The sequence below is a fragment of the Methylovulum psychrotolerans genome (genome assembly GCF_002923755.1).
GTDB lineage: Bacteria > Pseudomonadota > Gammaproteobacteria > Methylococcales > Methylomonadaceae > Methylovulum > Methylovulum psychrotolerans.
The window spans coordinates 1-57671 of record NZ_PGFZ01000013.1 but is presented as its reverse complement, the minus strand read 5'-3'; the positions used below and the strand labels follow the sequence as shown (position 1 = coordinate 57671).

Annotated in this window: 51 protein-coding genes (1 of these 51 running past the window's edge); 30 read left to right on the top strand and 21 right to left on the bottom strand. The window is 51.8% G+C overall.

Annotated elements, in window-relative coordinates:
- Positions 1-2709, bottom strand: partial view of a beta strand repeat-containing protein gene (locus tag AADEFJLK_RS20030; protein WP_103975521.1) — the 5' portion only. 435 nt of this gene lie to the left of the window's left edge; 2709 of the gene's 3144 nt are visible here — the first part of the coding sequence; it begins with the start codon at positions 2707-2709; its stop codon lies off the left edge, out of view.
- Between the two features lie 770 nt (positions 2710-3479).
- Between AADEFJLK_RS20030 and AADEFJLK_RS20025 the strand changes: the two genes are divergently transcribed.
- Together AADEFJLK_RS20025 and AADEFJLK_RS20020 are read left to right on the top strand one after the other, a co-directional pair.
- On the top strand, positions 3480-4049 hold the full coding sequence (locus tag AADEFJLK_RS20025; protein WP_103975520.1) for a cytochrome b/b6 domain-containing protein: 570 nt from the start codon (positions 3480-3482) through the stop codon (positions 4047-4049).
- Positions 4046-5980 (top strand): heavy metal translocating P-type ATPase, encoded by a 1935-nt coding sequence (locus AADEFJLK_RS20020; RefSeq protein ID WP_103975519.1) that lies wholly within the window; start codon positions 4046-4048, stop codon positions 5978-5980. Before AADEFJLK_RS20025 ends, AADEFJLK_RS20020 begins: the two co-directional genes overlap by 4 nt.
- On the opposite strand, the gene AADEFJLK_RS20015 is transcribed toward AADEFJLK_RS20020, so the two are convergent.
- The 12 genes from AADEFJLK_RS20015 to AADEFJLK_RS19960 all read right to left on the bottom strand — a co-directional run bounded on the left by AADEFJLK_RS20015 (position 5977) and on the right by AADEFJLK_RS19960 (position 22203).
- The gene (locus tag AADEFJLK_RS20015; RefSeq protein ID WP_103975518.1) at positions 5977-6672 is read right to left on the bottom strand and encodes a TMEM165/GDT1 family protein; all 696 of its coding nucleotides are present in this window, start codon (positions 6670-6672) and stop codon (positions 5977-5979) included. The genes AADEFJLK_RS20020 and AADEFJLK_RS20015 overlap by 4 nt on opposite strands.
- Positions 6673-6886: 214 nt before the next feature.
- A complete protein-coding gene (locus AADEFJLK_RS20010) occupies positions 6887-7837 on the bottom strand; it encodes a ZIP family metal transporter (RefSeq protein WP_103975517.1) in 951 nt (316 codons plus the stop codon).
- Positions 7838-7966: 129 nt separating this feature from the next.
- Positions 7967-8596: a DUF4166 domain-containing protein gene (locus tag AADEFJLK_RS20005; RefSeq protein WP_103975516.1), complete on the bottom strand. Its 630-nt coding sequence runs from the start codon at positions 8594-8596 to the stop codon at positions 7967-7969.
- A 3-nt stretch (positions 8597-8599) separates the two neighbouring features.
- Positions 8600-9073 (bottom strand): DUF2269 family protein, encoded by a 474-nt coding sequence (locus tag AADEFJLK_RS20000; RefSeq protein ID WP_103975515.1) that lies wholly within the window; start codon positions 9071-9073, stop codon positions 8600-8602.
- The gene (locus AADEFJLK_RS19995) at positions 9070-10359 is read right to left on the bottom strand and encodes an SDR family oxidoreductase (protein WP_103975514.1); all 1290 of its coding nucleotides are present in this window, start codon (positions 10357-10359) and stop codon (positions 9070-9072) included. The genes AADEFJLK_RS20000 and AADEFJLK_RS19995 overlap by 4 nt, the downstream gene beginning before the upstream one ends.
- A 10-nt stretch (positions 10360-10369) precedes the next feature.
- Complete coding sequence (locus AADEFJLK_RS19990; RefSeq protein ID WP_103975513.1) at positions 10370-10759, bottom strand: DoxX-like family protein; 390 nt, start codon at positions 10757-10759, stop codon at positions 10370-10372.
- The gene (locus AADEFJLK_RS19985; protein WP_103975512.1) at positions 10756-11184 is read right to left on the bottom strand and encodes a thiol-disulfide oxidoreductase DCC family protein; all 429 of its coding nucleotides are present in this window, start codon (positions 11182-11184) and stop codon (positions 10756-10758) included. Before AADEFJLK_RS19985 ends, AADEFJLK_RS19990 begins: the two co-directional genes overlap by 4 nt.
- Positions 11185-11403: 219 nt before the next feature.
- Complete coding sequence (locus AADEFJLK_RS19980; protein ID WP_103975511.1) at positions 11404-12405, bottom strand: helix-turn-helix domain-containing protein; 1002 nt, start codon at positions 12403-12405, stop codon at positions 11404-11406.
- A gap of 168 nt (positions 12406-12573) precedes the next feature.
- Positions 12574-15336: an SUMF1/EgtB/PvdO family nonheme iron enzyme gene (locus tag AADEFJLK_RS19975; RefSeq protein WP_103975510.1), complete on the bottom strand. Its 2763-nt coding sequence runs from the start codon at positions 15334-15336 to the stop codon at positions 12574-12576.
- A gap of 216 nt (positions 15337-15552) precedes the next feature.
- Positions 15553-16185 (bottom strand): class I SAM-dependent methyltransferase, encoded by a 633-nt coding sequence (locus tag AADEFJLK_RS19970; protein WP_103975509.1) that lies wholly within the window; start codon positions 16183-16185, stop codon positions 15553-15555.
- Between the two features lie 193 nt (positions 16186-16378).
- Positions 16379-20350, bottom strand: coding sequence for a translocation/assembly module TamB domain-containing protein (locus AADEFJLK_RS19965; protein WP_103975508.1), 3972 nt, complete (start codon positions 20348-20350; stop codon positions 16379-16381).
- Positions 20350-22203 (bottom strand): autotransporter assembly complex protein TamA, encoded by a 1854-nt coding sequence (locus tag AADEFJLK_RS19960; RefSeq protein WP_103975507.1) that lies wholly within the window; start codon positions 22201-22203, stop codon positions 20350-20352. The genes AADEFJLK_RS19965 and AADEFJLK_RS19960 overlap by 1 nt, the downstream gene beginning before the upstream one ends.
- A 544-nt stretch (positions 22204-22747) precedes the next feature.
- Between AADEFJLK_RS19960 and AADEFJLK_RS19955 the strand changes: the two genes are divergently transcribed.
- The 6 genes from AADEFJLK_RS19955 (at position 22748) to AADEFJLK_RS19930 (ending at position 28067) form a co-directional block, all read left to right on the top strand.
- Complete coding sequence (locus AADEFJLK_RS19955) at positions 22748-22963, top strand: TOBE domain-containing protein (RefSeq protein ID WP_088618632.1); 216 nt, start codon at positions 22748-22750, stop codon at positions 22961-22963.
- Between the two features lie 13 nt (positions 22964-22976).
- Complete coding sequence (locus AADEFJLK_RS19950) at positions 22977-24059, top strand: hypothetical protein (RefSeq protein ID WP_088618631.1); 1083 nt, start codon at positions 22977-22979, stop codon at positions 24057-24059.
- Positions 24060-24075: 16 nt separating this feature from the next.
- Positions 24076-25659: a beta/alpha barrel domain-containing protein gene (locus tag AADEFJLK_RS19945; RefSeq protein WP_157679030.1), complete on the top strand. Its 1584-nt coding sequence runs from the start codon at positions 24076-24078 to the stop codon at positions 25657-25659.
- 11 nt (positions 25660-25670) lie between these two features.
- Entirely contained in the window at positions 25671-26333 is a 663-nt protein-coding gene (locus AADEFJLK_RS19940; RefSeq protein WP_088618629.1) for an HAD family hydrolase, read from the top strand.
- Positions 26334-26383: 50 nt separating this feature from the next.
- The gene (locus tag AADEFJLK_RS19935) at positions 26384-27091 is read left to right on the top strand and encodes an acylneuraminate cytidylyltransferase family protein (protein WP_088618628.1); all 708 of its coding nucleotides are present in this window, start codon (positions 26384-26386) and stop codon (positions 27089-27091) included.
- 187 nt (positions 27092-27278) lie between these two features.
- On the top strand, positions 27279-28067 hold the full coding sequence (locus tag AADEFJLK_RS19930; RefSeq protein WP_088618627.1) for an SPFH domain-containing protein: 789 nt from the start codon (positions 27279-27281) through the stop codon (positions 28065-28067).
- Between the two features lie 57 nt (positions 28068-28124).
- On the opposite strand, the gene AADEFJLK_RS19925 is transcribed toward AADEFJLK_RS19930, so the two are convergent.
- From AADEFJLK_RS19925 to AADEFJLK_RS19910, 4 genes are all read right to left on the bottom strand, one after another.
- Positions 28125-29492 (bottom strand): TolC family outer membrane protein, encoded by a 1368-nt coding sequence (locus AADEFJLK_RS19925; RefSeq protein ID WP_103975506.1) that lies wholly within the window; start codon positions 29490-29492, stop codon positions 28125-28127.
- A 94-nt stretch (positions 29493-29586) separates the two neighbouring features.
- Positions 29587-32757, bottom strand: a complete 3171-nt coding sequence (locus AADEFJLK_RS19920; RefSeq protein WP_103975505.1) for an efflux RND transporter permease subunit — start codon at positions 32755-32757, stop codon at positions 29587-29589.
- Positions 32754-33830 (bottom strand): efflux RND transporter periplasmic adaptor subunit, encoded by a 1077-nt coding sequence (locus tag AADEFJLK_RS19915; protein ID WP_103975504.1) that lies wholly within the window; start codon positions 33828-33830, stop codon positions 32754-32756. Before AADEFJLK_RS19915 ends, AADEFJLK_RS19920 begins: the two co-directional genes overlap by 4 nt.
- Positions 33831-34472: a TetR/AcrR family transcriptional regulator gene (locus tag AADEFJLK_RS19910; protein ID WP_103975503.1), complete on the bottom strand. Its 642-nt coding sequence runs from the start codon at positions 34470-34472 to the stop codon at positions 33831-33833.
- 432 nt (positions 34473-34904) lie between these two features.
- Between AADEFJLK_RS19910 and nifE the strand changes: the two genes are divergently transcribed.
- From nifE to AADEFJLK_RS19835, 15 genes are all read left to right on the top strand, one after another.
- The gene (gene nifE / locus AADEFJLK_RS19905) at positions 34905-36299 is read left to right on the top strand and encodes a nitrogenase iron-molybdenum cofactor biosynthesis protein NifE (protein ID WP_103975502.1); all 1395 of its coding nucleotides are present in this window, start codon (positions 34905-34907) and stop codon (positions 36297-36299) included.
- The gene (gene nifN / locus AADEFJLK_RS19900; RefSeq protein ID WP_103975501.1) at positions 36299-37696 is read left to right on the top strand and encodes a nitrogenase iron-molybdenum cofactor biosynthesis protein NifN; all 1398 of its coding nucleotides are present in this window, start codon (positions 36299-36301) and stop codon (positions 37694-37696) included. The genes nifE and nifN overlap by 1 nt, the downstream gene beginning before the upstream one ends.
- The gene (gene nifX / locus AADEFJLK_RS19895; RefSeq protein ID WP_088618620.1) at positions 37687-38172 is read left to right on the top strand and encodes a nitrogen fixation protein NifX; all 486 of its coding nucleotides are present in this window, start codon (positions 37687-37689) and stop codon (positions 38170-38172) included. Before nifN ends, nifX begins: the two co-directional genes overlap by 10 nt.
- A gap of 67 nt (positions 38173-38239) precedes the next feature.
- Complete coding sequence (locus tag AADEFJLK_RS19890) at positions 38240-38713, top strand: NifX-associated nitrogen fixation protein (RefSeq protein WP_103975500.1); 474 nt, start codon at positions 38240-38242, stop codon at positions 38711-38713.
- A gap of 11 nt (positions 38714-38724) precedes the next feature.
- Positions 38725-38937, top strand: coding sequence for a CCE_0567 family metalloprotein (locus tag AADEFJLK_RS19885; RefSeq protein ID WP_103975499.1), 213 nt, complete (start codon positions 38725-38727; stop codon positions 38935-38937).
- A 13-nt stretch (positions 38938-38950) separates the two neighbouring features.
- Positions 38951-39268 carry a ferredoxin III, nif-specific gene (fdxB, locus tag AADEFJLK_RS19880; protein WP_088618617.1) on the top strand — a complete coding sequence of 106 codons (318 nt, stop codon included), beginning with the start codon at positions 38951-38953 and terminating at the stop codon, positions 39266-39268.
- A 37-nt stretch (positions 39269-39305) separates the two neighbouring features.
- Positions 39306-39629 carry a (2Fe-2S) ferredoxin domain-containing protein gene (locus AADEFJLK_RS19875; RefSeq protein ID WP_088618616.1) on the top strand — a complete coding sequence of 108 codons (324 nt, stop codon included), beginning with the start codon at positions 39306-39308 and terminating at the stop codon, positions 39627-39629.
- Entirely contained in the window at positions 39629-40126 is a 498-nt protein-coding gene (locus AADEFJLK_RS19870; RefSeq protein ID WP_103975498.1) for a hypothetical protein, read from the top strand. The genes AADEFJLK_RS19875 and AADEFJLK_RS19870 overlap by 1 nt, the downstream gene beginning before the upstream one ends.
- Positions 40123-40500, top strand: coding sequence for a hypothetical protein (locus tag AADEFJLK_RS19865; protein WP_088618614.1), 378 nt, complete (start codon positions 40123-40125; stop codon positions 40498-40500). The genes AADEFJLK_RS19870 and AADEFJLK_RS19865 overlap by 4 nt, the downstream gene beginning before the upstream one ends.
- Before the next feature lie 134 nt (positions 40501-40634).
- On the top strand, positions 40635-41204 hold the full coding sequence (locus tag AADEFJLK_RS19860; protein ID WP_088618613.1) for a hypothetical protein: 570 nt from the start codon (positions 40635-40637) through the stop codon (positions 41202-41204).
- 182 nt (positions 41205-41386) lie between these two features.
- Entirely contained in the window at positions 41387-43120 is a 1734-nt protein-coding gene (locus AADEFJLK_RS19855) for an ATP-binding protein (protein WP_103975497.1), read from the top strand.
- Positions 43121-43140: 20 nt separating this feature from the next.
- Positions 43141-43455 carry a rhodanese-like domain-containing protein gene (locus AADEFJLK_RS19850; protein WP_251827730.1) on the top strand — a complete coding sequence of 105 codons (315 nt, stop codon included), beginning with the start codon at positions 43141-43143 and terminating at the stop codon, positions 43453-43455.
- Positions 43455-43907, top strand: a complete 453-nt coding sequence (locus AADEFJLK_RS19845) for an ankyrin repeat domain-containing protein (protein ID WP_103975496.1) — start codon at positions 43455-43457, stop codon at positions 43905-43907. The genes AADEFJLK_RS19850 and AADEFJLK_RS19845 overlap by 1 nt, the downstream gene beginning before the upstream one ends.
- Position 43908: 1 nt before the next feature.
- Positions 43909-44640: a dinitrogenase iron-molybdenum cofactor biosynthesis protein gene (locus AADEFJLK_RS19840; protein ID WP_088618610.1), complete on the top strand. Its 732-nt coding sequence runs from the start codon at positions 43909-43911 to the stop codon at positions 44638-44640.
- Between the two features lie 391 nt (positions 44641-45031).
- A complete protein-coding gene (locus AADEFJLK_RS19835; RefSeq protein ID WP_103975495.1) occupies positions 45032-45361 on the top strand; it encodes a cupin domain-containing protein in 330 nt (109 codons plus the stop codon).
- Positions 45362-45677: 316 nt separating this feature from the next.
- Here AADEFJLK_RS19835 and AADEFJLK_RS19830 read toward each other — a convergent pair whose 3' ends face one another.
- Complete coding sequence (locus AADEFJLK_RS19830; protein WP_103975494.1) at positions 45678-47996, bottom strand: 2OG-Fe(II) oxygenase; 2319 nt, start codon at positions 47994-47996, stop codon at positions 45678-45680.
- A gap of 804 nt (positions 47997-48800) precedes the next feature.
- Between AADEFJLK_RS19830 and AADEFJLK_RS19820 the strand changes: the two genes are divergently transcribed.
- Entirely contained in the window at positions 48801-50009 is a 1209-nt protein-coding gene (locus AADEFJLK_RS19820; RefSeq protein ID WP_103975493.1) for a transposase, read from the top strand.
- Here AADEFJLK_RS19820 and AADEFJLK_RS19815 read toward each other — a convergent pair.
- The 3 genes from AADEFJLK_RS19815 to AADEFJLK_RS24145 form a co-directional block, all read right to left on the bottom strand.
- Positions 49985-50293 carry a hypothetical protein gene (locus AADEFJLK_RS19815; protein ID WP_103975492.1) on the bottom strand — a complete coding sequence of 103 codons (309 nt, stop codon included), beginning with the start codon at positions 50291-50293 and terminating at the stop codon, positions 49985-49987. The two genes, AADEFJLK_RS19820 and AADEFJLK_RS19815, sit on opposite strands and share 25 nt — an antisense overlap.
- The gene (locus AADEFJLK_RS19810; protein ID WP_103975491.1) at positions 50259-50621 is read right to left on the bottom strand and encodes a hypothetical protein; all 363 of its coding nucleotides are present in this window, start codon (positions 50619-50621) and stop codon (positions 50259-50261) included. The genes AADEFJLK_RS19815 and AADEFJLK_RS19810 overlap by 35 nt, the downstream gene beginning before the upstream one ends.
- A gap of 281 nt (positions 50622-50902) precedes the next feature.
- Positions 50903-51148, bottom strand: coding sequence for a hypothetical protein (locus AADEFJLK_RS24145; protein WP_146054679.1), 246 nt, complete (start codon positions 51146-51148; stop codon positions 50903-50905).
- Positions 51149-51367: 219 nt separating this feature from the next.
- Here AADEFJLK_RS24145 and AADEFJLK_RS19805 point away from each other — a divergent pair, with 219 nt between their 5' ends.
- The 6 genes from AADEFJLK_RS19805 to AADEFJLK_RS19780 are packed head-to-tail and all read left to right on the top strand — an operon-like array spanning position 51368 to position 57401.
- A complete protein-coding gene (locus AADEFJLK_RS19805; RefSeq protein WP_103975490.1) occupies positions 51368-52549 on the top strand; it encodes a glycosyltransferase family 2 protein in 1182 nt (393 codons plus the stop codon).
- Positions 52546-53511, top strand: coding sequence for a glycosyltransferase family 2 protein (locus AADEFJLK_RS19800; protein WP_103975489.1), 966 nt, complete (start codon positions 52546-52548; stop codon positions 53509-53511). The genes AADEFJLK_RS19805 and AADEFJLK_RS19800 overlap by 4 nt, the downstream gene beginning before the upstream one ends.
- A gap of 5 nt (positions 53512-53516) precedes the next feature.
- Positions 53517-54026: a serine O-acetyltransferase gene (locus tag AADEFJLK_RS19795; RefSeq protein ID WP_103975488.1), complete on the top strand. Its 510-nt coding sequence runs from the start codon at positions 53517-53519 to the stop codon at positions 54024-54026.
- 4 nt (positions 54027-54030) lie between these two features.
- Positions 54031-55239 (top strand): WecB/TagA/CpsF family glycosyltransferase, encoded by a 1209-nt coding sequence (locus AADEFJLK_RS19790; protein ID WP_103975487.1) that lies wholly within the window; start codon positions 54031-54033, stop codon positions 55237-55239.
- Between the two features lie 3 nt (positions 55240-55242).
- Positions 55243-55965, top strand: a complete 723-nt coding sequence (locus tag AADEFJLK_RS19785; RefSeq protein WP_103975486.1) for a sugar transferase — start codon at positions 55243-55245, stop codon at positions 55963-55965.
- Positions 55965-57401, top strand: a complete 1437-nt coding sequence (locus AADEFJLK_RS19780; protein ID WP_103975485.1) for a sugar phosphate nucleotidyltransferase — start codon at positions 55965-55967, stop codon at positions 57399-57401. The genes AADEFJLK_RS19785 and AADEFJLK_RS19780 overlap by 1 nt, the downstream gene beginning before the upstream one ends.
- Positions 57402-57671 lie beyond the last annotated feature (270 nt).

Sequence of the window (57671 nt, the reverse complement as noted above, 5' to 3'; positions counted from 1 at the left end):
GTTCAGTGCCGCCGTCCCTGTCAACACCAAATTTTCGACATTGAGGGTTAAGGTCACGCTAACTGAGGCATCGACCGTATCTGTGCCGCCTTTGTTAAGTTCGGCAACGATATCGGCGGCGTTATCGACGATATAAGTATCATTGCCCGCCCCGCCTACCAGTGTATCTATGCCGCTGCCGCCATCTAACAGGTCATCGCCCAGATCCCCTACCAAAACATCATTGCCTGCCGCGCCGAGTAACATGTCGTTACCCGCCGAGCCGAGCAAGACATCGGCATTGGCCGTACCCGTCGTTGCGGCACCGACCAGCACTGTTGCCGCGCTGATGACACTTTCCGCCGTTCCGGCAAGGTCAGTGTAACTTGCTGTTGCCGTCACTTTGGTCTCGATATCTGTTGCTTTCAGTGTGTAAGTGTTGCCTGTGCCTAATACGGTAGCGCCGGATTTCCAGGTGTAAGTGATAGGCCCCAAACCGTCCACGTCAGCTAACGAATTGCTGGCCGTCAGCACTTGGCCTTGTGTGGCAAGGCCGCTGATGGTTACCGTTCCGGTCGGTGCGTGGTTGCTGAACCCGACATTGACCGTCAAAAAGCGGCTGACAGTATCGGTATCAACACCGCCGTTTGCTGTGCCGCCATTATCTTGCACTTTAAAACCGATTTGCGCGTAATGGGCACCGCTTGCGCCAGTGGCAGGCGTAAATTTCAGCAAGCCCGCCGTAATATTGGTGACCGAGACGGCTTGACCTACGGTCACGGCAGTACCCAGTAAGGTCAAGCTACCCACCGTCGGCAATTGGCTGATAATGACTTTGTTTAACGTATTCGCCGGGCTGTCGTTTGGATCAGAAAAGCCAAAATCGTTGACCGTCACCGTATAAGCGGTATTGATAGGCGTATTGACGATCTTATCGGTTCCTGTAGGGGCATCGTTGACTGCCACCATATTCACCGTACTGGTGTATACAGTGCTTAAAGCGCCGCCACTGCCTTGGCTACCCGTATTGCCGTCATTCGCCGTCCAATCCAGCAACACCTTGGCGGGTAATACCCCGGCTGTGTTACTGTAAGTGACATGCTGCAGAACGCCCTTGACTAAGGCTTGGGTTGCAGGCGTACCTAGGCTGGAAAAATGCAGGGTCAGCACACCGTTGCTGCTGGTGAAATCGGCAAAAATTTCGCCATTCGATAAAAGAAAATTTTGGTATACGGTAAATAACGTGCCCGTAGCATCTAAAGTGAACACATCATCGCTAGAGGCCCCACCTTGCCGTGCCAAGGTAACGGTGGCACCGCTGTAGTTATTGAGGCTGTCGAGAGAATCGTCGTTGAGCTGTAAAAAATTATCCAGCTTAACTGCCGCACCATTTTCAACATAACTTCCCGCCGGCGATTTATTCGCCAAGCTACCATCAGAATTGTATAATGTTAAGGCAAAGTTACCGTCACTGTTACCCGCCACCACAATTTGGCCATTGGCTTGTACAGCAACGGAGTTGCCATAATCGTTCTTACCCGAAAGGTCGGTAGTGAGTTTGCCGTCGCCATCAAAACTGGTGTCCAAGCTGCCGTCGGTGTTATAGCGTGCCAAAGCGAAATCCGCACCGGTAGCAGTAGTGTAACTCCAACCCGCCACGAGGATCTTACCATCCGCTTGCACAGTGATAGAATTGACGATGTCTTGAAAACCCGAAAAGTCGGTGGTCACTGTGCCGCTACCATTAAAACTGGTGTCCAAGCTGCCATTGCTGTTGTAGCGTACCAAAGCAAAAGTACTGTAATTATTACTATAACCTGCAACTAAAATTTTGCCGCCCGCTAAAAGGGTAGTCGCATTTATACCGTCGTGATAAGCCGAAAGAGAAGTGGTGAGTTTGCCGGAACCACCAAAACTGGTGTCTAAGCTGCCGTCAGCGTTATAACGGGCTAATGCGAAGTCACTATAAGTATTTGCACCTGCATTGCTATCACCCGTTACTAAAATTTTACCGTCGGATTGTAAGTTGACAGAGTTAATGCTGGCATTAAACGAAAACTGGGTGGTGAGTTTGCCGTCACCACTAAAACTGACATCCAAGCTACCGTCAGTATTGTAACGGGCCAAAGCAAAGTTATCATAACCACCAAAAATGCTGTTAGAAAAGCTCTTCCCTGCAGCTAGGATTTTGCCATCAGCTTGGACAACCAGGGAATTGATACTATCGTTATCGCCTGAAAAATCGGTGGTGAGCTTACCGTCACCGTCAAAACTGGTGTCCAAACTACCGTCGGCATTGTAACGCGCTAAGGCGAAATCCCTGTAAAAGCCATTAACGCTAGAACCAGCGACCAAAATTTTACCATTTGTCTGCAAAACCATCGCATTAATAGTGTCTTGAAAACCAGTAAAATCGGTGGTGACCTTACCGTCACCATCAAAATTGGTGTCCAAACTGCCGTCGGTGTTGTAACGCGCCAAGGCAAAGTCGCCATTGCCGGAACCCGCCACCACGAATTTGCCATCAGCTTGTATGGCAAGTGCCCGACCATCATCAGTGCCACCAAAATCTGTCGTCGCGAAAACTTTAAAACTGGACGAAAACCTTGGCGCGGTATTCACCCCCGAAGTCGGTAACGGCACATTCGCTGCCGCCGATTCATACACGGGTGTCGTCACCACAACTAAGTTATCGCTCACCGCCATTGCTGTTGTTTTCTTGTTCGTCATCTGAATTGCCTTATTGTTTGGTTGATAAAGGAACTTCGGTTAAATAACGCCTAGCCATCTTAATGGCCACTCATTTTTGGAATTTCTTAAAGCCTATTTAAAAGTAATCCATGGCTCTATTTTTATCTGTACTCTAGGGAGTGGATATAGCAAAAATACCTACTAATCAGTAACGTTTCTAATTTTTAACTTACCAAAGAAAAAGGTAGTTTTTCACATTTTATTCATAAATTAATTTCTTTAAAAGAATAAATTTGTTCTTTGATATAAAATTAGTGAATTATAATAGCTAATACTTCCTTGGTTAGTCAAATTAAGATCATAAAAAGGCTGTGGCGGTGTTATTTTGACTTGTAGTTATGAATCTAATCTGAATCCAATACGATAATAAGCATCCATGTATAGATAAAATGGTTTTTTCGCGTTAATACCAATGGCAGGGTTTTACAAGCGATTATTAGGTCGAATGGAAATATCTTGTCGAGATAAGACTTAACCTAATTGGAAGCTGTGGCTTGTATTTGTCCAATTATCTTGCCACGGAAAGCGCTGCATTTTACTGTTGCCGTACTTCAATGAACCCTTTGGTGTTGGTGCGGTTTTTCAACCCTCACATCCGGTTTTTCACGGTAGTATCTGAGTTTTAGCTATCGGGGATTCAACGGACTGATCACTAGGCTTTATATTGTGGTGCGTGTATAGTAACCAGAATAAACTTACATAGTTTATGGAAATGAATCCGCCATAATTGGCCTATAAGAGGAAACGCTATGAACATGCCCGCCTTAATTAAAGTTTGGGATTTACCGTTAAGAATTTTTCATTGGCTGTTGGTACTGGGGTTTACGGTTGCTTATCTGACTGAAGATGAATTATTGGACATCCATGTTTGGGCCGGTTATTTGGTCTTTGCTTTGTTGGCGTTTCGGCTGGTGTGGGGCTTTATCGGTTCGCCTTATGCTAGGTTTAGCCAGTTTCTATGCAGCCCACTCGCCTCAATTGCCTATATTAAAGACTTGCTTGCTGCCAAAGCCAAACGCTATTTAGGGCATAACCCCGCAGGGGCGGCAATGATTGTACTGTTACTGCTCAGCTTGTTAGCGACAACGTTGAGCGGTTTTGCTGTGTACGGTGCTGACCAAGGGGCGGGGCCATTAGCAGGGATAGGCTCGGATAACGAAGAACTCTGGGAAGAAATACATGAGTTTTTTGCCAATTTTAGCGTTGTCCTGATCGTTTTACATATTGCCGGGGTCATTCTTGAAAGTGTCATACATAAAGAAAATCTCGCCAAAGCGATGATACAGGGCAGTAAAAAATCCTTAGACGATAAGCTATGACTAGCCCCGCTTCCTCTGGGCTTGATAAAAGCATTGTTGCCTTAAGCCTGTTGGCTATTGGCACTTATTTGTTATTACGCTACGGAATGGCCTTAAATCTGCCGCCTTATACGGTGGACGGGTATTACGCTTTGCTGTCCGAGCAGACGGTACTTTACCAACTCCAACTTAATTTTAGCGTCTCGGTGCTGGACTTACCGTTGCTGGTCGCTTTGCTGTTGGGAGGCGTACCGATTATCGGCCAATTACTGGTGAAGCTATTGCACGGTAATTGGGGGGCGGATTTGCTGGCGGGCATTGCCATTGTCACCGCTGTCATGCTGCATGAATATTTGGCGGGGACGTTGGTGATCTTAATGCTGTCTGGCGGCTCGGTGCTGGAAGCTTACGCGGTGCGCAAAGCCTCGTCGGTACTGGAGGCGCTGGCTAAACGGATGCCGTCGGTGGCGCATCGGAAAAATAAGGATGCCTTAGAAGATATTACTATCGGGCAAGTGCAAGTCGGTGACACCTTGTCCATCTTGCCGCATGAGATTTGTCCGGTAGATGGCACGGTGTTGGCGGGTTCCAGCACCATGGACGAGTCTTATCTGACCGGGGAGCCGTATTTGATGTCAAAAACCAGCGGCTCCACCGTCATGTCGGGGGCGGTCAACGGTGATACCTTATTGGTGATCCGTGCCGATAAGTTGGCGGTTGATTCCCGTTACGCGAAAATTATGACGGTGATGCGCGAATCCGACCAGCACCGCCCATACTTACGCCGCTTGGGCGACCAACTGGGCGCATGGTATACGCCATTGGCGGTTAGCTTGGCGCTGGTGGCTTGGGGAATGAGCGGCGAGGTGGTACGGTTTTTGGCAGTGCTGGTGATTGCAACCCCCTGCCCTTTGTTAATCGGTATTCCGGTGACGATTATCAGTTCCATTTCTTTGGCGGCACGGCGGGAAATTATCATCAAAAATCCGGCGATCTTAGAAACCATCGGCACTTGCCGCACGGCGATTTTTGACAAGACCGGCACGCTCACTTATGGCCGCCCCGCATTAACCGCAATACTAACCAGTCCACAACATGAGCAGGCGCAAGTGCTGGCACTGGCAGCAAGTCTGGAACGCTATTCCAAACATCCGTTAGCGGTGAGTATTATTAAAGCCGCCGAAGCCAAAGGCTTGGCACTATTGCCTGTGACGGAGATTAGCGAATTGCCTGGCGCAGGGTTGCAAGGGGTGGTGGGCGGCAAACAAGTGCAAGTGATTAGCCGCAAACATTTTACCGCCCAAGCCACCGCTGTGCCTGTGGAACTGCCCGCCCTAAGCGGCGGATTGGAATGCTTGGTGTTGATTGGTGGCGAGTATGCCGCTGTTCTGCAATTCCGTGACGAAGTGCGTAGCGACAGTTCGTCGTTTATTAACCATCTGCGGCCTAACCATTTATTTAATAAAGTGATGCTGGTCTCTGGCGATAGGGAGTCAGAAGTGCGTTATCTGGCTGAGCAGGTCGGCATACAGCACGTCTATTTCAGCCAAAGCCCTGAGCAAAAACTGGCCTTGGTGCGTCAGGAAACGCAAGCGGCAAAAACCGTATTTTTGGGTGACGGCATTAACGATGCCCCCGCCTTAACCGCCGCCACCATCGGCATAGCCTTTGGGCAAAACAGCGATATAACAGGCGAAGCCGCTGATGCGGTGATTATGGACAGTTCTTTATTAAAGGTTGATGAGCTGTTTCATATCGGCGCGAGAATGCGCAAAATCGCCTTGCAAAGTGCCGTGGGCGGTATGGTTTTAAGCTTGATCGGCATGGGCTTTGCGGGTTTTGGCTATCTCAGTCCAGTTACTGGGGCAGTGGCACAAGAGCTGATTGATGTGTTGGCGGTGTTAAATGCCCTAAGGGCGGCAATCCCGCCTAAAACGTTGTCGGATTTTTAGCCCTTAAAATAGCTAAGATACGCCTGATAAGCGGCTACCGCCGCTAACAACAAAAAAATCCCGCCGCTGATTTTATGCAATAAGTTTAAGGGGATTTTTTGCAGTACCGTGCGCCCGGCGATAATGCCCAAGGCGGAGGTGAACGCTAGAGCTAAGGTCGAGCCTAGCCACACCGCTGCCGGAGCGGATGTGCTGCTTAAAGCCACTACCGCCAATTGGGTTTTGTCACCAAATTCCGCGACCGTAATCAATAAAAATGTGGTCAGAAAAATATTGCGGCCACTTTTTTCGGTGACATCCGCATCGGCATCCTCTTCTTGTACCCGCAACGCATGGACACCAAAAACGCCAAATAATAACGCGACACCAGCGGCCACTATATAGGTGGGCAGCCAACTGGCAATTGCCACGCCGAACACCACCGCTAAGCTATTGAGCAACATAAAGGCTGCGATAGCCCCCAGCAATACGGGTAGCGGTTTATGCCGCGCCGCTAGGGTCATGCATACCAACTGGCTTTTATCACCGATTTCGGCAGCGGCAATCAGGGCAAAACTGGTGGCCGAGGTTGTCGCCAATGTGCTGATATTGTGTAGGCTGAGCTGTGCTAGCCCTTGTTGCCATAGCCCTAAAAAATCAGCCGCTGCAACGTAGGTGACAAAAGCTTGCCAAGATTGTAGAAAAGTATCCATGATGAAGGTTAGGTCTGGTTAAGGAAGGCAAGAAATAATTCTGGCAAACGCAAAGGGGCATAGGCTTGGGAGCGCGGGCATCTTGTCCGCAAAGGCGGGCAAGATGCCCGCGCTCCCAAGAGAAAATTGCGATTATGCCGATGTTATTTTATGTGCGTTCCTAAGAAAGCATCGTGCCAGATTTATGAAGCGACGGCTATACCGTAAAGCGGCATTAACCCAAAGCATTATCCAAAATCATCATCACAATAAAGCCGATCATCAGGGCAAAAGTCGCATAGCGTGAACGGCCATTAGCATGGGTTTCGGGAATGATTTCTTCACTGATGACAAACAGCATTGCCCCAGCGGCAAAGCCCATTGCTATCGGCAAGATGGAGGTAAAGACCGTCACCATGGTAATGCCTAACAAGCCGCCGACGGGTTCGACCAAGCCGGTTAAGGTGGCGATTGCCACCGCCCGCCAAGGTTTATAACCCAAACCGACTAAAGGCAAAGCCACCGCCAAACCTTCGGGGATGTTTTGCAAGGCAATCGCTACGGCCAACACCACGCCGTTATTTAACTCGCCCGAACCAAAGCTGACCCCGACCGACATGCCTTCAGGAAAGTTATGGATAGTGATGGCGATGATAAACAACCAGACTTTATTGAACGAATCTAACTGGGTATCCGGTACGCTGTCAAAATGCACATGCGGCAACTGGCGGTCGGCAAAGTGTAAAAACAGCGCCCCGATCAACATGCCGATAGACACGACATAAATGCCCCGCCCCGGCCAAATCAAGTTGCCGTAATTCATACCCGGCACCAGCAACGAGAAAGCGGTCGCCGCCAACATGACCCCCGCCGCCGCGCCTAACATGCTGTTGAAGACGTTCTTAGAAATATTTTTAAAAAACAGTGCGGGCAACGCCCCTGCCCCAGTCGCCAAGCCAGCCAGGACACTGGCAAGAAAGCCGATGACAACGACTTTACCAAATATCAGGTACAGGCTGCCGAACACTAACAGCTGTGAGAGCAAAAATAACCCCACCACCGCCAGCCAACGCTGTAGCGGCGGCATGGCCAGCCATTGTTGGTAAGAGGCAGTGGCTTGCAAGCGGACAAATTGGTCTTCCAAACGGCGTTGGCAGAGTTTTGCAGTATCAGTTAAATAGCTCATAGTATTCCTGTTATTATTATTTTTAAGGCAAGCGGCTATTATAACGAATAACAGGTTTTCTTTGTGGGTATTAAATGGTTGCCCGGTTTTTTGGCCGTTTTACAGATCCCCTGAAAATCATCCGCGCTGTTAAGCTATCGGCAAAGGCTTCATGCCTTTGCTCTCTACTTCTGTTTTGGCATAACGGAAATCCCCGCGATAGCTATAGGTTTCGCCCCACCACGGATGCCGGATGGTAAAATCTAAGCGGAAGTTATCGGCTGATAAGGCCTGTTCGCTGATGGTCGCCGTGCCTAACAGCAGCCAATCGGGCAAGGTGATGCGTAGCCCCGCGCCTTGCCAGCAATGGCCTTGGCTACGGTAGACCAAGCGCCCGTCTTCCGCTTCTGCCCGCAACCGGATACCGAAACCATAGCGGATGGTTTCGATCAGTTCATGTTCGGTCTGATACGTCATTTGCGAGCGGAAATGTGCTGTTTTACCGTCAGGAAAACGTAGCGTCCTGTGCCAATGTAAGACACCTTCGGTATCAGCGGTTTTCTCGACACGGGTATGGACATTGCTGCCGCGCCGGAACACCAGTCCGCCGAAACAACTGATCAAGCCGATTAGCGGTAACATAAAATGGGGGTAGGCAATGGTCATAACCCCAACCAAGCTACTGCCCTGTCCCTCCTGCACCGCATAATGGCGTTGGATGACAGGCGGCAAAGTTTGCCAAGCGCTTCCTACCGTTTTGGACAATAAATAAGCATTCATACGTTAACTCCAAAGTGAATTGTGGAACACCATCAGCGTGGTGATACTGACCATGCCGAAAAAGGCTGGCACACCCAGCCATAACCAAAGCTTACTGTAATAGAAATACTGCGCGGGTAAAGCTTGCTGCTGCTCTAAAGAAATCACCGCCAAATCCCGCATCTGGATTTGTAGCCAGACCACAGGCAACCAACACAAGCCCGTCACAGCATAAAGCAACAGCGACCAGAATAACCAACCGTCACTGAACGGGGCAGACACTTGCCCCGCCAAAAAATAGCCTGTCAGCGGTTGGATAAGCACTGTCGGCGTGGTGAACCACCAGTCCGCCAGCACAACATGGCAGCTAGTGACGGCAATCGCGGCATGGTTGCGGGTCTTATCGGCCATAATTTTGTAAAACACCGTCCCCATCCCTAAGCCAAATAAAATAATCGCGCTGAAAATATGCAGCACTTTAAGCGTTAAATACATCATGCACCTTCTCCTTCCAATTGTTGGTAAATAGAGAGCGTCATTAAAAACGGCAGATTTTTTAACAGCGGCCCGAACGGGTGGAACCAAAATTCCGGCAAAGCGACACTGACCACGACGGTATAAAACGCCACCATCATTAACTGCCCGGTCATTAGTGCTACCGGGCGGTAGCGGCATAAGGTCGCTACTCCTAACACCATATCTAAAAATGCCAAACCATAAAGCAGCAACGGCGCGGCGTTGCCCGTCACCCCCGTTGCCGCCAGCAGTTCATAACTGAGCGAATGCGGATAAAACCACAACGAAGTGATACCGCTCCATAACCAGACCAAAGCGATCACCACCCTTAATAACGGCTTTATCAAATACAATTGCGTGTGCCAACGTTCGACTTGTGATGCAGGTTTTTGCCATAATTGTTGGGCTATACCGATAGGTGGGCGGCCTAATAAGGCGGTAATGTCGGTGGCATCGGCACGATTGCCCCGGCTGAGCATGGCAATGCTGTCCTTAGATAAAATCGGCTCACCGAAGAATTTGCCTAAACTCGCGGCGGTACTCAGATAGCGCAGCGGCACTGCCCACGCTAAAGCCGCAGGTTTGCCCAGCCGCTGCCGAAGCCCTTGCAATAACACCGCATAAGAAATCGGCGTAGGGCCGACTAAATGTAGCGTGGCACTGGCGTTAACCGCCGGATTAAGGCATTGGCAAACCGCCGCAGCCACATCATCGACATGGATAGGTTGTAATAACTGCTTACCGCCATCCGGCAACAGGTGCACAGGCAGTGCCGCTAAAGCCTGTAACAAGGCCATACTTTGGGCGCGATCGCCATAGACTAGCGACGGCTGCAACACCAAACCCACCACAGGCAAATGCCGTAAGGCTTCATCAGCGGCGCGTTTTGATAGATGGTAAGCCGACTGCGCCTGCCCATCCGCCCCTAAAGCGGAAATCTGGATGATTTTTGCCACCCCTGCCTGTACCCCTGCCGTAAATAAAGCTATCGGCGCGTGGCTATGCACTTGCGCAAAGCGTTGGCTTGGGCTTTCGGCGATTATCCCCACACAATTGATAATCACTTCGATACCGTGCAGGTGTGCCAACCATTGTTCAGGCGAATGCATGGCAGCAAAGTCAATGGACAACGGCTTAACTTGGGCGGATAGGCCTAGCAAGCGTTCGGGGTGGCGGCAACCAGCGGTAATCTCATGGCCTTGCCGCACTAAAGCCAGTAACAGGGCATGGCCGATAAAACCGCTGGCACCGGTAAGAAAAATCTTCATTTGCGTCTCCTTAGGCTTTAAGGTTGTGTTTTAGGCATACCAAGGCAATCATAGCCAAAGCGGCCACCGCTAAATTAGCCGTCGTCGGGTTAAAAGCCGCCTGCACAAACCATGGCGCATACAGGGCAGTAAAAACCCACAAGCTCACCATCGCCAAAATCGTCAGCAGAAAAGGCCACGCGCGTTGGTAAAACACCATGACCAGTACCCCCAACAGCATTTCTAGGCCACCGCCGATATACGCCAATGCAGTCGCCGCCTCGGCACTGATGCCCAACGCCCTACTCATCGCTATTTCATCGTGATGCGGCCCCAGCAATTTGGGTATTAGCCCTTGATACAGCCAAACCAAGGCGATGCTATGGCGGCAGATGTGTAAAATAAGGCTGTTATTAGTCATGCAGATACCTGCAAATGGTCAGGAGTCGGAATTATGCAGCGGTCATATTTGCCGAACAGCCTATAGCGGTTCAGGGCGATACGGTCATAAAGCCAATCGCGTAGGGGTGTGGGAATAAGCCAAAACACCGCCGCCAAACGCCACGGCCACGGTAAGCCCAGCATCACCTGAATAAATGCCGAGGATTTTTGGTACATCACCGTATCATCCACCACCAGCATGGTTTCGTAATAATCGGTAGGCAAACCATACCATTGCAAAATGGCCTTACCAGCGGCAGATTGCACCGATGCCAATTTGAAGACACGCTGCTTATCAAAGGCGATTAAAAACCGCGCCCAAGCATGACAAAGCTTACATTCACCATCAAACAGCACGACTTTATCACCGCACTGGAGGCCAGGCGGATAAGAGGGAGATAACATAGAGACACTCCTTATTGTTTAGAACATGGCTAAAAGGCCTTTAAGCTTCCATAGCCTAAAGCCTTGGCAATAGCTTAGGGCAGACAAGCGGGGTCAGCTTCCAATTTGATAAAAATGGAATAACTCATTTTTATCTACGTTGTAAGTGATTGTCTTGCATAGCCTTTATGGATATACAAAAAGATAAGATAGGAATAGTGGATGGGAAAGACAAGCAACCTATGCGGCATTTTTACGGTACTGCCCAGGTGCCATACCGACACACTCCCGGAAGGCGGCATAGAAATTGGATTGGGTGTTAAAGCCCACCGATAGGCCGATGGCTAAGACCGAGGCTTGGGGTTCCGCTAGTAACAGGCGTTTGGCCTCTTCCACGCGCAATTGGCGGATGTAGCGGGAAAAGCCTTGTTGGAATTCGGTGTTAATCAATTCGGACAATTGGTGCGGACTTAAGCCCAACTGCTCCGCTAACAATCCCAGATTTAAGGTTTCCAGTTTATAGAGCTTATCTTGCGCCATTAACACCGCCAACTGCGCGAGTACCGCCGATTTGTCGATGTTTTTCAGCGTCGATTCGGTATATGCCGCTTGTACGGCTTCCGAGACATCGGCAGTGATGGATGGGAAGCGTAATAAGGTCAGGGTCGTGGCAAACAATGCCAAGCCGATAAGCAGGCTATAGCTGATGATAAACGCGCGTTCATCTAATAGCGGCCAGATAAAGCCCAGCAGCAACACGGCAAGGGCGATAGCAAACAAAGTCGCCAACGCCAACAGCTCCAAGCGGAAGCGTTGGCGTTGCCCGCGCAAGCCATACACCACCCGCGCCAACCATGCCACATAAGCGCTACCCACCAAAAATGCCCCCGGAACCCCTAAGGACTGCGGCAACAACACCCCGACCAGCAAGGGGATGCCATGATAAAGGTTATGCTGTGGGTCAACGCTATCGGCCTGCACTAATTGACGGCTGTAAAAATAAAAACTGGGGGCTATGCCGTACAGTATGGCGGTATACAAAACGGTATGGAAACCATCGGCTTGCCCGGTCAACACACCTAAGTGCAATATTTGGATACTTGCCAAACCGATCAGCAATAAAAATCCGGCGGCTTTGGCAAGTGGGCATTGCGGGGTTTGGGGTTGCAGGAGATTGCCGAGCATCAGTAACACGGCAGTGCCTAGGGAAAAACCAATGGCTAATAGGGCGAGGGTTTGCATGGGATTTAGGGGTAGGTTTGTTTAAAATACTAAACGGATGTGGGGATGTTTGGTGGTATAAGCTTTACCGAACTGGATGCTCAGTGTTAATGCTTGGCTTAATTTCCCCTTAGTCCTGCAAAAAAAATCGCCCGCCGCTAACGCGGCGGAGGATTCAGTGGACAACGTTCAGATGGGTGACGCACAGCACACACGAAAACCGATAGGGCTGTGGCTGAAATTGGGTGTGAAGTGAAAACTGCGACACGAGGCATATGTGCTGATTTGATTGATGTCCCAAGCACCGCCGCGCAACATGCGGGAAAACGTCCCTGATAATGCCGTGTTGCTGGGATCTTCATAACTGTTCAGACACCATTCCCAGACATTGCCGCTCAAATCGCTAATGCCTTGCTGGGAATCGCCTTGCGGGTAAATACCCACAGCAGTCGTCCGTTCCAAACAATGTGGACCGGCATTGCCTATAGTTTCATTAATATTTGCAAAGCCTGTCAGGTATTTTTTGCCCCAAGGGTAAACAAAGCCCGCCTGGGCGCTACAAGCCGCCTGTTGCCACTGCCCTTCGGTGGGCAAGGTGATTGTGTAGCCTAGCCGCGCCGACAGCCAAGCGCAAAAGGCTATGGCCTCAAACCAAGACACGCTTTCGCGAGGGTGGTTGGCCTCTGTCCAGCGCGGTAGTTCAGGTGTTCCGGGTGTTGCATCCAATCCTTTCCACCAGTGCGGGTTGGTGTAGCCGTCCGCATCATCAAGAAACGCTTGGAATTGGACGTTGGTGACCGGATAACGGGCCAGACAGAATGGCGTGACGTGAACAGTACCTGCCTTATCTTCCAAAACCACCACACCTCCAGGCACCTTCACCCAATCTATATCCGGCCAGCCTTGGGGGTTAAGGCCTACCCCCGGACGCGGGTCGCCTAAGCCCGATAACACCCGCCCCGCTTCTGCACGTTCACTGACATTTAAGGCTTGGGCATCCGCCAAAAGCTTGACTAGCGCTTGCCGCACGGGTTTAGTTAAGGCATCGGTTTTGCTGATGTTAAGTTCCATTAACGCCAAACCCGCCAAGACGTATAGGCGTTGGCGGGTAGGGTCAAAAGCCGTATAGATCGCCGCCGTGCTAATATCTGCCGTGTGCCGATTATCGGCCTGTTGCTGTTGTTGTGCCTTATGGGCGTTATAGGCAAGGCTTTGCAGGCAAGCCAGCAGGTCTTTTTTATCCAAGCGTAATTGTTGTCCGTCGCTATCCCGAAACGCCTCTTGCCGCCAACGGTAGAGCAATAAATCGACGCTTTCTTCGTAGAGTTTGACCCTATCTTCGGGTAAGCGGCCACCGCTGGCGTGTAAAATGGCAATCAGGGTCAACAATAAAGGCCGCTCGGCCAGCTCTTGTAAATGCGGCTGGTGTTCGACCCTATCCAGCAAATCTTCTACCCGTTGTTTAAGGTCGGTTGCGTATAAGGCAAAACGGCTACGCGCGGTGTTATACCAGCCCTTAATAAACTGTGTCCTTTGCTCTTTATCAAAGGGGGTCAGGAAAAACTCGCTAAATCCTTTCAGCCGCCAGCAGGGGTCGGTATAGGCATAAGGGCGGGCGGTGATGATAAAACGGGTATGTGTCGGCAATGACGACACTAAGGCGCGGATCGCCTGTAATAAATGCACCCGGCGTTGGTCGGCAGCGGGGACTTCGTCTAAACCGTCCAACAGGATTAAACCGCCTGGAGGCTGCATCAGTTGGTGCTGTAAGGTGCTGAATACCGCTTCTGCCTGATGTTCTGCCTGTTGGCTATTGCTTAACGTTGCGCGGATGTCGGCTTTGACGCTCTCCCAAAGCCAAGCGGCTTGGCCTTGGGCGGTCGCGTCAAGGTGGGCGGGGATTTGTACGCGGCGTAGGATGATGCGCAGGGGGATGCGGCCTTGTAAAGAATCGGGCAGGAGGTGAGTAAGATTATCGGTGAGCAACAGGCAAGTGAGTTGGTTAATTAACGCTGATTTGCCTGATCCTGGGTCGCCAATCACCACCGCCAAGCGTTGGTCTTGCAACAGGTCTAAAATCGGTTGGGGATCTTGTTGCCCGTCCTGCATCATTGTTCGGGCTAAAGCGATAGTCTCCGCCGTGGTTTCTTGCCAGGTTTTGCTGGGGGGAATGGTTTTTAACGGCACAAAAATATCCGGCAATTCAATCGGCGAGGCTGAGGCCATGCCCATACGCCCGTCCAGAATTGGTAAGGGCAATTGGGCGCATTCATCGCGTACCAGCTTAAGCCAAACCGTCAAGTAAGGGGAGTCTTGGGCGGTTAGTGCGGGATCTGGGCTGGGGAGGTTTTTTTGTTTGTGCCACGGGCGGGCGGGGTCGTGTAGCCAAAGCAGCAGGTCATGACTGAAAATGTCTTTAAAATCGTCTGTGCTGGCAAAGTCTGCGGTTAAGAATAACGGCTTTTTAGTTTGCAGTTGGCTTTTAAAATCGAGGACTTTTTGCCATTGATTGCTGGCTATCATTAACTGCTGGGGATTATTTGGTGGCCCTTGTTTGCCCCACTCTTGGCGAAAAAACCATTTTATTTCCGGCCAACCGCCCTGCTCTGCCCGAAACTTCATAGCGGTTTGAAACTCTTCTTCGGTGCCGGATTCGTAAATGTCCGTCGGTGTGCCAAAGCGTTGGCCTAATAGGCCGACCAGTAAGACTAAGGAGCCTTGGTACTGGGTTAGGGTTTGTTCGGTAATCAGCTTTTGCGCCCTGCCGACACCCGCATGGCTGTAGTTTTGCCAGTCTATCACCTTAAACTCAAGCCCTTGGTGGTTGGCGGTGGTGCGGTTATAGTCTTGGAAGAACTCCCTTACCATTTGGCGTTCGTCATTCATATCCCCTGGGGAGGCGAGGAAGATATGGTAGGTTTGGAGCAGTTGCGGCGAAGCTTGGGCGGACATAGGTCATCCTTGGCGGTTGTCGGGGTATTGTCAGCCGTTATTATGACAAAAGTAATCCATTGTTGCAAAACAGGCGCGGTTGCCATGATGGAGCGCGGGCATCTTGCCCGCACGGGGGGGTAAGGCCATTGTGCAAAGGCTAAAGACCTTTGCACTCCACGGGATGGCCGCTCTGAGCGGAGTGCAATGGTCTTTAGCCATTGCACGAGTAGCCCTTCACCCCAAACGCCTACTGACAATCGCTAGCCACGGCTGTTGGTTGCAGGGTAGGCCTTGGGGACGGTAGTAGTGTTCTACGATGCCAAAACGTGCTGCGTTGAGAAATGCCGCGCTGTCCGCCAGTTCCATATAATGCCCGTAGCGTTGTCCGTGTACTTGTTCGCCGTGGCCGCGCGGGTTGGAGGTAAACAATACCCCGTCCGGCCTTAGGGCTTGGTGCAGGGTGGCGAGTACATCCGGTAGGCGTTGCCGTGGGACGTGGAATAACGAGGCGTTGGCGTAGATGCCGTCGAAGGCTTGGGCGGGCAAGTCCAGGTCGAGAAAATCTTGTTGCCATATCGGGCAACCGGTCAGTTGTGCGGCCATTTGGCAAAAAGCGGCGCTGCCGTCTAAGCCGACGGGGCGGTGGCCGATAGATTGGAAATAGCGCACATCCCGCCCCGGCCCGCAACCCAGGTCGAGAATATCCAAGCTGCTGCCCGTTTTACAAGCCCCTAAAAACGCGGCGAGGTTTTGCGAGACATCATGGTCTTTGGTGCCTTCCCAAAAGGCTTGGGCATTGGCTTCGTAATGGCGGATGGTCTGCCCGGTCAGAGCTTTTAAGGGCGGGTCGGTAACAATGGCGGTCATGGCTTAGCGGTAGGGTTGGTAAGGGGATAGAATAGCTTAGAAGAGTCCGGTATTGAGAAAATGACGGGCTAAATGTCGGCACACTCGGTTAGGCCATTGCACGCCACTATTTATCGCTCAATGAGTGACGGTATCGCTATCATAGCAACGAACCGCCAACAAGGCATAGGGTATTACACAAAGCCGAACGGCTTTAATAATCAAATTCATAAATAATCCCTAAGCTGTTAGGGTTGGCGTTTTTGCTGGTGCTGCTGGTCGCCCCTACAGCGGCTTCCAGCTTGATGTGCTTGGTCAGGTCAATTTGGATGGTGGCTTGTGGCGTACCCGTTAACCCTTGCCGGGTGCCGAGGTAAACGCCTGGGACAACATAGCGTCCGGCTTCCAGGGAGGTATTTTGGCCGCCGACCGAGAGCCTATCTAGGCCTAGGCTACTGCGGATCTTATCCAAAGGGTCGCCCATGCTTGAGGTGGCACCTGATAAGGAGGCTACCGCAGAGCCAATTTGTACCATTTCCAGCACGCTCAAACTACTGGCGCTTTGGCCAAACAGCAGACGGGCCAGAATTTCATCTTGCGGCAGTTCGGGGACGCTGCTTAAGGTTATTTTCGGATTACTGGCCGTACCGCCGATAGTCAGGGTGGTGGTAAAGCTATTTTTAGTGTTAGTGACAATGAAATTGAGCGAGGGGTCAGTCAGTTTGCCGCCGTCAAAACTGACCCGGCCTTGTGAGAACGTCAGAGTCTTGCCGGCTAAATTATATTGGCCGCGCCGTAAGCTAAAGCCTCCGGCGGGTTCGGGTGCGTTGGCAGTACCGTGTACTTGTACTGTACCTGCCAGTTCGGCTTCAACCCCCCGTCCTCGGACAAAAATTTCGTCAATGGCGGTAATCACTAAATTGAGATCCATTGGTGCTGTGCTGGCTTCGGGCACTTCGCGTTGGCCGGGGGTTTTTAGCTTAAGTACGGCGAGATTGGCGGGCAAGTGTTCGGGAATGCGGATATCGGCGCGGTTGATTTGAATCGCTCCTAATAGCAGCAAATGTTCCGTCGCCGAGCCGCGCAAGGTCAGGTCGGCGTTTAAGTCAACTGCCAAGCGGTCACTTGCCAAGGGTTTGGCTTTGTTAGCGGTGATTTTTAGGTTGACCGGAATTCCCGCCTTCAATACGTCAATGCTGCCAGTCACGGCAACCGTACCTTCTCCGGCAGTACCTACCAGTTTTTCTATCAGTAATTGCTGGTCTTTTGCCCTGATGATGCCGTTAATGGCGGTGATGTTCGCGCCGATGGCGTAATCACGCACTTCCACTTTGTTTAAGGTTGCGGTGCCTGTCACCAGTGGTTGCGCTAATGTCCCTGCCAAACCGCCATCAAGGCTAATTTGGCCACGGCTCCGTCGCCCGTTGGTGCTGAGTAAGGCATCGAATAGCTTTAGCTCCAGTAAGCCTTTCACTTTTAAGTCCAAAAGTCCATCCGGTTTAAGCGGGGCAGTGCCGGTGATTTGCAGATTGGCATTGTCTCCGGCTTTAAGCTGGGCCTGTAGGTGGGCAAGCAAGCCATCAAGAGTAACCGTGGTGTTCAGGTGGGCAGGGGGAAGTGCGTTGGCGTTACCGCCAACAAGGCGTAGTTGTTCGGCATTCAGGGTCAGTGTTCCGGTCGGTTGGGATAGATTGCCTTGTAATTGCGCTTCCGCCGAAACTTTGCCGCTTATCGGCAGGCTGGGAATGAGCAACTTGACGCTATCAAGATTCAGTTGCCGCACTTGCGCGTTGAGTGCTAAAGCTGGACTAAGCTGCCCGTCGGCCAGCAACCGGGCTTCGCCCCAACCTGCCTGTAAATGCGCGACGCTAAGGGTTTTGCCCAAGCTAATACTGGCTGGGGCTAATAAGCGTAACTCTTGCTTTTGCCACTGCGCCGTTAAGGTCGCCAGTTCCAAGGCTTGGGTGCTGGCCGAATAAAAGCCGGTACTGTTGATGTTTACGGAGGTATCCAGCGGCTTATCGAAATGGCTGCTGGCTTGTATGGCCAGGTGTTCCAGAGTGCCGTCCACATCCATTTGCGCAGTACCCGCCAGAGTTCCGGCAGTTAAGCCCTGTAGAGCCAATTGCCCATGCAAGCGCGGCTTAGCCAATGCGTTTTGTACGGTTAGCGTCAGCTTGCCTTGGTCGATGCGGGTAGTTGCTGCGACACCGAGGCTGCGTAAGGTAACGTTGATCTCGGCGCTATTGGCGGGATTGGTTTTTAGGTTCGCCGTTACTGCGCCAGTTATCGGCACGTCCACAATGCCGCGCAAATCCTCTAAGCGTTTGATGCTGATGTCCAGTGTTCCGGTTGGCCATGCGCTGGCGGGAGGCAGCACAAACAGGCCTTGGCTATGGAGGCTTTTCCAATCAGCACGGTTGATGCTGATCTGCCGGGCTTGGTTCGGTAAGGGTTTGACTTCTGCCGCCAGCTCCATCGGCGCACCTAGCCACACCGTGTGGGCAGTGAATTGGCCGCTGGCCTGCTGCGGCAGATGGTCGGCTTTGAGTTGTGCGGTGATCGGTTTACGCGGCCAAACCCCCATGCCGAATTCGCCGTTTATCTCGGCAACGGCGCTCATGTCGGTTAGTGGGCCGCTAAGCTGGCCTTTTGCGTTTAGCTTACCTTGCGCTTTGGCGATAACCGCCCCCAAATCATTAATGCCCAGTTGCCAATCCAATTGGCTCAGTTGGTCTTTCAAGCTGCCGCTGGCTTGTAAGGTGATGGCTTTGCCCCGCACTTGGCAGCGCGATAAGCTTTGTTCGGTCACACTGGCGAGCAAGGTAACGCCAAAATCGGCTTGTTTACCGAGCAGATTGACTAACGCTGCCGGGCCGCCCGTCATAGCCACCTGCCCGTCCAGATTGATTTCTGTTTTGTCACCCTGTTGCCGTGCCTGTAGGGTGGCGCTGGCCGTACCTGCCATATCTACCCCTGCCAACGCCGCCAAGGCTTGCAAATGCGGTAAGTTAACCTGCATGGTAGCGTTGGGCGGGGCGGTGGCGGCAGTGCCTGTCACGCTAAACAGCGGATGCTGGAGCGCCAGCGTCAGGGGATGCGCCGCTTGATCCATGCGCAGTGCCGCCTGTAGGTTGATGGGTTGGGCTTGTAAAACGTCTTGCTGGCCTTCGGCTAAGGTCAGCCCCGCTAAGGTTCCGCTCAGGTGCAGTTGGCCGCTATCACCTTGTGCCAATAGGTGCAGTTGTCTGATAACCGTTTTGGCAACGCGTAAGGTTTGGATGTCGATATGGCCATCCAGCGTCGGTTGGGTCAGTGCGCCTTGCAGTTTGCCATTGATGGCCAATTGCTGCCAAGCTAAGTCGGCATGGGCTTGCATGGCGGGGGATTGGGCGTTGATTTGCCAGTCGATTTGCTGGTTTTTGGCGTTGAATGTGCCTGCCATTTTGGCTTTCAGCAAATCCCAATCAAGGTCAAGCCGGGTAGTCAATTGGTCTAAGGGGCCGTCAACGCTGGCTTCCAACACTAAGGGCTTGGCATCTTGCCAGTTGAGCAGTTGCGATAGCAGCCCTTGTGCAGGTTCTTGTACGCTAGCCTGCACAGATAGGCGGTTAGCGTCAATATGGCTGGTTAGGGTATAGCTACCTTGGTGTTGGGTGTCTTTGACCGACAGGTGCAAATCACCTTGTTGCAAGGAGCGAAGCTGCGCTTGGCCATCCAGCGTCAAACCGAGGGTTTGGCCGCTCATGGCCGTCAGGTCAATTTGCCCGATATGTAACTGCCCAAGCTTAACAGTTAGCGGTAAGTTGAGCGAAGCAAAATCAAACGGCGGGCTTGGGGGCGGAGGGGGGGCATTCGGGGTGGCGACAAAACTAAGATGCGCCGCCTCCACTTGTCGGATGTCGGCCAGGCCTGTGAATAATTGCCAAGGTTGCCAAGCGACTTGTAATTGCTCAATGGTCAGCACACCTTGGCTATCTTGCCAAATCACCCGCCCGACCCGCACTTGTTCGGGGAAATGCCCCGTCAGTTCAGACAGGGTTAAGCGCTGCTGGCTCAGGGTATGGGCCGAATCGGTGATAAATGTCCGCCCTGTTGAGGTATTGGCGGCAACCAGCACCAAGACGATGGCCGCCAAAGGCAAGCCGAAAATTAAACCTAAGAGCCAAAACACATATTTACGCATCAGAACGCCTGCCCAAGACCTAAATAAAGCTCAAAAGAACCGCTATTGGATTGTGGGTTGAGCGGTAACGCCACATCCAAACGCAAAGGCCCGAAGCTGGTGTAATAGCGTAGGCCCAACCCCGCCCCCATCCGCCAATCGCCCGAGGCTAGCAAGGTATCAGGGCTAACTTGTCCGGCATCGGTAAATGCCACTACGCCATAATGTTCAAACAGACGTTGGCGGAACTCTACCGTGGCGGTGGCGATCCCCTTACCGCCTTGGGGGTTACCGTCGTTAAATTGCGGTCCTATGGATTGGTAACGGTAGCCGCGCACCGTCGCGCTGCCTCCGGCATAAAAGCGTTTATCCGGCGGCAGGTCAAAGCGCCCTGCCCCTGCAATATTACCCAGCAAGCCATGCACGGCCAAGACACTCCGGCCTTCGGTGTGAAAATCCAGATAGCTGGCCGCCGACAATTGCATAATCACAAAAGTATGCAGTTCTGACCCCTGTAGGGATTCAATCGGTGTCAGCGCCGCTGTCGCCAGATTGCCGTGCGTGGGGTCTAGCAGATTGTTGGTGCTGTCATATTTGAGGCTTAGCGGCAAGCTGGCTAGGGTGTAATCACGGGTCTCACCCTGTTGGGTGATACTCGCTTGCTCTGGGCTTATGCCAACAGTTCCTGTCCAAACAGGGCTTAATTTCCGGCTGAGCTGAACTTCGGCAAGAAACACATCTTCATTATAAGTGATTAAATTTTGCCGGATATTCGCCACATTGACCAGTAAGGATTGGCCGATTTGTAAAAAATCCGGCTTAATGAAATTGGCGGCGACATTATAGCCGACGCCGGTGGTACTGTTGCCGCCCAACTGGGTGACTCCGGCGGTCAGGTTAAGCTGTTCGCCATAACCGAATAAGTTGTGATGTTGCCAATAATTGTTAAGGCTGCCCCCTAAATCGGTGGAATATGCTGCCCCTAAATGGATAGTATGGCGTAACCTTTCCCCGACCACAAAGGTGACTGGCAGATGCTGTTGGAGATCGAGTTTCTGTGGGTTCTGCCCCTCACCCAAACGCACCCGTACCGTCGAAAAAACCCCGGTTGCCTGTAAGCTCTGGCGGTCTTTTTCAATATCGGACAATTTAAACGGCTGCCCTGAGGCGATTTTTAAGCGGCGGTCGACAAAAGCCGGGTTTACCTTAGCCAAACCCTGCACACTGACCTTGCCTAAGGTCACTGGCTCACCCGCCACCACGCGATAACTTACATCCAACTCGTGGCTGTCAGGCAATAATTGCCCTATCGGCTCTTCGACTTTTGCCAAGGCATAGCCATGATCTTGCAAGGCCAGCATTAATTTTTCCGCCGCTTGCTGGAGATCCGCCGCGCGGGCAGGGGCATTGGCCTTTAAGCCTAACCATTGCTTAGCCTCACTAGGGGCGGAGCCTTCAATAACCGCATTATGGACATGGAACAATGCCCCTGGCTCTACCGTTATTTGTACGGGTATAGGCGGGCTGGCGGGGGAGTAGTCAATGGTGTCGTAAATGCCCCGGTCATCTAAGGGTCGGTCGGCAATGCGCACCTGCACTTTGCCTTGGTAATAGCCCAAACTTTGCAAGGCCGCCGTAAACCGTCCCACATCCGCCCGTGCCCGTGCCACCATGGCAAACGAGCCAACCGGAGCGACTTCCTTGAGGCTGATTAAGGTGCAGACTTGCGCAAGCATCCCGTCTAACTCGGTATCGCCAGTTTTGGCAATAGTCACGGCATAAGGCTGGGGGTCGGCGGCATAAGCCGCCGTTATTGCCAGCAGTGTCAGGCATAAAATCCAACCGTTTATCCGCAAAGCAAATACGAGTTTCATAACGGCATTGTGGGGTATTTTAGTGTTTATGGGAGGTGGTTAGGCTAGGTTTACCTATTATTTTAGCAAGGTTACCCCAAAGTGTAGCCGTATACGTCCACAGAAGAAACAAAGAATGTGCGGGGGTGGAAAAGTTATCCACATTTTCTGTGGATAACTTTGTTGAAAATCGGTCATATTAAATGCTAATCATTTGAAGTTAATGGTAAATGATTAGATCGTCTAAGTTTTTACCAGTCGCTGAAAATAGCCCATTATCTTGACAGGCAGCGGGGTATGTCGGGTGCTTGGGGCGTTTTTTTGCCAAACGAATAGCACGTCCATTTTGCGGATTATCAAAAAACCTTAGCATTATCCGATCACCTTCAATCAGATTGCTGCTTATATATCAACACTAAATCAACAGCTTCTGCTGATATATCAACACCTATTATTCTGATAAAACAAAATAACACATTGATTTTTATTTTCTTTTTGATATGGCATTGTTGTTGCTTTTAGTCCTTATGTGCAACAACTATCCAACTACTTAAGGGAAAAGCTTATGAATACGTCTGAGGTTAATGGCCATAACCAAATTAAAGGCAAAATACGGACTATCCACACCCGTGATGTCCTTTCCGAAATCGAACTGGATACTGCCGCCGGTATCATTACGTCTATTATCACCACCAGCTCATTAAAAACATTAGGATTGGCAGTTGGGCAAGAGGCGGTGGCGTTAGTGAAAACCACCCAGTTTGCGTTAGCAAAACCGTAAGTGTGGTGGGTTTATGAATGCAATAACCATCATCCAGCAACCCGCTGTTAAAGTGCGTGGCTTGGCATTTGTGCTGGAATTGGAACTGTCCGATCCTGCTGTGGTTGGCCAATATGAACTTAAGATAGTCAGCCATGACCGTAGCGAGGCATTAGTTGCCGTTGATGTCCAAACTAGCTTGCACGGCAAATTAACCTTAAGTGTGCCGATTCAAGCTATTCATATCCCGTCGCTAGCCAAAGCCTATTTGCTGGTCGCAGGTGACAGTTTGGATATTAGTCCGGTATTTTTGCGCTATCAGCTTAATAAAAATAAGCTTAATGATAATGCCTATTTGACGCATACGATTTTTAACGCTTCGGCGCGGGATTTTTCGCCTGATGATTTGTTTGTCGTGACTTATGCGTACTTAAAGAGCATACCGCTAGAAAATCAAAATTTCGGCGGGCTGATAACGGTCTTATCTTACCGTATTGCCGACAAATTAGACGAACGGGGCGATTTGCTTGATAACGTCTATGCAACCTATCGGCAATATCGGGAAGTTGTCCAGACCCATGATGCCATTGCTTTCCGATGGTTTGTGTCCTGTTCCAGCGCGTTAGCTACGGTGTTGCTGTCGGTCGGCTCGATTGCCCAAGCCAGTAATGTGGTTGAAACGGCCTTAAAAACGATTGTCCATCCGGGTTTTAATCCTATGGTACATCAAAATTTTACCCTGCTGTTATTCCAAGGCGGCTTGATTAAGGTCTGGAACCAACGTTTTGACGAAGCCACCAGTTTGTTCATCAGTGCTGTTAATGCCGGACGTTATGGCATGATCGACTTATTGCACCCACAAAATAATTGGTTGCTAGGCCAGATCAGCGATTGCCACCACCTGTTAGGTTATATCGAAGCGGCTTATTGCGCCGCCATGGCTTGCAGCAAAGACCAATTGCCACCCCAGTCGCGGTTTGCGTCGGGTAAATCCCCTGCCAAACTGAAAATTGATTTCCGAAATATTTTTGAGCGGTTTGAATGTTGTAAAAAACACACGCCACCGTTTTTCGAACAAGTTTTGCAAACCATGCAGACCTATAAAGACCAACCTTAATTGTGAGTCTATGCCCATGAATACCTTATCGAACAAAACGCGGCTACTCGACTGCACCTTGCGTGATGGCGGCTATTATACCCAATGGGAGTTTGCGGCGGACTTTGTCAGCGAATATTTGGAACTGGTCGCGCGTAGCCCGATACACGATATTGAAATAGGTTACCGCAGCCCTGAAAAAGACAGTTATTTTGGCCAGTATTTTTACCTGTCGCAACAGCAGTTGCGCGAAGCTAAACAGCAGTTACGCCCTGACCAACGTTTGGCGTTGATGTTTAACCTCAAAGATGTCCATGAAGACAGCATCGACGGTTTTCTTGACGATATTGAAGGGATTGTTGACTTGATCCGCTTTGCCGTCGCACCGGGTGAAATAGCCCGCGCCTTGCGTCTGCATGAAAAAGTCGTCGCCCACGGTTTTGCCTGTGCCTTGAATATTATGCACTTGAGCAAATGGAGCCATCGGGTTGAAGAGGTGCTGGCGCCTTTCCAAGGGCTTGATAATCTGGATTGCCTAGCCTTAGTGGATAGTTACGGCGGCTGTTTTCCTGAAGAGGTGGGACGGGCAGTAAATTTGGCCTGCACCATTTTTCCGGGTAATGTCGGTTTTCATGGTCATGATAACGCGGGCTTGGCGTTTGCCAATGCTTTGGCGGCCTTGGCGGCTGGAGGTTTGTCGATTGACGCGACGTTTATGGGGATGGGGCGCGGTGCCGGCAATCTGAAAACCGAGCTGATGCTGACCTATATCGGTATTGCTACGGGTACGGAAATCCCCTATTTTGAACTGAGCAAGTTTATGGACAAAATGGCCAAACTGCATGAACTTTACCAATGGGGAACGTCTTTGCCGTATATGTATTCCAGCTTGTCCGGGCAGGAGCAAGGCAAGGTGATGGATTGGCTGATTAAAGACCGTTTTGACCCATCAGTGGTTATGGGGGCTTTGCAAAATAAGCTGGTGGTGCAAGGCAGTCTGGACGACAAAGCTTTTGCTAAGCTGGCGGATTTTCCGGCGGCAACAGGCCGTAGCCGTTTCATTCTGATCGGCAGTGGTGAAAGTGCGCGGCGGGCGGCCTCGACTATCGGACATTTTGATTTGGATGATACTGTTATTTTACATACCAGCCTTAAATCGACGGATTATTTCACCGATTTAAACGGGCATTGTATTGCCCTGTCCGGCCATGAAATCCAAAAGATACCCGAAACGCGCCTGCATACTTTGGCACAAGCCATTGCTTGCTGGGTGATCGCCCCACCGCCGCGTTTTTCGGGCAGTGTTCCCGAAATCGGTGAAGTGTGCCAAGTGAACCCGGCATCCCTGTTCCTGATTACGGAGATTGCCGACGTTTCCGTGCCTAGCCCCTTGCAATTGGGGTTAACGGCAGCAGTCGAATGCGGGGCCGATGAAGTCATGCTGATAGGTTTTGACGGCTATGCTGATGATGGGGAGTCTTCCCATGCCAAACATGATGAGAATGCCAGCACTATTGCCGATTATTTGGCGGTCGCCAATGTTCCGTATTTAGTCAGCCTTGCGCCGACCTTATACCGCATTCCGGTACGGTCGCTGTATGCGATGGTACAAGCCTGTTAAAGGAGACCGCCATGTTATCGCCTAGCCTTACCATACTTGATTGCGACGGTGTGTTGCTTGATTCCAATACTATGAAAATAGCCGCTTTCCGCACTACGTTGGCTGCCTATCCTGAAGGCGTTGTCGCGCGTTTTTCGGCTTATCAGGCCCGTAATTTTGGCCGTTCGCGGTATGTTTTATTTAAGGATTTTTTTAAATTTTTGGAACGCGAGCCAGAAGCGGGCGAGCTTGAGCACTTGCTTGACCGTTATGCGGCGATTGTCCGCTCGGCTTATTTGGATGTGCCGCTTACGCCCGGCTGTATCGAAACCTTGGTCTATCTTGCCGGCTTTGGGCCGGTGTATATCGCTTCCGGTTCTGACCAAACGGAATTGCGCTGGGTTATGGAGCAACGCTCACTGAGCGGTTATTTCACCGGCATTTATGGTTCGCCGCAAAGTAAAGCCGATATTTTAACGGCTCTTGCGCCTAAATCTGCCCGCCGGGCATTATTTGTCGGGGATGCCAAAGCGGATTTGGAGGCGGCGCAACGCCACCACTGGTGCGATTTTGTCTATATGCGGCGTTTTGCGGCGGCTCCCGCCGAGATGTCGCTACTGATTGAAGGAACCGGTTTGCCCGTCATCAATGTATTGCCTGACCTTTATGAGTTATTGCCGGAATATTCGCTATAACAGAGACTTACCCGCCCTTTACTCCCCTTATCTATCCAAGGTATCCATCTATGAACACTGCCAAAGTCACTGCGATTATTCCCTGCCGTAAGGGTAGCCAGCGCGTCGTCAACAAAAACACCCGCCCCTTTGCGGGCTTTAATCATGGCCTGTTGGAGTTAAAGCTACAGCAGCTCACCGCATCTACAGCGATAGACGATATTTTTGTCACCACCAATGACCCGGTCGTCATTGCCTATATTGAAGAAGTGCGGCCAACCTTGAACAAACCCATCATTCTTGATCGGCGGCCTGACCAATATGCCGCTGACGATTCCCTGCAAGGTCTGATCGGTTATCTTGGGGCAACGGTAGACACCGATATTATCGCCTGGACTCATGTCACCTCGCCGCTGTTTGACGCGCCGTTATATGACGCGGCGCTTTACGCGTATTTTCAGGCCAAACAAGACCACAGCGCCGATAGTCTCATGTCGGTTGATGTCGCGCAAACCTTCGCTTTGCGTTCCGGGGCATGGATTAGTCATGACAGCACCATCAAACGCTGGCCGCGTACCCAAGATTTGGAGAAGATACAACTCGTCAACAGCGCTTTGTTTGTGATTGAACAGCCATTGCTGGTTGCCCTGCAAGACCGCGTCGGCCAAAACCCCTTCTTATTTGAAACCCCGCCTTTGTATGGTTTCGATGTTGATTGGGAGGATGATTTTGCTTTAGGGGAGAAATTATATGAGGTTTTGCTTAAGGAGACTGCCTAGGGCGAGTTGCTGGAAGTCTGTTGTAAATAGGAGGTATAGGCATATAGGCGATTTGCCGTTGCAGGTGGCTTGGGCGAAAATTTGAAAAATAGCTACCCTGTACAAACTTTAGCTTGATTGTGGGGTCTAATAGCCGTGAGCCGGAGGCATCCAGTCCTTCGCGACAGCTTAGCCACAGGAGTACTGTATGTCTTTAGTTAATGTACTCGTTTTCTTCATCTTAATGCTGATTTTCATGGCAATCCGCATTGTCAAGGAGTATGACCGTGGGGTTATTTTCTTTCTGGGCAAGGTCACTGGCGTACGCGGCCCTGGGCTGATTTTGCTTATCCCTGTTTTTGAACAGATGACGAAAGTGACCCTGCGCACCATTACCATGAACATCCCGTCGCAGAAAATTATCACTAAGGATAATGTATCCATCGACATTGCCGCCGTCGCTTATTACAAAATTATTGACCCGCAAAAATCGGTCATTGCCATTGAGGATATTACCAGTGCCGTCAACCAGATCAGCCAGACCACCGTGCGCAATGTGGTCGGGCAGTTTTCGCTAGACCAATTGCTTTCTCAAACCAGCAGTATCAATTTACAGATAAAAAATGTCATTGACGGCCATACCGAACCTTGGGGCGCGGAAGTGACGGCGGTGGAAATTAAGGATATTACGCTGCCCGAAAATATGCAGCGGGCAATGGCGAAAGAAGCCGAGGCCGAACGTGAACGCCGGGCTAAAATCGTCGCCGCCGAAGGCGAGTTCCAGGCGGCGGTGAAATTGGGCGAGGCGGCGGATATTATTGCCCTGCACCCCGTCGCCCTCCAGCTTCGCACCCTCCAGACTATGGCCGAAATCGCCACGGAAAAGAATTCCACCATTATTTTCCCCGCGCAATTCATGACGACCGTACAGGAAGCCATTGCAACAATCAGGCAAGATACCCATAACAACCCCCAGCCCCCCGCCGAAAATCAGTAGTGGCGATTGGCAAGCCCTCTTCACCACGAAGGCTTGCTGTGTCACGGGGTAGATAGTTTAACTACGGCTCTTTGGCGGGAGTTCCAATTGCTGGTTAATATCAGCCAAGTCCGTATCGCTAACCACCCCTGCCGCCGATTTCAGGCGGATAATGTTCATCAGATACTGGTAGCGGGCTTCGAGCAGATCCCGTTTGGCGGCGAACAATTGTTGTTGGGCGTTCAAGACATCAACACTGGTGCGTATCCCGACATCGTAGCCGGTTTGCGTCGATTCCAACTGGGTTTGGCTGCTGCTTAAGGCCTGTTCGTAGGCTTTGACTTGGGCAATACTGGAGTTGAGGTTCAAATACGCCCGTTGGGTTTCCAGTTCGGTCTGGCGGCGGGCAATTTCGACATCATCTTGGGCTTTTTGCTTGTTCAGCACGGCTTGACGGATGCGCGAGCTGGTCGCCCCGCCTTGATAGAGCGGGACTTGCAATTGTACGCCGATCGTACCTGTGTTAATGTCGCTGCCAAACCCGAAGGTGCTGCCGTTAGCGGACGATTCGGTATAACTGGCGACTGCGTCCACTGTCGGCAGATGTTCGGCTTGGTTGCGTTCGATTTCTTGGCTAGACAGTTTTGCCAGATCCTGTTGGATTTGAATGCTTAAATTACTGTCCGCCGCCACTTTCAGCCATTGATCCATGGTCTGTGCCAAGGTATTGGGTTTCAGGCTGGGTTTTACCGTCGCTAGCTGCTGGGGCAACTCTCCGGTGATTGACTGTACCGCGCGTTTGGCAATTTCAATGGCGTTTTCGGCGGCTATTTCTTGGGCGATAACCAAATCATAGCGTGCTTGGGCTTCATTCGCGTCGGTAACTGTGGCGTTGCCGACATCGAATTTAGATTTTGCTTGCTCCAATTGGCTTAAGATGGCGGCTTTTTGCGCGGTAATCAAAGCCAGTTTATCTTGGGCTATCAGGGCATCAAAATAGTGTTGGGTGGTGCGCAGCATCAGATTTTGTAAGGTTAAATGCAGTTGCTTGTCGGCTTGGCTGACTTGGGTGCGCAGTTGTTCCATTTGCACCAGATTCTGTTGGCGGAACAGCGGTTGCCGCGCTTCCACCCCGTATTGGTAGCCTTGATAAGAGCGTACGCCATTGGGGAAAGGTACACCCATACCTTGATAATGGACATCGGACTGCGAGGCGCTACCGCCCGCACTGAAACTGATGACCGGGCGGTATAAAGCTTTGGCTTGTTCGATCAATTCTTGCGCTGCGCTGTTGGCGCTTAAGGCCGAGGCTAAGGTTGGGTCATGTGCCACCGCCTGATGGTAAATATCCAGTAAAGACTGGGGGCTGGTTTCGGCCACCGCAGGGGTGCCCCACGCCGCCGTAGCGGCAATCAGTGTAGTAACAAAAATGCTGGGATGTCGCATAGTGGATAACCTTTATTACGCGCAAAAAATGATGTCGCCGTCTAGGATACGGCTTGTTAGGCCGCCTGTACGGATGGGTTCATGAGGAGGCTTATCAGGCCTCATCCAGTGCCTCAGGCATTTTTACCCTAAACCATGCCGCATATAAGGCGGGTAAAAACAGCACCGTCAATAAGGTCGCCACGGCCAGACCGCCCATAATAGCGACCGCCATGGGTCCGAAAAAGACGCTGCGGGTCAACGGTATCATCGCCAGAATCGCCGCTGCCGCTGTCAGTACGATGGGGCGGAAACGGCGGATGGTCGATTCGACCACCGCTTGCCACGGTGCCATTCCCCCTGCCCTATCTTGGTCGATTTGATCGACCAAAATCACCGAGTTGCGCATAATCATCCCCGACAGGGCAATAGTGCCGAGCATGGCGACAAAACCGAACGGCTTATCGAACAGTAATAAGGCCAGGGTGACCCCGATAAGCCCCAAAGGCGCAGTCAGCACCACCAATATGACCCGTGCGAAGCTTTGTAACTGTATCATTAGGATGGTCAGCACCGCGATGAGAAACAGCGGGAAGCCCACTGCTACGGAGGCGCCGCCTTTCGCGGATTCCTCGACCGCACCGCCTGTTTCGATACTGATCCCTAGCGGCAAGTGGCTTTTCAACTCGGCTAATTTTTCTTCCACTTGCCCGGATACTACAGGGGCTTGCAAATCGCCTTGCAAATTACCGCGTACAGTAATGGACGGTATACGGTTGCGCCGCCAAATCACACCTTCTTCAAATTCGTAGCTGATAGTGGCGATTTGCGCCAGCGGCACACCCACACCTGTTTGTGTGTTAATCATCAGATCCGGCAAATGCGACAGGCGGGTACGCTGTTCGGTCGTGCCACGGGCGACCAAATCAATGCGCTCGATACCCTCCCTAAATTCGGTGATATATAGCTCTTGAACCCCGCCATTCAACACCGTGGCAATATCCGCCGAACTGATGCCTAGCAAGCGGGCTTTAGCTTGATCGACACTGACCTTAATCACTTTGCTGGGTTCATCCCAACTCAGCTGAACGTTAGTCAGGTTACTATTGGCCCGCATAATGTCGGCAATTTGCCGGGCAATTGTGCGTATTTCAGGGATATTGCTGCCGTTGACCCGAAATTGCACCGGAAAACCGACAGGCGGGCCATTTTCCAGACGCAGCACCGAAGCCCGCAGAGCCGGAAAGTCATTGGCAAATAAGGTCAGCAAATCTTTGCGTAAAGCTTCGCGGTCGGCCAGGGTTTTATTTAGGATGACAAACTGGCCAAAACCACGGTGCGGCAATTGGATGTCCAGAGGCAAATAAAAGCGCGGCGCACCGCTGCCGATATACGCGACAAAATTATCAATGCCCTGATGTTGGGTATTCCATTCGAGCAGCCATTGTTCCAGCTTTTTCGCTTGGCTTTCGGTCGCCGTATAAGACGCGCCTTCCGTCAGGCGCAAGTCGACAATCAATTCCAGACGGGTCGAATCGGGGAAGAATTGTTGCTGCACTTTGCCGAAGCCGATAATCGCGAACACAAACAAGGCAAGGGTAATGGCAATGACGGTCTTACGGTAGCGCACACAGGCAGTGACGACTTTTCGGAAAACGTGGTAAAAAGCCGAGTTATAAATGTCGTGGTGGTGGGCTTGGGGTACTTTCGGTGTCAGTTTCAGCGTTGCCCGCCACCAGTTGCCCAATTTTGAGGGCTGTGGGGCTTGGCCGTAATCAGGTAGCAGATGGTAGCCTAAGTACGGTACAAAAATCACCGCCGCAAACCATGACACTAACAGGGCAATCGCCGAGACCTGAAAAATTGACCGCGTGTATTCGCCTGTGGACGAAGCGGCGGTGGCAATCGGCAAAAACCCCGCCACAGTGACTAAGGTACCGGTCAGCATCGGCATGGCGGTGGAGGTGTAGGCGAACGAAGCGGCTTTCAGCCTATCCCAACCCTGCTCCATTTTCGCCGACATCATTTCCACGGCGATAATTGCATCGTCAACCAGCAGCCCCAAGGCCAGAATCAACGCACCCAGCGAGATTTTATGCAGGCCGATATTCAGTTGCTGCATGACCAGGAACGTTGTCGCCAGTACCACCGGAATGGTGATGGCAACGACGATACCGCTACGCCAGCCCAGTGATAACAGGCTGACCCCCAGCACAATCACCAAAGCTTCGGCCAAGGAATGGACAAAATCACTGACCGAACGGGTGACAATTTCCGGTTGTGAGGTGACGGTGTTCAGTTCCAAACCGACCAGCAAATTTTGTTTGATACCGGCAATGGCCTTATCGAGGTTATGGCCCAGTTCAATCACATCGCCGCCGTCGGTCATGCTCACGCCCAGCAATAAAGCTTCTTTGCCCTGATAGTGGACACGGTCATGGGGCGGGTCTTCATAACCGCGATAAATTTTTGCCACATCCCCTAGGCGGAAATCATGCTGGTGCGAACGCAAGCGCAGCTCCCGCAAATCTTCCAAATCAGTATAACGCCCGGATACCGCAATACGGATACGTTCGTCGGCGGAATCATAAGTGCCGCCCCGCACGACGGTGTTTTGGTTTTGCAAAGTTTGGATCAGCTCTGGGGTGCTGATGCCTAATGTCACCAGTTTGGCATTGGCTATTTCGATAAATAAGCGCTGTTTTTGTTCGCCAAAAAATTCCACTTTGGCGACATCTTTGACCTTAAGCAGTTCGGTACGGATTAGTTCGGCGTGTTTTTTGAGGTCGGCATAAGCAAAACCGTCGCCCGTCAGGGCATACATACTGCCGTACACGTCACTAAATTCATCGTTAAAAGTCAGGCTTTCCAATTGTTGCGGCAGGGTATTGCGGATGTCGCCGACTTTTTTCCGTAGCTGGTACCACAACTCAGGAATGGCCGACGACATGGTGTCGTCCTTAATGATGACAAAAATCATGGTCTCGCCAGGCCGCGAAAAGCTGCTGATAATGTCAAGGTGCGGCAATTCTTGGATTTTCTTTTCCAGCTTGTCGGTGACTTGCTCGGCCATTTCCTCAGCACTCGCCCCCGGCCAAGTGGCGTGTACCAGCATGACTTTAAAGGTAAACGGCGGATCTTCCGATTGCCCTAGTTTGGTATAGCCCATAAAACCGGCCACCGTCAGCACCAACATTAAGTACAAAACTAAGGTCTGGTGCTTCAATGCCCAGTCGGTTAAGTTAAAGCCCGTATTGGCGGTTTCGTGTTCAGGAGTCTTATTCATGGTTTTGTCTCCATAACCGGACGCACCAGTTGGTCTTTAGTAAGGGTATGGACACCCGCGATGGCGATAGTTTCGCCCGTGCTTAAGCCGCTGCGGATCACTACGCCATCTTCCCGAAACTCCCCCGTTTCAACCGCGCGTGGTTGTGCATGGTTATTAGCATCAATCACCCAGACTTGGCTTTTGCCGTTATTGGCGGTTAAAGCACGGCTGGGTATCAATACACTACTGTCATTAGTGGCGCTTGGGGCAGCAAACCGGACTCCAGCGGTCATGCCGAATTTAACGGCAGCATCGGTATTTTCCAAGGTGATGCGCACGTTAAATGTGCGGGTCGCCGCGTCCGCCGTCGGGGCAATTTCCCGCACGATCCCGGTATAGGTTTTTTGCTGATCCGCCCACATTTTTAATAGCACTGGAGCTTGCAGCTTGACTTCCGCCATCCGCGATTCCGGCACGGCAACCAGCACGTCGACGGTATGGATGTCGGCGATACGCACAATAACGTCACCTGCCGCAACCACTTGCCCCGGTTCGGCCTGGATAAAGCTGACTACCCCGTCCCGGTCGGCGGTCAAGGTGGTGTATTGGGTTTGGTTGCCGGAGATATTGGCTTGGGCTTTGACTTTCGCCAAGCGGGCGCTGGATTCTTTCAACTCCGACTCCTTAATATCCAAGGCCGAGGCGGAAATGAATTTTTTGGCGAACAATTGCCGTTGTCTGGCGACTTCCGCCACCGCCAAGGCATGGCTGGCTTCCGCCGAAGCCACTTCCGCCGCCGCCGCCGCCGCATTAAGCTGGCTATCGGTGGCATCCAGCCGCGCGATAACTTGGCCTTTACTGACTCTAGCGCCCATTTCCACGCGCCGCTCAATAATTTTGCCGGCAATACGGAAACCTTGGGCAGATTCATAACGGGGCTGCACTTGCCCGATCAAACTCATTGCCGTTTCTGTAGCGCTGTCAGCCACCTGCATGACCAAAGCCGGACGCGGGGGCGGGGGCGGCTCTACAGGTTTGTCACAAGCTACCAATAAAATTAAGGCCAATAATCCAAAGAGTAAATGTCGCATTTAAAAAATCCTGTCAGGTTGGCGGAGCAGGCCGCGTAAAAGGGCGTTTTGCATTAAGCTGAGTCGGGCATCAATGTCAGTCCATTGCATCCAAATCTCATTACCTAGGGCGATTTGTAAGGAACAAACTCCGTGTACGCCCGCCCATAAGGTTTGGACAATCAGTTCGCTATCGTTAAGGTCAGCCCTGAACAGTTCTGCATCAAAAGCCGCCTGCACGACGGCTTGCAGTTGCGCATAGGCATCTTGTTCGGTATTGCCCTGTTCGATATGGGTAATGTCCATGTTGCAAGGCCCGCGCGGAGTCATGAACATAAAGCGGTAATGGCCGGGATGGTGTAGCGCGAACTTGGCATACCCCCGGCACAATGCCTGGATACGTTGGATAGGATCAGGGATTTGCATAATCTCGCGCATCCCAGAAGCTAAGGCCAAAAAATCGGCATCACAGACCGCTTGTAATAAGGCTTCTTTATCTTGGAAATAGTTATATAGCGTCGTAGCGGAATACTTGATTTGCTTGGCGATTTCCCGCATTGACACCGCTTCTATCCCGCGCTCGACAAATAAGCTGCGGGCGGCATCAAGGATCAGGGTGCGTAGCTGTTCGCGGTCTTGTTCGGATTTAATTTTAGGGGGCATGGGCAATAGATTATTTTATTAACGACGTTAATTTAACATTGTTAATATATTGTGTAAAAGTTTTTTTTCGCCGTAGCTTGTTTTTGTAAGGCGCAAATAATTCAGGTAAATGCTAATGGGTACGGATCTTGGTGTATTGGCAAGATGGCCGTGTGCCAAGACCCGTTTCACGATACGGATTACGCCGAGATTATTTTGCATTCCTTACCTATTTCCCACCCAGTGGTTAGCGACAAATTTGGGATGGCTTTATGAAAAACATGATCATCGGGCTGCACTGCCCGCCTGTTCCAGCCTTGTCACACCCTCCACCACCAAATTGTCAGGTTCCCTACAAAATAAATCCATTAAAATATATTATAATTCAATGGGATAATAAATGGCACACTGTTTGCTTTTAGCTTAACAAACAAAGCTATCAGGTCAAAAGCCATGAAATCGACAAAAGACATTGCAGCGTTGCTGGACGAACCTGCTTGCGAGCATAACAAAAAGGAAAAATCCGGTTGTGCCAAGCCTAAGCCGGGGTCGGCGGCGGGTGGCTGTGCTTTTGACGGGGCGCAGATTGCCCTGTTGCCCATTGCCGATGTCGCCCATATTGTCCACGGGCCTATCGCTTGCGCGGGCAGTTCGTGGGATAACCGCGGGACACGTTCTTCCGGCGCGGACTTATACCGTATCGGCATGACCACCGACCTGACCGAGCAGGATATTGTCATGGGTCGGGCGGAAAAACGCTTGTTCCATGCCATTAAACAGGCGATAGACACTTACTCGCCGCCTGCCGTGTTTGTTTATAACACTTGTGTGCCCGCCTTAATCGGCGACGATATCAACGCTGTCTGTAAATCTGCCCAAGAACTGTGGGGTGTACCTGTGGTGCCGATAGACAGCGCGGGCTTTTATGGCACAAAAAACCTGGGCAACCGGATTGCTGGCGATGCGATGGTTAAATATGTTATCGGCACACGCGACCCTGACCCCTTACCCATCAACAGCCCTATCACCATCCATGACGTGAATCTGATTGGCGAATACAACATCGCGGGCGAGTTTTGGCATGTGTTGCCGCTGTTAGACGAATTAGGCTTGCGGGTGCTGTGTACTTTGTCCGGCGATGCCCGGTTCCGGGAAGTGCAAACGATGCACAAAGCGGAAGTCAATATGATGGTTTGCTCCAAGGCGATGGTTAATGTCGCGCGGAAGTTGCAGCAAAGCTACCGGACACCGTGGTTTGAAGGCAGTTTTTACGGTATTACCGACACTAGCCAAGCCTTGCGGGATTTTGCCAAAGCTTTGGGTGATGACGATTTGACCGCCCGCACCGAGCAAGTGATTGCCCGCGAAGAAAGCCGCATCCGTGCCGAATTGGAGCCGTGGAAGGCGCGGCTGAAAGGCAAGCGGGTGCTGTTGTTTACGGGTGGGGTAAAAAGTTGGTCGGTGATTTCGGCGCTGCAAGATTTAGGCATGGTGGTGGTGGCGACAGGTACGAACAAATCCACTGAAGAGGATAAGGCGCGGATTCGGGAACTGATGGGTGAGGATACCCTGATGATCAATGACGGTAGTCCGAAAGCCTTGTTAAAAGTCGTCCATGATTATAAGGCCGATATTCTGATTGCCGGAGGCCGGAATATGTACACGGCTTTAAAAGCGAAAATCCCTTTCTTGGACATTAACCAAGAGCGCGAATTTGGTTATGAAGGCTATCAAGGCATGTTGGAATTGGTGCGGCAATTGGCTTTGACCATTGAAAGCCCCGTCTGGCAGGCCGTTAGGGCTCCCGCACCGTGGAAAACGTTGGCGGCTTTTCCGGAGGCGGCGTAATGGCTGATATTTTAAAGCGCAATAAGGCGCTCTCGGTTAACCCGCTAAAAGCCAGTCAACCGATAGGCGGCTCTTTGGCAACCTTAGGCTTTAATCGCGCTATGCCGATGCTACACGGCTCGCAAGGTTGCACCGCATTTGCCAAGGTGTTTTTTGTCCGGCATTTCCGCGAGCCTATTCCGTTGCAAAGCACGGCTATGGATCAGGCCAGTTCGGTGCTGGGGGCGGATGAGAATGTCCGCGAAGGTATCCGTAATATTGCCGAAAAATCCAATCCCGCGCTGATTACGATTTTGACGACAGGCTTGGCCGAAACGCAAGGGGCGGATGTCCACCGTAATGTCCGCGAGTTCCGCGAGGCCAATCCAGAATTTGCCGATGTCGCCGTGGTCGCGGTCAATACCCCTGATTTTACCGGCAGTGTCGAGACGGGTTATGCAGCGACATTGGTGGAGATTATCCGCGCTTTGGTGCCGGATGCCCAAACCGCCGGCACCTATCCGGGCAAACGGAAGCGTCAGGTCAATGTCTTGGCGAGTTATATGCTGACTCCGGGTGATTTGGAGGCGTTACGCGATATTTTTGAGCAATTCCAGCTGCGGCCTGTATTTGTCCCTGATTTATCGGATTCCTTAGACGGTTGTTTGACCGATGATGATTTTAGCCCCGTGACAATCGGCGGCACACTTATCTCGGAAATGGCGACCTTAGGTGATGCGTTGGCAACCATCGTGATTGGCGACTCCTTAAGCAAGGCCGCCGAACTGTTGGAGGCCAAAACGGGTGTGCCTACCTATCCCCTACCCCACCTCTATGGCTTAAAAGCCAATGACGCGCTGATGTGCGCCTTGGCAAAGATCAGTGGCAACGCCGTGCCGGAACGCATCGAACGGCAACGCGCCCAGTTGCAGGATGCCATGCTCGACACCCATTTTATGCTTGGGCAATTGCGGGTCGCCATTGCCGCCGATGCCGATTTGTTGGCGGCGTTTATTGATTTGGTACAGGAAATGGGTGCGGATGTGGTGGCGGCAGTGACTTCCTGCAATACGCCGCTGTTGGCGAAAATTCCGGTCGCCAGTATCAAAATTGGCGATCTGGAAGACATGGAACTGATGGGCCGGGCAAACAAAGTGCAATTGGTCATTGGTAACTCCCATGCGGTAGATACCGCCGAACGGCTGGGTACGCCAATTTTACGCGCGGGTTTCCCCTTGTACGACATTATCGGCGGCTACCAGAAAACCTGGGTCGGTTATCGGGGCACACGGCAAACCTTGTTTGATTTGGCTAACTTGGTCATCAATTATTCGCATGAAGAAATTCCTGTGTACCACTCCGTGTACGCGCAAAAACCCGCCAGTGAACTTACCGACCGGCCACAGCCATGTCATTAACCAGACGAATGCACATTGTGCCTGACACAGAAGAGGAAAAATTTATGGAAACCGCCTTAAAAATCGCGTTCGCCACTACCGATATGGACACGGTTAATCAGCATTTCGGCTCGGCGAAATCCTTCGCCATTTATGCCGTGGATATGGAAAATTCGCAGTTATTGGAAGCCGCGCAGTTTGGCGAACTTAACCAAGACGGTAACGAAGATAAGCTGTCGGTCAAGCTTGACCTGCTCGATGGTTGTGCGGCGGTGTATTGCCAAGCGGTCGGCGGGTCGGCGATTAACCAACTGATCGCCAGAAATATCCAGCCCGTCAAGGTGCATGAAGGCAGCAAGATTAAAGACCTGATTGCCGATTTGCAAAACGAAATCAAAGCCGGCCCGTCAAGCTGGTTGGCGAAGGCGATTAACCAACACAAAGGCCCGGATCCCGAGCGCTTCAATAAAATGCTTGATGAGGGCTGGGATGAATAGCTGCCCGTTTGCCCATTGCCAAGCCGGCACAAACACCCCCCACTAATCATTAAACGGAGAGAACACCATGAGTACTGCCGCATTAGTCGTAGCCGAAGACGATGTCCATTTAAGTTCTGATATTGTCAAAGACTACATTAAACAATTACGCGCGATTGACACTTACGATACTTATGCAGGTTGGTCGGAAGCTAAAATCATCGACCCGGTTGTGTTGACCAAAGAACGCAAACAAGGCATTCCGGTTATTGGCGACCCTGATGAAATCACCATCGCCCGTTTAAAAGCCTATTACAACTCGTTGGCGACCCTGATCGAAAAAAAGACCGGATTGATGGCCGCCCCTATCGTGCATCTTAGCCACGAAGGCTTTGGCCGCGCGTTAATCATGGTCGGTAAGCTGATTGTGGTCGATAAAATTTTACGCGACACCCACCGTTTCGGCTTCGCCAGCTTGGAAGACTTGTGTGAGAAAACCGACAAAGTCATCGAAAAAGCGTTGGGCTTAATCGAAAAATATAACGCTGCCGCAACGGATTAAGAGGGCTTGCCATGTCTGACGATTTAAAAACCCTGGAAAAAGAAGTCAAAAAAACCAAACGCTTGGCGAGTGAACAGGCGATGGTCTTGCATGACTTGATCGAAGACCGTTTACCGGATGGTTACGGTGAATTGATGGGCATAGCCGAAGAAGTTTATGCCGCCTGCAAGGCTTGGGATGAAGCTAACCAAAAACTGCTGGCCGCCCAAGCGGCGGCGGCCTAAGCGGAGATACATCATGGCTGAATTTGTCACCGGCGTTACCTTTGGCGGATCGGAGTGGACTCCCGCATACGTTACCGACATTAACCAAAAGACCTGCATCGGTTGTGGCCGCTGCTTTAAAGTCTGCCCCCGCGATGTGTTTGATTTGGTGGATAAGGCAGAAGCCTTGGATGCCGAGGATTTTGACGACGATTACGGTGATTTTGAAGACGATGATGATAACAGCATGGTTATGAGCATTAAAAATTCTCTTGATTGTATCGGTTGCGAGGCTTGCTCAAAGGTTTGCCCTAAAGCTTGCTTTACCCATACCCATAAAATTGCTGCCTAGCTGCTAGTCGATTGTAACTTTTTAAAGGATATTCATCATGCCCAGACCCGAAAAACATGTGTTTGTTTGCACCCAAAACCGTCCGCAGGGTCATCCGCGCGGCTCTTGTGCCCAGTCGGGTTGCGCCGAAGTCATGAATGAGTTCATGAACGAAATCCAAGCGCGTAACTTATTTGAAAAAATCGGCCTGACCAATACCGGCTGCATGGGGCCGTGCATGATGGGGTCTAGTGTACTGGTCTACCCTGAAGGTGTGATGTACGGCAAAGTGCAAAAAGACGATGTCAAAACCATCATTGAACAACACTTGCTCGGCGGCGAACCGGTCGCCGATTTGTTGATGCCCGCCGAGATTTGGTGATGGCCGCTGTTACGCTGATTGAAGAACGGGTGCTGTTTAGCCCGGATATACCGGAAGCGGTCAACCAGCTTTTACAAGCGGCGGTCGCCGCCAGTTCGGTAGACCAAAGCAGGGCGGAAAGGCTATTTTTACAGGCGCAAAGCTTGGATAACGCTTGCCTGCAAACCTATTTCGCCCTGTATAAGTTTTATTTTTTCCAAAAACGCCTAGCCGATGCCGAACGCATCGTCAGGGCGGGTTTGGCGGAAGCGGCAAGACAAGGCCAGTTTCCGGTAGATTATAGCCAACTGGCGCAACAGCCCAAGCAATGGGATCTGTATGCCAATGATACCGCCCTATTTTATTTGTACACACTGAAAGCGTTGGCCTTCATCAAATTACGGCAAGGCTATGACGGCGAGGCGCAACAGGTACTGGCGTACTTACGGCAACTGGATCCGAAAGACCTTTCGGGGGCTTCGGTGATTATGGATTTGGCGGCGGGGATGGCGGCATGAGCGATTTGACAGCACAGATTACGGCCAACCGCCCCTTAGGCGAAGCCGTATGCCAGCGCCTAAGCGCGGAAATCGACAAACTGGGTTTTGCCGCCAGCGAAGCCCTGCCTTACCCGCAGTATGACGAAGCCCGTTTCGAGCTGGTCAAAGACCCGTATACGGGGGGGCATAATCTGGCCTGCCATTGGTTTAACCATGCCAATAAGCAACGTTTGGGTAAGCTGCAATTTAACAGCGACGGCAGTTTTTATGCTGAATTTGATGTCGTCAAACCCCATCCGCGTAAAAGCCAATGGTTTGTTGAAGGGGTCACAGCCTGGGGACAAGCGGACAATATCAAAGCGGAAGCCAAATTACTGCCCTTAACTCCCTAAGGAACGGGCATGAAATAATTTCGGCATTAATCCGGCAGACCTTGTAGGTTGCCAAAACCTGCAAGGCCTTAATTGATGAGTTTATTTCATACCCATTCCTAACACATTATTTTTACTGAATATTGGAGAAAACCATGTTATTAGAAACTTATCAGGCCCAAGGCTTATTAACCGTCACTTTAGTCAACGGCCAAACCAGCACGGCGGGCGTTTATGCGTATCGCGGCGATTTGGTGCTGAAAGAAGGCGCGTTGCGCGAAGGCACCACGCACGACCGCAAGCCGCCCGAAGCACTGTTCATCCATTCGGCGTTAATTATCGAAAATGACAAAATCAAATTTATCAACGGCCTATTGCCTAAGCTCGATTTATTGCCTGTTTTTGTAGAAAAATATCAGGCCGACATTGCCAGCGATTGTGTTGCCATCGTCTATGTCGAAAATATCGCCAAAAGCCTGCAAGTTGAATTGGCCGGGGTCACTTATATCTTGTTGCCTTACAAAGAAGGCTTGGTTTGGAACGAGATTTTAGAAGAGCTGTATATCGAAAAAAGCGAGCTGAAAAACCAATCCGCCGAAGATAAAGTGGCCATCGCTTATGCCGCCGCCAAAACCTATAAAACCAAAGCACCGCTGGTGACGTATGAAGAAGCGCAAGCGAATACCTTTGTCGTGGTCAAAGATGCGTCAGTAGGGGCGATTTAAGCTAGCCTTTAGCCTAAGGCATTATCAAAGGATAAGCTTTAGTGCCGCTTGGCTTGCCGGACATAGCGGCCAAGCCAAGCGTCGGCTGTCTTTAGCGATTTGTCTACACCATAACTTTAAGCAAGCCAGCCAATCCGTCGGCGGCTACCCGTCTACACTACGCCCCCCTTTATGGAGTAGCCATGAAACTGCAAATAGAACGCAAATATGTAGAAGCGATGGTGGATGAGTTTCCGGGCTTGGCGGCGTTAAAAGAGCAATTGCGGTTTGGCAATAAGGCCGAAATTCCCTTCAAGCAACTTTCCGACAATGAGCTGAATTATTTGCAAGTGTTGTACCAGCAAGAGGGTGTGGCGATGCAAGGCCATGTCGCGCAATTGTCGACGCTACAAAAAGCGATGAACGACGATATTGTGACGTTTACCGAAGATGATCTGGAAATGTTGCTGCCCGCCATTGCCCATTATCTTATCCATAATGCCCTGCGCGGCTGGTTGTTTCAAGCCAATGTCGCGGGCAAGCCGATGGCTTATCTGGTCACCCGCTTGGATTACACGCCGTCCGGCGAGGAAGAGACCGGACGTGTGACACTGGAATTAAAGGCCAATGCCAAAGGCAAGGTGGCCATTTCCACCGTCACCATTCGCGCCCGTGATATTGCCAATAAAACCATTACGGAAATTTTCTTGGCCAAGGGCTATATCAAGGAAACGCCGGAATTGATCAGCAGCTATGATGAAGCCGCCGAACGTTATTTTACTTGGTGCGGCCAATCCGGCGACCAATTTCTCGGTAAAGGCACGGGCTTTTACGCCGAAGACCCTACCGCCACGCACCGTAACACCGATTGGGCGCGTAAGGATGTGGTGGTGCTGTCCACCGAAGGCGGTAATGCCCGGCTGGTCTGCGATGAAAGCATCCTGAGCGAACGGGCGTTAACCACCGATGCTAAAGGCGATATTTTGGCGAAATATTTGCGCAAAGCCGCCAAAAGCACCCGCTATAACGGCAAGGTCGAAAATGCCGTGGAAGCCACCCAAGCGGAAATCCCCAAAGGCCTGTTCACCGATTTGCCCGTACACGGCTATTTATTGATGTTCCATCTGGAACTGCATCATCATTTATGGGTGCATGTCAACGATATAGAGCCTTACCGCTATCAGCCGGAACTTAAGCAAAAGCTGATTTTGCGTGAAGAACAAATTGATCTGATTGATATTTTGACCGCTGAAATGGATGTGTTAATGGATGATATTGTCGCGGGTAAATCCGGTGGCACGACCGTGTTATGCGCAGGCCCCGCTGGAGTCGGTAAAACCCTGACTGCTGAAGTCTATTCCGAAATTATCAAACGGCCTTTATACCGGGTGCATTCCGGGCAATTGGGGTTAAGCGTCGCGGAAATGGAAAAAGCCCTGAAAGAGGTGCTGACCCGTGCGCAACGTTGGGGTGCGGTGATGCTGATTGATGAAGCCGATGTTTATATCAAACGCCGTGACAACAATATCGCCATGAATGCTGTGGTTGGGGTGTTCTTGCGGGTGTTGGAATATTTCAATGGCCTGCTGTTTTTGACCACCAACCGCGTCGATGATATTGACGAGGCTATCGTCTCGCGCTGTATCGCCCTGATTAAGTATTACCCGCCGGATACTGAAGCCCGGCGGAAAATTTGGCAAGTGATGGCTGCCCAGTTTGAGCTGAATATCGATGCCGCCCTGATCGGCCAACTTGCCGATAACTTCCCGCAGGCGACAGGCCGCGACATCAAAGGTCTTGCCAAATTAGTGGCGAAGTTTTGCCAACATAAAAACGTCCCGCCGACGTTGGATGTCTTTACCCGTTGCTCCATATTTCGGGGTATGGATTTAGATCAGCCCGCTAATGGGGGACTGTCTCCAGCCGCCCTGCCGTAAATTTTAAGAGGGAAAGCCCAATGGCTATTAAGTATAAAAAAATTTCTGTTGCCGAAGCAAAAACGTTGATCCAAGCTGCCGCCCCGATGATTCTGGACTGCCGGGACACCAAGGACTATAAGGCCGGACATATTGATGACGCGCTGCATGTCCATGAGGGCCTGAAAGAGTCCTTAATCAAACGCGGCGATAAACAACGTGACCTATTGATTTATTGCTATTACGGCCATGCCAGTGAGCATCTTGCCGAATTCTTTAGCGATTTCGGTTTCAAGGCCGTCTATAGCCTGGATGGTGGCTATGCCAGTTGGCGGGAAGCCCTTCAGGCGGCCTGATGAAAACGGAAGTATGGGCTTGGCTGCAAGACAATTATTTTTCAATCGCCCAACCTACGGCACAAAACAGTGCAGGCCTGTATCCGCTAATCTTGGCCTGCCAGCAAGGCCGTAGTGATGTTGTCAGGTTTTTACTGGCCGAACAGGCCGACCTGAGTGTCGTCGATGATTATGGCAATAACGCCTTATGGGCGGCCTGTTATGCCAAAAACGGTGAGTGTATCGCAGCTTTGCTACAGGCAGGTATTGACCCGGATTACCAAAGCCCGGCCTCAGGTGCGACTGCCCTGATGTTTGCCGCCTCCAGTGGCCGGGAAGCGGTGGTCGAACAGCTTATTCAGGGCGGGGCTGATCCGACCCTGAAAAACCATGATGATTTTACTGCGGTGGACTTAGCGTCAACCCGAAAAATCCTCAAATTCTTATCCCCGCTTGTTAAACCAGGAGCTTGAAATGGACGCATTACCCCGTGAACTGGCTTTACGCATCGCTTTGGCATCACGCATCTTACCCGGCATCGATATACCTAAATTACTGGGCATACTGCATGAACGGGTCGGTTCGCCGTTAACTGACGAAAAGCTCAAATCCATCACCGTCACTAACCTAAAAACAGGCTTGGGCAGTTTAGATGGCGAAGAAGACGGCGAAGACATCGGCATCGGTCTGGCCAATATCAAATTGGCGGTACGCTATTTGTGGGGTGATGAAGACCAAGACGAAGATTTGCCGGAAATTATGCCCTACCAAGACGGCGACCTGCCCGAATCGATCCGGGTCGCCATCGGCTCGAACAGCGGTGCGTTAATTAACGGCCATTTTGGCTCGTGCATCCGTTTCCTGGTCTACCAATTATCGGCCACCGATTACCGTTTAGTGGACATCCGCTCGACCATCGAAGCCGACAGTGCCGAAGACCGTAACTTGTTCCGCGCCCAATTGATTAAAGATTGCCATGTCTTATTCGTGCAGTCTATCGGTGGGCCAGCGGCGGCAAAAGTAATCCGCGCCGATATTTATCCGATTAAAGTGCCGGATGTCACCGAAGCGGTGGCGCAATTGCAGGAATTCCAAGCCGTTTTTGCCGCTCCGCCACCTTGGTTTGCCAAAGCCCTGGGACGGTCTGCCGAAGACAGCGTCCGTTTCAGCCATGATGCAGCAGCAGAGCAGTCGGCAGTCGGTTAAGGCAACGAAAGCATAATATAGCCTGGGCGGGCTGATACTGCCGTCCAGATTTTAAGCTGGCTTAGCCGATAATAGCATATTGTCAAACAGACGGATAAACTGAATGGTACTTTCGCTGCGAGACAGGAGTCGAGTAGTCCCCAGAAGCGATAGTGCCTGAGTTTTCACGAAGCGAAGCGGAAGTGAAAATGCAGGCTATACGAAATCGCGTCGAGTCATTGGAGAGCATGTGAGCCACCCCTTGTTGGGTGGCGAGCGAGTGACCAGGACGGCTGGGGCAGCCGAAGGCATAAGCGGTCGCGTGATTTTTGCTGATTGACCGGCAAGGATGCCGAAGCAATCTTTCGCAAAAATAGCGACTCCCCTTAAACCTCTAGCTAACGTCCCGCCTATGAGCCAAGCCAATATTTTTGCCGACATTCCCAAGCAATTGCCAGAAGAGCTTTTCACGACCTTGTTCAAAAACCCGCACGTCCATATCGAGCGCATTGTCTCGCAAGGCCATGCCAGTGCCGAGGGTTTCTGGTATGACCAGCCTTGGGATGAATGGGTGTTAGTCCTACAAGGCCAAGCCCGGCTCGCTTATGAAGGACAAGCCGACAGCCTATTAAATGCGGGCGATTATGCGCTGATTACTGCCCATACCAAACATCGGGTGGCGTGGACGGCGGCGGGGGAAGCTACGGTATGGCTAGCTGTACATAGCTGTCCGCCAGACTAAAGTGGCCTGCAAAGACCTTCAATTTTTGTCGATGCCTTATAGGTGAGTGTCCAAGTCTTAAAGCATAGTGGCAACCTATAAAATAGCTAAAAACCATTTTATGCCAAATTGGCTTTTCGTTGTTTTTAGCTTAGGAACGCGCACGAAATAAAATCCGTTGTAGAGACGAAGAGCCGTTCCCTGAGCGAAGCCGAAGGGAGCGGCTCTTCGGCTTCGCCCAAAGACCTAGAGCTGGGATCCCGTGCAATAGAACGCCTACTTAATTTTATGCACGTTCCTTAGCATTTGGAAACCTGCAATTCCCATCCTGCAAAAATTATAGCGGCACAGATAACGTCTGCAAAGTCTCTAAATCTTGTTGGCGTTGTGTTACCCTGCGCTGGTAACTGGCTTGGTTCTTGGTGCAAATCAACGTGTAAGGCCGGCCATCTTTTCCGGTCTGTAAGTTGACATCGCAATGGTTGCTTTTGACGGTGTCTGCGATATGTTGGCGGCGATTTTCGGCAGCTTTAAAACGCCATTTCGCTTCGCTGGGGTCGTCAAGAAACAGGCTCAGTCCTATACAGTCTGCACAGACGCAATTAAGCTGGCTAGGTCTGCGCCAATCGGCAGGCGGCGTCAGGTCTTCGGCGACCCGCGCTTGTAGGTAAGCAATGACTTCATCGCGCAAGCGGACAATAGCGGGCAAGCCGGCGGTTGCCGCCGTGGCGGTCAGGTTTAAGGCGGCGGGTATCAACAAGCCGTCCATTTTGTAAAGCTCAGGCCATGCCAACAGATAATCAAGCAGTTTTTCTGCCAGCACCGTCTCTATGGCACTAAACCCTGTCAACAAATCGGCGACCAAGCTCTCATTAACCGTGATTCTGGCATATTGCCAAGGTGGCAAATGGGCAAACCGCGCTATATCGCCGGGTAAAGCTTGTAGTAGAATGTTTGCCGCCGGGCTAAGGTCACCCGCCTGATCGGGGTAGGCTTGGGAAAAATTAAGCAGTAAAGCGGCACAGGCTTCTAAGGCATGATGCTCGGCACTGGTGCTGATGGCACGGGTTAGGCCGTCGACAACGTCAGGCCAAGGTAACAGGCGGGCAATTTGCACGAGGCTGGCGCAATAAGCACGGTGGTAAACGCCCAAGCTGGCAAATTCTAGCCAAAATTGGCGGCTGTGTCCGCTATCTTGCAAACAGTATAGGCATTCTAAAAAGGCAGTTAGGTTGGCATCATTGTATCGGCTGTGTTCACCCAATGTGCCTGGTATCCAGTCGCGTAATATATAACCCGCTAAGCGGTGGGCATCTTGCCAAATAATGGTGTTGGTGTCTAGCCTACCTGCCGCCGGAAGCGTCTGGCAAAACTCTTGTAATATCGGCACAGCCCCACATAGGCCAACTTGGTTAACCACAGCCAAATAACGGCTATGCGGCCAGATCACCAAAGCCCCACAATGGTAAGTCCGCTCAAAAGAAGCTCCAGCATTGCCGGTCGCTTCTTCAAATTGCACTTCGTCCGGTTCTATATCCGCAAAGGCATCGGGCGGGCAGCATTCGTATTCGGCAAAAGGCATTTGCGGTAAGGGCGGCTCGCTACCGTCAAGCCGCCGCCAATGGCCAAGGGTTTCCGTACTATCTTCGACTTCGCCCGGTTCCAAGTCATAGTCACGCCGATAGCGGTCATAACCGCCATATTCGGCTGTACCGCTCTCTTCTATGGAAGCTAAAGCCAGATAAATATCGCAGTCGGCTTGTCCGGCAGCGGCGACCAATACCTCGGCAATCGCAGCATCGCCATTCTTTAGGGCAGCAAAGCTCAGTTCCGCTGGTGTGTAGGCATGTTCCAGCAGATACAGCAGCTTGTCGGGTAGGGGGGCTTCGGTATAAGTATCATCATCGTCATACGGTTTTGGCTGTTCATCAGCCAATTGCTCCGCCCATTGGCGCAATAATACTGCCACTTTGTGTTGCTCTTGGCGATAATCGGGCGGGGTCGGCAGCGGCAATTTTTTATTGGTACGCACCAAATTATAAATTAAGGTCAGGCGGCAACCCTCAGTGATGGGCAATATTTCATGCTGGCAATCGGCATAAAATGCCGCAAAAGCCATTTCGGACGGGTCGGTGCAACGTAAATCAAGCTTGACTTCTTCTTGCTGATGCCTCACCACCAATTCGCCGCCGCTATAAGCCGAAGGTAAGACGATCACCAAGGTGGCGAACATCCCCGGCGCTTTTTCGGTATCCCGATGGCTGATAAAAAAACTGCCCGTATCATAAACCAGCAGTTTATAAAGTTCCGCCACCACGCCATCGTCCACCCCCAAACCTTGTGCGGCACGGCTGACGATGCTGTTCAGCGTGGCTTGCCAATGCTTGCCGCCCAAACTGATGCGGACGGCATCAATTTGCCAAGTACGGCGCACTTGTGTATCGACCAAGGTTTCTTGCCCCCGCCCATAAGGCGCCCGTTCGGCGGCGGCCACCAACGGTTCCACTTGAGCCGGCAATAACGGCAAAGCCACCCGCCCTACGCCCTCGACTTCAATCAGCGGCGGAAAGGTTTCGATAATGCCCGTCGTGTAATAATTGCCGGGGCAATCGACACCTTGCAGGAGTTGGAAAAGTTGTTCGGTTATTGGGGGCATAAATGGGCTTATCTGGTAATGTTATCGGGTTGCTGCTTTAAATAAGGAAAGCTTTGTCTTCAAATAAAGCCTAGGCGAGGGGTATATTACTACATAATAGGCACTTTTTAAGCCTCTAAATAAAATCTGCTGATTGTACGGTATTATGGGGAGGCTCGAACTCCCTGCAAGGAGGCGGAAACCAGTAGGTTTTCCAACCAGTTGTCGTGGTATGAAAAGCCGTTTAGCCTCTCCGCCGGACTCTTTTTACCCAAGTGCTTCCTTACCGTCATCGGGTTTGACGGCGCAAAGTTGTAAATGAGCGCCCAGCCCCGGATGTTGAGTTCCGCCGTGGCGCGCCCGCCATGGAAGTATTGGGTGCCGAAAAGGTGCCTGTCCATCCGCTGCATGACCCGGTCAAGCAGTTGCTGGTCCTGTGGCACCCCGGATGGCCGTAGGCGGCGGAGTAGCGCCGACGGTTTTCCCCCAGTTTCCTGATGGGGCCGGTAATGGCTGTCGGCAAGTCCGGCCGCGCCGCGCACCATTCCACCAGCCTTCTGACCCGTTGGCTGAAGGCGGCCTGCTGGCCGCCCGGTAGCAGTTCCACAGCTTGGTGGCGGCCTCAAGGAACAATGCGCCATATTTCAGCTTGGCGCGGTCGCGCATCTTGATGAAGATATGGAGGAAGCAGCACAGCACCAAGATGCCGGGGAACAGGGCGGCCCAGGCGTTCCTTACAAGTGTAGGTTTTTAAAAAGTGACGGGGCAAAGCGTTGAGAGTAAATTGATGAGTGTCATCAACATCCGTTTACCGAAGGTGCCGCCATGCCCCGCCATCCAGAACTATACCAATGGATCGACACGATTGCCATGCATTTTCCGTCCCTCAGCAAGCCACAGGCATTGGGCTTGGCGTTGTGGAGTTTTGGCATGGCCGTCGCGCGTTCATGCAGCCTGACCGCCGTGGCCGACGTGTTGTCGCCGCTGCTGGGGAAAAAGTACAACACGCTGCGTGAAAGGTTGCGTGACACCTATCGGGAAGCGGGCGCGAAATCGGGGCGGCGGCGTGCCGACCTTTGCGTCACCGAGTGTTGGGCGCCGTGGCTGGCCTGGGTGTTGGACGGCTGGGCAGGCCGCCAGCTCGCCATCGCCATGGATGCGACGAGCCTGGGGGATCGGTTCACCGTGCTGGCCATCAGTGTCGTGTACCGTGGCTGTGCAGTGCCGATCGCCTGGAAGGTGCTGAAAGCCACGGAGAAACACGCCTGGAAACCGGAATGGCTGGCGTTGTTGGGGCGTTTCCGGGGACTGTTGCCGGAGGGCTGGACGGTCATCGTGCTGGCCGACCGGGGCTTATACGCGAAATGGCTGTTCGGGGCCATCGTGGAACTGAAATGGCATCCGTTCCTGCGCGTCAATGTCCAAGGTTCGTTCCGTCCCGAAGGCTGGTGCCGCTGGCATCCCTTTTGCAGTTTGGTGCCTGCGGAAGGCCGCCGTTGGCAGGGGCGCGGCACCGCGTTCAGCGGCAAAAAGACACAGTTGCCCTGCACATTGTTGGGCTGTTGGGGCGAAGGGCACAACGGCCCGTGGCTGGTGCTGACCGATCTGGCGCCCGAATGCGCCGACGCCTGCTGGTACGGTTTGAGGGCATGGATAGAACAGGGCTTCAAGCACAGCAAGCGGGGCGGTTGGCAATGGCAACATACGCGCATGGATGATCCGGCGCGGGCGGAGCGGCTGTGGATGGCCATTGCCATCGCCACCTGGTGGCTGCTTTCCGTCGGTGGCGAAGCCGAGGCCGGAGCCGACACGCCGTTGGACATCAAGGAACCATCAGTGCCGGGTGCGGCACGGCGACAAGGGAAGCGCTGGCGGATGGTCGGCATTTTCCAACACGGTTGGTCTTTGATTGTCGCCGCCTTGCTGAACCACCAACCCCTGCCCGTCAAACCGGGGCGGCCTGAGGCATGGCCCGGTTTGACGGAAATCAACGGCGTGACTTTGGCTGTTTACGCAGAAGGGGGTGGAGGGTAAGAAAACCTACACTTGTAAGCCCAGGCGTTCTGGGTGGCCGCCCACCCGTCCGTGTTGACGGTTTCGGGGCGGTAACCGGGTTTGGCGGCCTTGGCCTCTTCGGCAAACACGCCATAAGCTTTGGTCAGGGCTTCCGTGCCCGCGTTTTCGGCCACCGCGACCCCCAAAACGCATTCCTTGGCCACGGTGGTGGCGACATAGCACTTCCCCCCGCCCAAACGGGTGTGCTTCTCGTCGGCAAGCACATGCTTAGGTAATGCGCCCGCAAGTGTGGGCCAACGCATGGAAGGGGACACCGTACTTGCGCAAATACAGGCCCTTTTCGGCGTCAGCGGCGAACCCGCCCATATAGGGCATGGCGAACGACAGGCGGATGCTGTAGTCCGTGCCACTAACCGTTATCCGCCGGATAGCGATACCCAGTTTCTTTGAACGGCGGATGTCCTTCATGGTATAGCCCAGCCCCATCCCCTCAGGGAACAGTTCAGGGTGGGTGACCCATTGGCCGTCAACATACTCCCTGAATGTCTTGGGGGCTTTTATTAGGCCGTCATAGCGGTTTTTCTCGAACGGAAGGCAAATCGTATGGTTTTTCCGTGGCTTGGTTTTCATGGCACACCCCCAACGCTTTGGGGCTGAAATTACTCCTCTTGGGCAATAAAATCAACAAAATGCCCGATTTATACGCACCCCATAATCCGGTACAATCAGAGACTGCCCTTTGAATTTGGTCGGGGGGACTGAGTCGCCATCACTTTGTGGTCAAATGGGCGCTTGTTGCGGACTGCGTATATAATCAGCAAGACCTGCAATATCCGTATTTTTGCCCGCAGCAATTAAAAATTTAGTATAATCTAAATATATACTGCTTTGCAAAAGTAGATAATTGTCCGTCAAGTTATTAAATAAAAAGACAATGTTTCTTTCAAATGGAGAACTGTTATTTTGACGGTTGTTCCTTTATCCCAAGATCTTATAGATGCAAGGCTTCCGATAATTGCCATAAATAGGTAAATTTTGTCTTCTGTCCTAGAAGAATGGGGCGCATGATTGATAATAGTTACGACAAGCGTAACGGCGTGGAGGATAATGCTTTTGTGATAGCCTGTATTACGGTCAACAGTTAATGTTTCAGGCATTACCGCCTTCCTGTGCGATAAGCGTAAAACACTTAGTTACAAAAGCGTATATTAAAAATAATAATAAAATCAATAAAACAGGTAGGCTTTATGCCTAGTTTAGGTGCGGCGTACCCATTAGGAATGTGGCAAAGCGCGGGGGCAGAGCAAACCCGTTAAATGGCATAAGCAACACCTGTTTATTGGCTATCAAATCCACTCAAGGCTTACTGAGGTTTTATGATCCAGGCATTACTTTCACTGTCGGCATGGCTCCTGTTCCTTTTAACATTACCCGGTACACTGGAGCTGTTGGTCTTAACGGGTGCCGCTATTGGGCATAGGCTCCGACCGCAAAGCCTTTTTGAGTCTCCTGCGGAGTTGCCGCGTCTGGCTGTGGTCATGCCGGCCCACAACGAAGCTGACGGTATTAGTGCGTGTATCGCCAATCTGAATGCCAGCCTTCAATACGCCCCCGGTTGCCAACTGATCGTCATTGCCGATAATTGCCAAGACGACACCGCCACGCTTGCCGCCTCAGCAGGTGCAAGAGTACTGGTACGGCATAATGAGACGGAACGCGGTAAGGGCTACGCTCTCGATTATGCGTTTAAAACCTTATTAGCGGAAAACTTTGCCGGCTTTATTGTGGTTGATGCCGACAGCCGAGTCGACAGCGGTTTTGTCAGCAGCTTTCAACTCGCTTTTGCCCAAGGCAAGCAAGCCCTACAATGCCGTTACCGTATCGCCAATCCCCAAGCCTCACGCCGCGCCCGCCTGCAATATATCGCGTGGTTGGCATTTAATGAATTACGGTTGGTAGGCCGCGAAAAGCTGGCCGTTTCGGTCGGGATTTTAGGTAACGGTTTTGCCCTTAGCCGTACTGTGCTCGAAGCCGTGCCTTATGAAGCGGGTTCTATAGCGGAAGATATGGAATATCACTTGCGCCTTGTCGACGCGGGTTTTCAGGTGCGATTTCTTGAGGCCGTGACGGTATTGTCCGATGCGCCTAACCAAGGCGCAAACGCCGCCGTGCAGCGTAGCCGTTGGGAAGGCGGACGCTTCCGGCTCATGGCAGAACATATCCCCCGCTTATTTATGGCGGTGTTACAAGGCAAATGGCGTTTGTTGGAACCGTTGGCGGAATTGTTGTTGTTACCGCTGGCTTTTCATGTGCTGTTGTTGGTGGCGGCTTTATTGCTGCCGCTGCCTATTGTGCAGTATTATGCCTTGGCTGGGTTACTACTGGTTGTTGGGCATGTACTGCTGGCAATCCGATGCGGCGGTGGCGGTTTTGCGGAAATTAAAGCCTTGGCGACAGTGCCGTTTTATATTTTTTGGAAACTGACCTTAATGCCAAAATTGTGGCGTAATGCCCGGCGCAACGCCCAATGGCAACGGACGGATAGGGAGGGTTTATGAGCGAATTATCGGTGCTTATCGTCACTTACAACAGTGCGCCGTTGTTACGGTCGTGCTTAGACAGCCTAATGGCGCAAACGTTAGCCGATTTTGACATTATCGTCGTCGATAACGCCTCACGGGACGGTACGGCGGATATTGTCCGCAGCGACTATCCGCAGATCTGCTTGCTTGCTAATGACACCAATTTAGGCTTTGGCAACGCCAACAACCTGGCATTAGCGCAAGCGCAAGGCCGCTATTTGGTGCTGCTCAACCCCGATGCGGTATTGCCGCCCGATACCCTGGCAAAGGCTCTGCAACATATCGAAGCAACCGCTGATGCGGGCATGGGCGGTGGGTTATTGCAAGGTACGCAGGGCGAATGGCAACCGTCGGCACGGCAATTTCCGTCTTTATTGAATGATGGCCTGACCCTGTCCGGTTTGGCAAACCGTTATCCGGGCTCGCGTTTTTTCGGCAAATTCGACCGCTCTTGGGCCGACCCGTTGCAAGCCGCCGATGTGGATTGGGTGCCTGGGGCGTTTGCGATTATACCGCGTAGCTTGGTGGCTCAAATCGGTCTGTTCGATCCGCATTTTTTCCTTTATTATGAAGAAGTTGACTTGTGTCAGCGCATCCGTAAAGCGGGTTTTAAAGTCTACTACTGGCCGGATTTGCTGATTACCCATGTTGGCGGTGCATCGTCGGAAACTGTTGATGAACTGGTGTTTTCCAGTGCCGGCAAACAATTAACCTTATGGCGTATGCGTAGCCAACTGCTTTATTACCGTAAATGGCATGGCTGGGTTTATAGCTGGCTTGCCAAAAGTCTGGAACAAAGTTGGCATCGGCTGCGGGCTTGGCGCAATGCCCGCCGCGCCCCCGAAAAAGCCGCCGAATCCCGGCATATTGTGCAACTATGGGCGCAAGCTTGGGCAGAAACCCAAGGCGGTTTGGTGTCCCCCCCCCAACCTTGGTGAAGCGTATGTTTGAACTGATTAGAGAAGATTGGCGGGCTTATGAGGGTGACATTTGCCGCCAAGGCCTATGGGTGATGGTGGTCTACCGTTTTGGCCGCTGGCGTTATAACATCCGACAACGTTGGCTGCGCTTGCCGTTTTCCTTGTTGTACCGTCTTTTAAAATTAGCGTCGCAAATTCTGACGGGCATTGATTTGCCCTGTGAAACCCAAGTCGGACGGCGTTTGGTCATTGAGCATTTTGGCGGCATTATCATCAGCGGCGACACCGTCATCGGTGATGATGTGGTGATCCGCAACGGCGTGACCATCGGCCTGAAACACACTGGGATAGCTGGGGCACCGGTGATCGGCAACCGTGTCGACATCGGCACAGGCGCGAAAATATTGGGCGCAATCCGCATCGGCGACGATGTCGCCATCGGTGCGAATGCCGTGGTGCTGAAGGATGTGCCTGCCAACTCGTTGGCGGTGGGGGTTCCCGCCGTGATTAAGCCGCGCAAACTTCAGGAATAAGGCCATGACCCGTTTATTCGATGTGCTGGTCAGTGGTGTGTTGCTGCTGTTGCTATCGCCTTTTTTGTTTTACCGTGTCGTGGCCGGGCAGATAAGTACGCATCAGGTCTTTATCCGTATGCCGCAACTGGGTTATCGGCAACGCCCGTTTAACCGCCTCAGTTTCGCTGGTGCCGCCAGTGGCAAAAATTTAGCGGTGCTGATCAATGTGTTGGCAGGTGATTTGGCTTGGGCAGGAGTCCGCGCCTTATCGCCCGCCGAAGCCGAACAGTTAGGCGCTAAGGCCAGCGACCATTTTAATTTTCGGCCCGGTGTCCTGTCTGCCTACAGCCTTAAGCGGCAAGTGGGCTTGGCTTATGATGACGAATTTGCCACCGACCATGCGTTTTTCACTCATCTGTCGATTAAAAGCTATATTGGCTTGTGCTTGCGCGGACTCATTGCTTGGGTCTTAGAGGGTGATGCCGACCGGCCTACTCCGCCCTTGCTGCATTTTTGGGGGGTCGATATTCTCAATACTACCATGATCGAAGCCTTAGATTGGCTTGAGGCTTGCCTCGACAAGCCACACACTTCGCTGCTGGCTTTCGTCAATCCCGCTTGCCTGAATATCGCTTATACCCATGAAGACTACCGCCAAGTCCTGCAAAATGCCGAATGCGTGTTGCCGGACGGCATCGGCATTAAAATCGCCTGCCGTTTGCTGGGGCAGCACTTACGCGAAAATGTCAACGGCACGGATATGTTCCCGCGTTTGTGCGAACGCGCCGCTAAAGCAGGCTACAGCCTGTTTTTGTTGGGCGGTTTGCCGGGTATTGCCGAACAGGCGGCAACCGCCATGCAGCAACGCTTTCCTGGCTTAAAAATCGCCGGTGTCCAAGACGGTTTTTTTTCTGATGCGCAAGAACCGCAAGTGCTTGCCGCCATCAATGCCTCTGGGGCGGCCGTTTTGCTGGTCGGTTTTGGTGTACCTAAACAGGAGTTATGGTTGGCGCGTTACCGTGAGCAATTGCGGGTGCCTGTGTGTATGGGGGTGGGTGGCCTGTTCGACTATTATTCTGGGCGTATTCCCCGCGCCCCGGTTTGGATGCGCGAAATCGGCATCGAATGGACGTGGCGTTTGCTGCAAGAACCTGGACGTATGTGGCGGCGTTATTTGATCGGCAACCCTTTGTTTCTCTATCGTGTTTGGCGACAACGCCAACAAGGATGAACTATGAACGACGATGAATTGCAGCATGAATTGCTGCACCGCTATAGCCGTCTGCGGTATCTGAACAGCGGCATTTCTCCTCGGATGTTGCTTAAACGTTGGTTATGGCATGGCGTTATTAGCGGCACTTATTTTGTCAAGCGTCTGATCGACGTGCTGGCTTCGGTCATATTAATGATTTTACTGATACCGCTGTTTGCAGTGATTATGGCGTTGATTTACAAAAGCTCGCCGGGCCCGGTATTTTATAAGCAGACCCGCGTCGGACGTTGGGGCAAGTTGTTCACAATGTGGAAATTTCGCTCCATGTATCTTGATGCCGACCAACGCCTAAAAGAAATCAAGGCGCAAAATGAAATGGCCGGAGGGGTGCTGTTTAAAATGAAAAACGACCCGCGCATCTTTCCGGTCGGCAAATTCATCCGTAAGGCCTCAATAGACGAACTGCCGCAATTGTGGAATGTTTTTAAGGGTGACATGTCCCTCGTCGGCCCGCGTCCGGCTTTGCCGTCCGAAGTGAACAAATATTCCCTGCAAGACCGCCAACGTTTGGAAGTTATTCCAGGGATTACTTGTATCTGGCAAGTGTCGGGGCGTTCTAATATCCCCTTCCCGCAACAAGTTCAGTTGGATATACAATATATCCAATCGCAATCGGTGTGGCTGGATATCAAGCTATTGCTGAAAACCATTCCGGCGGTGCTGTTAAGCCGAGGAGCTTACTGATGGACGTTATTATTTTAGCGGACAGAAAAGGCCAAGAATTATTGCCGCTGACCGATAATACCTGTATCCCGTTATTGCCGTTGGCTGGCAAAAGCGTTTTGGAACATACCTTGGAAGCTTTAGTGCAAGCTGGCTTACGCCAAGCCCACATTGTGCTTTCGCCCCATGCCGAAGCCGTGAAAGATTTTTTTTGTACTGGCGAACGCTGGGGTATGGCGTTGACTTTTAGCACCAGCCGTGGCGAAGAGACTCCGCAGCAAGTGTTGGCAAGCTTAAGCATAGCACCTGAACCGCCATTTCTGCTCTTACGCGGCGACGTGGTGCGTAGCAGTATGGTCGGTGATTTTGTCGCGCAAGCACAAGTACTGGCCGCCCCTTGCGTACAGGCCCGCTGCGGCGGAGACAATGGTTTTATGTTGTTTTGCCGCGAACTGCGTCCTAACGTTTTAGCCAATGCCGACTGGACATTGGCCGAGGAAGCCATCCCTTCGGTTGACGTGGTGGGAGGTGTGGCCAAACTGGATTCCTTGGCTGGTTTCCATCAAGCGAATCTGGATGCCGCCGCAGGCCGTATCCCGCTGTTATTGCCCGGCTTGCAAACGGCTTTAGGCATGACGCAAGGCCGTAACAGCCAAGCTTACCCACAAAACATCAAACAGGGTATTGCCCTGATTGGCGCTTATTGTAGTTTGCATCCGTCTGTGGAATTGAGCGGTGAGGTCGTGATAGGCGATCATGTCATCATTGATCGCCGTGCCAGCATTGCCGATAGTGTTATCCTGCCGCATAGCTATGTCGGCGAATTGGTGGAAGTCCGTAACGCCATTGTGCGCGGTAATGAACTGATCCGCGTGGATAGCGGGGCGATACTTAAGATAACCGATACGTTTTTGCTGGCTGATTTGACCACCAATCCCCTGCACCAAGGCTTAGGCGATGCCTATAACCGTAGCGCAGGTGTGGCGATATTGGTGTTCAGTTTACCGTTGTGGCTATTGGCGGCGGTTTTGCTTACCAGACAGAAAAATCCCTCGCCCATCGCCCATCGCTTGCGCGGCAACAAAATTAAATTGGATGATTTTGGTTTGCCGCAACGGTCGGAATTTGTGGCATGGGAATTGCCGTTGGGTTTTCCGGTGTTGCGTTACCTGCCGCGTCTATGGGCGGTTATCAGCGGTGATTTGCGTCTAGTAGGGGCATTGCCTGTCAGTCTTGAAACCTCGGCGCAACGCACCGAAAATTGGGAGCAATTTGCTGACCAAGCCCCAGCCGGATTATTTGGTCCTACCCAATTGCTTATCCCCGCCGATGCGCCCGAAGAAGAAAAATTGCTCAGCGATTCGTTTTACTGGGCAAATTTCAGTATCCGGCAAGATTTCCGCTATCTGGCCCTAGCGTTACGCGGCCTGCTATCGGCCAAAGCATGGCGCGGCTAAGTCCTTAAGTGCACAAAAATAATCATCGGGGTCACGCAATATACTGGCGACTACTATACAATAGAAAGGCAGTGCTTACACTCGATCATCAAGTTTTTCATAAAGCCGCCAAATTTATGGCTGAAAATGGGTGGTAAAGCAGGTAAGCTAATCCGCGTTAAAAAATGACCGGATTGAACGCCATGCTACTGACCGAGTTTGCCCCCTTCATAGAAGATTTTGTCGCCGGTTTGGATGCGGGCTTGGCGGCGGATACGGGAAGCCGCCTGA

Excerpts from the sequence above, each read along its gene's own strand:
- AADEFJLK_RS20025 (WP_103975520.1), top strand. The coding sequence starts at position 3,480 with ATGAACATGCCCGCCTTAATTAAAGTTTGGGATTTACCGTTAAGAATT.
- AADEFJLK_RS20020 (WP_103975519.1), top strand. The coding sequence starts at position 4,046 with ATGACTAGCCCCGCTTCCTCTGGGCTTGATAAAAGCATTGTTGCCTTA.
- AADEFJLK_RS20015 (WP_103975518.1), bottom strand. The coding sequence starts at position 6,672 with ATGGATACTTTTCTACAATCTTGGCAAGCTTTTGTCACCTACGTTGCA.
- AADEFJLK_RS20010 (WP_103975517.1), bottom strand. The coding sequence starts at position 7,837 with ATGAGCTATTTAACTGATACTGCAAAACTCTGCCAACGCCGTTTGGAA.
- AADEFJLK_RS20005 (WP_103975516.1), bottom strand. The coding sequence starts at position 8,596 with ATGAATGCTTATTTATTGTCCAAAACGGTAGGAAGCGCTTGGCAAACT.
- AADEFJLK_RS20000 (WP_103975515.1), bottom strand. The coding sequence starts at position 9,073 with ATGATGTATTTAACGCTTAAAGTGCTGCATATTTTCAGCGCGATTATT.
- AADEFJLK_RS19995 (WP_103975514.1), bottom strand. The coding sequence starts at position 10,359 with ATGAAGATTTTTCTTACCGGTGCCAGCGGTTTTATCGGCCATGCCCTG.
- AADEFJLK_RS19990 (WP_103975513.1), bottom strand. The coding sequence starts at position 10,759 with ATGACTAATAACAGCCTTATTTTACACATCTGCCGCCATAGCATCGCC.
- AADEFJLK_RS19985 (WP_103975512.1), bottom strand. The coding sequence starts at position 11,184 with ATGTTATCTCCCTCTTATCCGCCTGGCCTCCAGTGCGGTGATAAAGTC.
- AADEFJLK_RS19980 (WP_103975511.1), bottom strand. The coding sequence starts at position 12,405 with ATGCAAACCCTCGCCCTATTAGCCATTGGTTTTTCCCTAGGCACTGCC.
- AADEFJLK_RS19975 (WP_103975510.1), bottom strand. The coding sequence starts at position 15,336 with ATGTCCGCCCAAGCTTCGCCGCAACTGCTCCAAACCTACCATATCTTC.
- AADEFJLK_RS19970 (WP_103975509.1), bottom strand. The coding sequence starts at position 16,185 with ATGACCGCCATTGTTACCGACCCGCCCTTAAAAGCTCTGACCGGGCAG.
- AADEFJLK_RS19965 (WP_103975508.1), bottom strand. The coding sequence starts at position 20,350 with ATGCGTAAATATGTGTTTTGGCTCTTAGGTTTAATTTTCGGCTTGCCT.
- AADEFJLK_RS19960 (WP_103975507.1), bottom strand. The coding sequence starts at position 22,203 with ATGAAACTCGTATTTGCTTTGCGGATAAACGGTTGGATTTTATGCCTG.
- AADEFJLK_RS19955 (WP_088618632.1), top strand. The coding sequence starts at position 22,748 with ATGAATACGTCTGAGGTTAATGGCCATAACCAAATTAAAGGCAAAATA.
- AADEFJLK_RS19950 (WP_088618631.1), top strand. The coding sequence starts at position 22,977 with ATGAATGCAATAACCATCATCCAGCAACCCGCTGTTAAAGTGCGTGGC.
- AADEFJLK_RS19945 (WP_157679030.1), top strand. The coding sequence starts at position 24,076 with ATGAATACCTTATCGAACAAAACGCGGCTACTCGACTGCACCTTGCGT.
- AADEFJLK_RS19940 (WP_088618629.1), top strand. The coding sequence starts at position 25,671 with ATGTTATCGCCTAGCCTTACCATACTTGATTGCGACGGTGTGTTGCTT.
- AADEFJLK_RS19935 (WP_088618628.1), top strand. The coding sequence starts at position 26,384 with ATGAACACTGCCAAAGTCACTGCGATTATTCCCTGCCGTAAGGGTAGC.
- AADEFJLK_RS19930 (WP_088618627.1), top strand. The coding sequence starts at position 27,279 with ATGTCTTTAGTTAATGTACTCGTTTTCTTCATCTTAATGCTGATTTTC.
- AADEFJLK_RS19925 (WP_103975506.1), bottom strand. The coding sequence starts at position 29,492 with ATGCGACATCCCAGCATTTTTGTTACTACACTGATTGCCGCTACGGCG.
- AADEFJLK_RS19920 (WP_103975505.1), bottom strand. The coding sequence starts at position 32,757 with ATGAATAAGACTCCTGAACACGAAACCGCCAATACGGGCTTTAACTTA.
- AADEFJLK_RS19915 (WP_103975504.1), bottom strand. The coding sequence starts at position 33,830 with ATGCGACATTTACTCTTTGGATTATTGGCCTTAATTTTATTGGTAGCT.
- AADEFJLK_RS19910 (WP_103975503.1), bottom strand. The coding sequence starts at position 34,472 with ATGCCCCCTAAAATTAAATCCGAACAAGACCGCGAACAGCTACGCACC.
- nifE (WP_103975502.1), top strand. The coding sequence starts at position 34,905 with ATGAAATCGACAAAAGACATTGCAGCGTTGCTGGACGAACCTGCTTGC.
- nifN (WP_103975501.1), top strand. The coding sequence starts at position 36,299 with ATGGCTGATATTTTAAAGCGCAATAAGGCGCTCTCGGTTAACCCGCTA.
- nifX (WP_088618620.1), top strand. The coding sequence starts at position 37,687 with ATGTCATTAACCAGACGAATGCACATTGTGCCTGACACAGAAGAGGAA.
- AADEFJLK_RS19890 (WP_103975500.1), top strand. The coding sequence starts at position 38,240 with ATGAGTACTGCCGCATTAGTCGTAGCCGAAGACGATGTCCATTTAAGT.
- AADEFJLK_RS19885 (WP_103975499.1), top strand. The coding sequence starts at position 38,725 with ATGTCTGACGATTTAAAAACCCTGGAAAAAGAAGTCAAAAAAACCAAA.
- fdxB (WP_088618617.1), top strand. The coding sequence starts at position 38,951 with ATGGCTGAATTTGTCACCGGCGTTACCTTTGGCGGATCGGAGTGGACT.
- AADEFJLK_RS19875 (WP_088618616.1), top strand. The coding sequence starts at position 39,306 with ATGCCCAGACCCGAAAAACATGTGTTTGTTTGCACCCAAAACCGTCCG.
- AADEFJLK_RS19870 (WP_103975498.1), top strand. The coding sequence starts at position 39,629 with ATGGCCGCTGTTACGCTGATTGAAGAACGGGTGCTGTTTAGCCCGGAT.
- AADEFJLK_RS19865 (WP_088618614.1), top strand. The coding sequence starts at position 40,123 with ATGAGCGATTTGACAGCACAGATTACGGCCAACCGCCCCTTAGGCGAA.
- AADEFJLK_RS19860 (WP_088618613.1), top strand. The coding sequence starts at position 40,635 with ATGTTATTAGAAACTTATCAGGCCCAAGGCTTATTAACCGTCACTTTA.
- AADEFJLK_RS19855 (WP_103975497.1), top strand. The coding sequence starts at position 41,387 with ATGAAACTGCAAATAGAACGCAAATATGTAGAAGCGATGGTGGATGAG.
- AADEFJLK_RS19850 (WP_251827730.1), top strand. The coding sequence starts at position 43,141 with ATGGCTATTAAGTATAAAAAAATTTCTGTTGCCGAAGCAAAAACGTTG.
- AADEFJLK_RS19845 (WP_103975496.1), top strand. The coding sequence starts at position 43,455 with ATGAAAACGGAAGTATGGGCTTGGCTGCAAGACAATTATTTTTCAATC.
- AADEFJLK_RS19840 (WP_088618610.1), top strand. The coding sequence starts at position 43,909 with ATGGACGCATTACCCCGTGAACTGGCTTTACGCATCGCTTTGGCATCA.
- AADEFJLK_RS19835 (WP_103975495.1), top strand. The coding sequence starts at position 45,032 with ATGAGCCAAGCCAATATTTTTGCCGACATTCCCAAGCAATTGCCAGAA.
- AADEFJLK_RS19830 (WP_103975494.1), bottom strand. The coding sequence starts at position 47,996 with ATGCCCCCAATAACCGAACAACTTTTCCAACTCCTGCAAGGTGTCGAT.
- AADEFJLK_RS19820 (WP_103975493.1), top strand. The coding sequence starts at position 48,801 with ATGCCCCGCCATCCAGAACTATACCAATGGATCGACACGATTGCCATG.
- AADEFJLK_RS19815 (WP_103975492.1), bottom strand. The coding sequence starts at position 50,293 with ATGCGTTGGCCCACACTTGCGGGCGCATTACCTAAGCATGTGCTTGCC.
- AADEFJLK_RS19810 (WP_103975491.1), bottom strand. The coding sequence starts at position 50,621 with ATGAAAACCAAGCCACGGAAAAACCATACGATTTGCCTTCCGTTCGAG.
- AADEFJLK_RS24145 (WP_146054679.1), bottom strand. The coding sequence starts at position 51,148 with ATGCCTGAAACATTAACTGTTGACCGTAATACAGGCTATCACAAAAGC.
- AADEFJLK_RS19805 (WP_103975490.1), top strand. The coding sequence starts at position 51,368 with ATGATCCAGGCATTACTTTCACTGTCGGCATGGCTCCTGTTCCTTTTA.
- AADEFJLK_RS19800 (WP_103975489.1), top strand. The coding sequence starts at position 52,546 with ATGAGCGAATTATCGGTGCTTATCGTCACTTACAACAGTGCGCCGTTG.
- AADEFJLK_RS19795 (WP_103975488.1), top strand. The coding sequence starts at position 53,517 with ATGTTTGAACTGATTAGAGAAGATTGGCGGGCTTATGAGGGTGACATT.
- AADEFJLK_RS19790 (WP_103975487.1), top strand. The coding sequence starts at position 54,031 with ATGACCCGTTTATTCGATGTGCTGGTCAGTGGTGTGTTGCTGCTGTTG.
- AADEFJLK_RS19785 (WP_103975486.1), top strand. The coding sequence starts at position 55,243 with ATGAACGACGATGAATTGCAGCATGAATTGCTGCACCGCTATAGCCGT.
- AADEFJLK_RS19780 (WP_103975485.1), top strand. The coding sequence starts at position 55,965 with ATGGACGTTATTATTTTAGCGGACAGAAAAGGCCAAGAATTATTGCCG.